The organism is Bradyrhizobium sp., assembly GCF_049581145.1.
Lineage (GTDB): Bacteria > Pseudomonadota > Alphaproteobacteria > Rhizobiales > Xanthobacteraceae > Bradyrhizobium.
Genome location: NZ_JBAURI010000555.1, coordinates 1 through 50,481, shown reverse-complemented (window position 1 = coordinate 50,481; position 50,481 = coordinate 1). Strand labels below are relative to the sequence as shown.

At 63.6% G+C, this 50,481-nt stretch carries 36 protein-coding genes and 2 pseudogenes; 17 read left to right on the top strand and 21 right to left on the bottom strand.

Annotated elements, in window-relative coordinates; translation table 11 throughout:
• Window positions 1-209, bottom strand: a pseudogene (locus WCB02_RS18405) (Crp/Fnr family transcriptional regulator); the annotation flags it as partial.
• Between the two features lie 320 nt (window positions 210-529).
• Here WCB02_RS18405 and WCB02_RS18400 point away from each other — a divergent pair.
• On the top strand, window positions 530-784 hold the full coding sequence (locus tag WCB02_RS18400; RefSeq protein ID WP_423960180.1) for a hypothetical protein: 255 nt from the start codon (window positions 530-532) through the stop codon (window positions 782-784).
• Window positions 785-798: 14 nt separating this feature from the next.
• On the opposite strand, the gene dapA is transcribed toward WCB02_RS18400, so the two are convergent.
• The 6 genes from dapA to WCB02_RS18370 form a co-directional block, all read right to left on the bottom strand.
• Window positions 799-1,737: a 4-hydroxy-tetrahydrodipicolinate synthase gene (gene dapA / locus WCB02_RS18395; protein ID WP_423960179.1), complete on the bottom strand. Its 939-nt coding sequence runs from the start codon at window positions 1,735-1,737 to the stop codon at window positions 799-801.
• A 6-nt stretch (window positions 1,738-1,743) separates the two neighbouring features.
• Window positions 1,744-2,187: a hypothetical protein gene (locus WCB02_RS18390; protein ID WP_423960178.1), complete on the bottom strand. Its 444-nt coding sequence runs from the start codon at window positions 2,185-2,187 to the stop codon at window positions 1,744-1,746.
• A gap of 32 nt (window positions 2,188-2,219) precedes the next feature.
• Window positions 2,220-2,477, bottom strand: coding sequence for a hypothetical protein (locus WCB02_RS18385; protein ID WP_423960176.1), 258 nt, complete (start codon window positions 2,475-2,477; stop codon window positions 2,220-2,222).
• The gene (locus WCB02_RS18380; protein ID WP_423960175.1) at window positions 2,474-2,596 is read right to left on the bottom strand and encodes a hypothetical protein; all 123 of its coding nucleotides are present in this window, start codon (window positions 2,594-2,596) and stop codon (window positions 2,474-2,476) included. Before WCB02_RS18380 ends, WCB02_RS18385 begins: the two co-directional genes overlap by 4 nt.
• Before the next feature lie 86 nt (window positions 2,597-2,682).
• Entirely contained in the window at window positions 2,683-2,967 is a 285-nt protein-coding gene (locus WCB02_RS18375; protein ID WP_423960173.1) for a hypothetical protein, read from the bottom strand.
• A gap of 29 nt (window positions 2,968-2,996) precedes the next feature.
• Window positions 2,997-3,464 carry a hypothetical protein gene (locus tag WCB02_RS18370; RefSeq protein WP_423960171.1) on the bottom strand — a complete coding sequence of 156 codons (468 nt, stop codon included), beginning with the start codon at window positions 3,462-3,464 and terminating at the stop codon, window positions 2,997-2,999.
• Between the two features lie 575 nt (window positions 3,465-4,039).
• Here WCB02_RS18370 and WCB02_RS18365 point away from each other — a divergent pair.
• The 6 genes from WCB02_RS18365 (at window position 4,040) to WCB02_RS18340 (ending at window position 12,169) form a co-directional block, all read left to right on the top strand.
• Entirely contained in the window at window positions 4,040-4,129 is a 90-nt protein-coding gene (locus tag WCB02_RS18365) for a K(+)-transporting ATPase subunit F (protein ID WP_423960170.1), read from the top strand.
• A 43-nt stretch (window positions 4,130-4,172) separates the two neighbouring features.
• The gene (kdpA, locus tag WCB02_RS18360; protein WP_423960169.1) at window positions 4,173-5,876 is read left to right on the top strand and encodes a potassium-transporting ATPase subunit KdpA; all 1,704 of its coding nucleotides are present in this window, start codon (window positions 4,173-4,175) and stop codon (window positions 5,874-5,876) included.
• A 24-nt stretch (window positions 5,877-5,900) separates the two neighbouring features.
• Window positions 5,901-8,009, top strand: coding sequence for a potassium-transporting ATPase subunit KdpB (gene kdpB, locus WCB02_RS18355; RefSeq protein WP_423960167.1), 2,109 nt, complete (start codon window positions 5,901-5,903; stop codon window positions 8,007-8,009).
• 99 nt (window positions 8,010-8,108) lie between these two features.
• Window positions 8,109-8,714 carry a K(+)-transporting ATPase subunit C gene (locus tag WCB02_RS18350; protein ID WP_423960165.1) on the top strand — a complete coding sequence of 202 codons (606 nt, stop codon included), beginning with the start codon at window positions 8,109-8,111 and terminating at the stop codon, window positions 8,712-8,714.
• Between the two features lie 45 nt (window positions 8,715-8,759).
• The gene (locus WCB02_RS18345) at window positions 8,760-11,483 is read left to right on the top strand and encodes a DUF4118 domain-containing protein (RefSeq protein ID WP_423960164.1); all 2,724 of its coding nucleotides are present in this window, start codon (window positions 8,760-8,762) and stop codon (window positions 11,481-11,483) included.
• On the top strand, window positions 11,480-12,169 hold the full coding sequence (locus tag WCB02_RS18340; RefSeq protein ID WP_423960161.1) for a response regulator: 690 nt from the start codon (window positions 11,480-11,482) through the stop codon (window positions 12,167-12,169). The genes WCB02_RS18345 and WCB02_RS18340 overlap by 4 nt, the downstream gene beginning before the upstream one ends.
• Before the next feature lie 49 nt (window positions 12,170-12,218).
• On the opposite strand, the gene WCB02_RS18335 is transcribed toward WCB02_RS18340, so the two are convergent.
• Complete coding sequence (locus WCB02_RS18335; RefSeq protein WP_423960160.1) at window positions 12,219-13,100, bottom strand: Ku protein; 882 nt, start codon at window positions 13,098-13,100, stop codon at window positions 12,219-12,221.
• 171 nt (window positions 13,101-13,271) lie between these two features.
• Here WCB02_RS18335 and ligD point away from each other — a divergent pair, with 171 nt between their 5' ends.
• Window positions 13,272-15,956: a DNA ligase D gene (ligD, locus tag WCB02_RS18330; protein ID WP_423960158.1), complete on the top strand. Its 2,685-nt coding sequence runs from the start codon at window positions 13,272-13,274 to the stop codon at window positions 15,954-15,956.
• A gap of 95 nt (window positions 15,957-16,051) precedes the next feature.
• Here ligD and WCB02_RS18325 read toward each other — a convergent pair whose 3' ends face one another.
• Window positions 16,052-16,216, bottom strand: coding sequence for a DUF3309 family protein (locus tag WCB02_RS18325; protein ID WP_423960157.1), 165 nt, complete (start codon window positions 16,214-16,216; stop codon window positions 16,052-16,054).
• A 165-nt stretch (window positions 16,217-16,381) separates the two neighbouring features.
• Between WCB02_RS18325 and WCB02_RS18320 the strand changes: the two genes are divergently transcribed.
• Window positions 16,382-16,693, top strand: coding sequence for a polyhydroxyalkanoic acid system family protein (locus tag WCB02_RS18320; RefSeq protein ID WP_423960156.1), 312 nt, complete (start codon window positions 16,382-16,384; stop codon window positions 16,691-16,693).
• Here the strand turns inward: WCB02_RS18320 and treY are convergent, their stop codons facing one another.
• Genes treY through treS form a run of 5 tightly spaced genes read right to left on the bottom strand, consistent with a single transcriptional unit; the run spans window position 16,694 to window position 28,783 of the window.
• Window positions 16,694-19,489 carry a malto-oligosyltrehalose synthase gene (gene treY / locus WCB02_RS18315; protein WP_423960154.1) on the bottom strand — a complete coding sequence of 932 codons (2,796 nt, stop codon included), beginning with the start codon at window positions 19,487-19,489 and terminating at the stop codon, window positions 16,694-16,696.
• 4 nt (window positions 19,490-19,493) lie between these two features.
• Window positions 19,494-21,257, bottom strand: a complete 1,764-nt coding sequence (gene treZ, locus WCB02_RS18310; protein WP_423960152.1) for a malto-oligosyltrehalose trehalohydrolase — start codon at window positions 21,255-21,257, stop codon at window positions 19,494-19,496.
• Window positions 21,254-23,329 (bottom strand): glycogen debranching protein GlgX, encoded by a 2,076-nt coding sequence (glgX, locus tag WCB02_RS18305; RefSeq protein ID WP_423960149.1) that lies wholly within the window; start codon window positions 23,327-23,329, stop codon window positions 21,254-21,256. The genes treZ and glgX overlap by 4 nt, the downstream gene beginning before the upstream one ends.
• Window positions 23,330-23,333: 4 nt before the next feature.
• Window positions 23,334-25,481 (bottom strand): 1,4-alpha-glucan branching protein GlgB, encoded by a 2,148-nt coding sequence (gene glgB, locus WCB02_RS18300; RefSeq protein WP_423960148.1) that lies wholly within the window; start codon window positions 25,479-25,481, stop codon window positions 23,334-23,336.
• Window positions 25,481-28,783 carry a maltose alpha-D-glucosyltransferase gene (treS, locus tag WCB02_RS18295; protein ID WP_423960147.1) on the bottom strand — a complete coding sequence of 1,101 codons (3,303 nt, stop codon included), beginning with the start codon at window positions 28,781-28,783 and terminating at the stop codon, window positions 25,481-25,483. Before treS ends, glgB begins: the two co-directional genes overlap by 1 nt.
• Before the next feature lie 378 nt (window positions 28,784-29,161).
• On the opposite strand from treS, the gene malQ reads away from it, so the two are divergent.
• From malQ to WCB02_RS18275, 4 genes are all read left to right on the top strand, one after another.
• Entirely contained in the window at window positions 29,162-31,114 is a 1,953-nt protein-coding gene (malQ, locus tag WCB02_RS18290) for a 4-alpha-glucanotransferase (protein WP_423960146.1), read from the top strand.
• Between the two features lie 7 nt (window positions 31,115-31,121).
• Entirely contained in the window at window positions 31,122-32,930 is a 1,809-nt protein-coding gene (locus WCB02_RS18285; protein WP_423960183.1) for a glycoside hydrolase family 15 protein, read from the top strand.
• Between the two features lie 346 nt (window positions 32,931-33,276).
• Window positions 33,277-34,275 carry a hypothetical protein gene (locus tag WCB02_RS18280; RefSeq protein WP_423960144.1) on the top strand — a complete coding sequence of 333 codons (999 nt, stop codon included), beginning with the start codon at window positions 33,277-33,279 and terminating at the stop codon, window positions 34,273-34,275.
• A 379-nt stretch (window positions 34,276-34,654) separates the two neighbouring features.
• Complete coding sequence (locus WCB02_RS18275) at window positions 34,655-35,701, top strand: hypothetical protein (protein ID WP_423960142.1); 1,047 nt, start codon at window positions 34,655-34,657, stop codon at window positions 35,699-35,701.
• 135 nt (window positions 35,702-35,836) lie between these two features.
• Here WCB02_RS18275 and WCB02_RS18270 read toward each other — a convergent pair whose 3' ends face one another.
• The 6 genes from WCB02_RS18270 to WCB02_RS18245 are packed head-to-tail and all read right to left on the bottom strand — an operon-like array spanning window position 35,837 to window position 43,350.
• Window positions 35,837-36,649 carry a Cof-type HAD-IIB family hydrolase gene (locus WCB02_RS18270; RefSeq protein ID WP_423960140.1) on the bottom strand — a complete coding sequence of 271 codons (813 nt, stop codon included), beginning with the start codon at window positions 36,647-36,649 and terminating at the stop codon, window positions 35,837-35,839.
• Entirely contained in the window at window positions 36,646-37,197 is a 552-nt protein-coding gene (locus tag WCB02_RS18265) for a gluconokinase (protein ID WP_423960182.1), read from the bottom strand. Before WCB02_RS18265 ends, WCB02_RS18270 begins: the two co-directional genes overlap by 4 nt.
• Window positions 37,193-37,939 carry a 6-phosphogluconolactonase gene (pgl, locus tag WCB02_RS18260; protein ID WP_423960138.1) on the bottom strand — a complete coding sequence of 249 codons (747 nt, stop codon included), beginning with the start codon at window positions 37,937-37,939 and terminating at the stop codon, window positions 37,193-37,195. The genes WCB02_RS18265 and pgl overlap by 5 nt, the downstream gene beginning before the upstream one ends.
• A 4-nt stretch (window positions 37,940-37,943) precedes the next feature.
• Entirely contained in the window at window positions 37,944-39,464 is a 1,521-nt protein-coding gene (gene zwf / locus WCB02_RS18255) for a glucose-6-phosphate dehydrogenase (RefSeq protein WP_423960136.1), read from the bottom strand.
• Between the two features lie 5 nt (window positions 39,465-39,469).
• A complete protein-coding gene (gnd, locus tag WCB02_RS18250; protein WP_423960134.1) occupies window positions 39,470-40,477 on the bottom strand; it encodes a phosphogluconate dehydrogenase (NAD(+)-dependent, decarboxylating) in 1,008 nt (335 codons plus the stop codon).
• Between the two features lie 26 nt (window positions 40,478-40,503).
• Window positions 40,504-43,350: a bifunctional transaldolase/phosoglucose isomerase gene (locus WCB02_RS18245; protein WP_423960132.1), complete on the bottom strand. Its 2,847-nt coding sequence runs from the start codon at window positions 43,348-43,350 to the stop codon at window positions 40,504-40,506.
• A 675-nt stretch (window positions 43,351-44,025) separates the two neighbouring features.
• Between WCB02_RS18245 and WCB02_RS18240 the strand changes: the two genes are divergently transcribed.
• The 4 genes from WCB02_RS18240 to WCB02_RS18225 all read left to right on the top strand — a co-directional run bounded on the left by WCB02_RS18240 (window position 44,026) and on the right by WCB02_RS18225 (window position 50,223).
• On the top strand, window positions 44,026-45,969 hold the full coding sequence (locus WCB02_RS18240; protein ID WP_423960131.1) for a PrkA family serine protein kinase: 1,944 nt from the start codon (window positions 44,026-44,028) through the stop codon (window positions 45,967-45,969).
• A gap of 16 nt (window positions 45,970-45,985) precedes the next feature.
• A complete protein-coding gene (locus tag WCB02_RS18235) occupies window positions 45,986-47,266 on the top strand; it encodes a YeaH/YhbH family protein (RefSeq protein ID WP_423960129.1) in 1,281 nt (426 codons plus the stop codon).
• Complete coding sequence (locus tag WCB02_RS18230) at window positions 47,263-48,837, top strand: SpoVR family protein (RefSeq protein WP_423960127.1); 1,575 nt, start codon at window positions 47,263-47,265, stop codon at window positions 48,835-48,837. The genes WCB02_RS18235 and WCB02_RS18230 overlap by 4 nt, the downstream gene beginning before the upstream one ends.
• An 87-nt stretch (window positions 48,838-48,924) precedes the next feature.
• The gene (locus tag WCB02_RS18225; RefSeq protein WP_423960126.1) at window positions 48,925-50,223 is read left to right on the top strand and encodes a TMEM143 family protein; all 1,299 of its coding nucleotides are present in this window, start codon (window positions 48,925-48,927) and stop codon (window positions 50,221-50,223) included.
• 29 nt (window positions 50,224-50,252) lie between these two features.
• Here WCB02_RS18225 and WCB02_RS18220 read toward each other — a convergent pair.
• Window positions 50,253-50,481: pseudogene (locus WCB02_RS18220) on the bottom strand (2-oxoacid:ferredoxin oxidoreductase subunit beta); the annotation flags it as partial.

The window sequence follows — 50,481 nt, the reverse complement described above, 5'->3', positions numbered from 1 at the left end:
GTGTGGGTCAGCAGGGTGGCGACGAAGAAGATCGCGCCGACCAGCGCAAACATGTTGGCAAGCGTGATGTTGGCCAGCACGATTTCCAGCAGGCGATTGAAGATCGCGTCATAGGTGATGTTGTTCGGATCGAGGCCGAGTTGCACCAGGATCTTCGCAAACGTGAAGTTGTCGGCCGCCGTGTTGAGAATGCGGTCTAGCGTGGACATGTGCGCACTGCTCAGCATGTTCGGGTCCGCCACTGGGCTGGTTGTTGATTTCCGTGACGGCAACGCGCGCATATAAGTTGCAGTCGCGACGGGACGTCAAGTCAAACCAAAGGCTTGACCGGAATAGCCGTGCGCTGCCGCGGAAATCGTCGCCGGTCCGTTAGCCGGCCCCGCGCACCAATTGACCGGTAACACTCCGAAGTTACGCTCTTATGCCGTCTTTATGAAACGGATCGGCCGCCCTTCTCGATTTCTTATGTCTTTTTATTGATCTTGCAAGGGTCCCGGCGCAACTCCTGCCGGCCCCTGGAACACGAACGATGTCTGTCCTGCACTTTTCCGACGATCGCCGGCCTGGCCTTCCCGGCGAACGCCGCCTGACGTTGAGGCGCACGCTACGGCGACTCTGGACCGCAGTCGGGATGATACACCAGGCGATCGTGACCGCCCGGCTGCGACGGTTCGAGGAGGAGTTCATGCTTCGCGCACGCTATGGCGAGGAGCAGTCTTCCGATCATGATGCCTCGAATTTTCCGCAGCGGCCGCTCGTGCTCGGCGACAAGTGGGACTTCTGACGCCTATTGGGGCGTCAGGCTTCAACGGCATCGACCAGAGCTTCATCCGCGATAAAGGCCATCGCGCGCTCGACGTCCGCCTTGGCGGCGTCATCGAGCTGCGCCAGGGGCAGGCGGGTATCGGCGCGGATCATGCCGAGCAGGCTCAGCGCATATTTCAGCGCGGCCGGGTTTTCCCTGGCGAGACAGGTTGTCAAAGGCACCAGCCGCTTTTGCAGGTATCGCGCGCATTGCCAGCGACCCTGCCGGCCGCTTGAAAAGATCACCCGGCAGAGATCCGGCGCGACATTGGCAATCGTTGAGATCGCGCCGTCGCCGCCGCAGGCCAGAAAGGCGAGCGCCGTCGCATCGTCGCCGGACAACAGCCGGAACCTGGTCGGCAGGCGAGGCCTCAGGCGGAGCAGGCGCGCGACGTCGCCGGTACCGTCCCTCAAGCCGGCAAACCGTCGTGATCCCGCCAGCCGCACGATGGTATCGTCGGCGAGTTCGCGGATGGTGCGCGAGGGAATGTCGTGCAGGATGATTGGGAGCGTGGTCGAATCGGCGATGGCGCGGAAGTGTGCCTCGATGCCGGTTTGCATCGGCTTGTTGTAGTAGGGCACGACCGAGAGGACTGCGTCCGCGCCCAGGGCTGCCGCCTGTCTGGTCAATTCGATCGCCCGGCTGGTCGCGTTCGAGCCCGCCCCGGCGATCACGCGCGCGCGGCCTTGCGCGGTCTCGACCGCGGCGCCGATGATCGTCTCCCGCTCGGACGGTGTGAGTGTGGAAGCTTCGCCCGCCGTTTCACAAACCACGATCGCAGGAACGCCGGCCGTGATCTGCCGCTCGCACAGCCCGGCGAAGACGCGGAGGTCGACCGCACCGCTGTCGTCGAACGGCGTGGGAATATCGGGGATATAGCCGGCAAGCCAGCTCGCGGGAGCAGGCGGCGCCGGATCAGCCAAGCTTTTCATGACTTGTCACGCCGCGTTGGACATCTGACTGAAACCCTGCCGATAGGCGGACAGCACAAAACCGCGCTGGCACCTGACACCGGCCTCGATCCGGAATCCGAGCCGCTCCAGCCTGGCGCGGACCTTGAGGCCGAGGCCGCTTTCACGTGAATCGATCAGGACGGCGAGCGCGGCGTTGGCGGCGAGGAACCGCGCGATCTGGTCCAGACTGGCCTCGATATCCCACAGCGAGTTTTGACCGGTGATGAGGCCGACCGCGTGCTGCCCCCTCGCCAGACGGCAGGTCGCGGGCGTGGAGACGCGGACGAATCCGCGCTGCCGCAGCGCCAGGCAGTGCTCCATGCTCTCCTTGCCAGCGAGGATGACGCGCAGCGAATTGGACAGCCGCGTCAGTGCAATCATGGTGTCGAGAACTTGCGCGCGGTCCGCAGCGGAACAAGACTGAACCATTTTGGAGATCCTCGTGTGAGCGAACAGGCGCGCTACGCGGCGCGCCGTTTGCCGGAGAGCAGTTGATTGCCGTTCATGTCAAGCTCGATTTCGCGCGGCAGCTCGACGATGGTTTCGGGATGGTGGCCGTTCTCGAACAGTGCGTATTTGATTGCTTGCGCCCGGTTGACGAACAGGCCGCCGTAGAAGCCGTTCTGTTCCTGGGCGACCCAGTTGCCGCGACTGTCGCGGCCGATAAAGACAACGGTGGATGCAGCGGAGCTGCACGAGGGAGGTTCGACGAGCTTCACGAGAGCGGGTCCTTCCAATGATCGAGCAGCAGACCGCGAAGCCATCGACGCTCCGTCGCAGCACCCTTCGATTTTGCGATGTCGAGGTTATCGTCGTCGGCGGGGACTGCTTCACTCATGCACGCAATATCTTGCGGGTCGGGTAGGAATTCGAGGGCGAGCCGATGCCGATCTCATAGGAGCCGCATAAGGTTGCGAACTTGTTTCAGGCGGGCGCCGACGGGCTCAATCCGTTGACCAGGCAGAACAAGGCCGTATAGGCCGCCACTTCATCCCAGTGGTTGAGGCTGACGTCAAAAGGCGCCTCGCGCCTGATCGTGCCAACGGCGGTGCAGAGGATGATGGTCATCGACAGCAGCGCCGCAAGGCTCCTGCCGAAACCCATGCTGCCGCAGGCTGCGAACGCGAGCAGGATGATGATGCGCAACCCAAAGCGGATGAGCACCTGGTTCGTCCGCAATTGTCGCGGCAGATCGGTATATTGCTCCACGATCGAGCCTCCCGAAGTCGGCGGCGGTCTCAGGCGAAATTGTCGCAGCAGACCGGGACATAGAGCGGATTCGCCTGCTGCGGTACGGCCGGTACGCTCGGCCGGCCCGAGGGCGCCACCAGCGCCTGCGCTGCGACGAAGGCGGCAAGGATCGCCAGCGCCAAATCGGCATGCCGGGCTTCGACCGATCGATCGAGCCAGTCGGGCAGCTCGCGTTCGCGCGATAGCGCGCAATGCCATTCGCCACCATCATAGGCGATGCGCCGCACCTGCCATTGCGGCAGTTCCAGGTCGATCAGCGCCAGCGCCACCTCTGTCCAGGCGTTCGCGCCGATCAGGCGTTCGATCCGCGCGGTCCTGACGCATTGTCCGATCGAACGAAAACGCTGGCAGGCTTGGCCGATCACCGCGCGAACGAGGTCCATCGTCGTGACGCGGGCGTCACGCAGCAGGTCGCCGAGGTCGGCGGGCTCGGCATGTTTCAAGAGAGCGAACATGGCGTCACCTCATGTCGTATCGTCAATCGGCCGCGGCAGGGACCGGCGGCTTGTCGCCGCCAAGATGACCGGAACGCCATTTAAAAACGAGATGAGGTCCGGCCACGAAATATAAGCGCGTCATAAGCGCCGCCGGTCGCGCCACGGCACCTTCCAGGTCGTTTTTGCGGCGAGCAGCCGCAATCCATGTCTCCTCTGCGATTTCGCGCTCGCGCCGTCTGGGAAGGATTTCAACCACCTCTCAAATCGATGGTTTTTGTTGCCCGGCTCGCCCTGGGCCAGCCAGCGCGACGAGCGCGTCTTTATGGGATTCCTATAACTTTGCCGCTGCCGCCGTCTCGAAAACCTATGCGTCGAATGGCAACTCACGACCACAGATCGAGGGCGGGCCCGAAACAAATCTACCCGCGATTGATTCATCGCAATTCGCCCTCATCCTGACAAGCAATGCTTGCGCCTGCACGCGCAAAGGAGCTTCCCATGCTGGACATACTGATGCTGGCCCTCGGTTTCGGCCTGTTCGCTCTTGCGATCGGCTACACTTATGCCTGCGAGCGGCTGTGAGGAGAATAACGATGATCTTCGATTATTCCCTCGCCGGCCTCGTTTCGCTCGGCCTTCTCGTCTACCTGACTTACGCCCTGCTGCGGCCCGAGCGGTTCTGATCGCTCCCGCACCCAGTTCCGCGCACCCTCAAAGGCAACTCCCATGACCGTGATTGGTTGGATTCAAATCATTCTGTATTGCGCGATCGTGGTCGCGCTGGTGAAGCCGCTCGGCTGGTACATGACGCGCGTCTTCAACGGCGAGGGCACGTTGCTGTCGCCGATCCTGCGCCCCGTCGAGGCCGGCATCTATTGGATCGGCGGCGTCGACGAAAAGCGCGAGCAACATTGGCTGACCTATACGGTCTCGATGCTGCTGTTCCATGTCGGCGGCTTCCTGATCATCTATGCCGTGATGCGGCTGCAGGCGCTGCTGCCGTTCAATCCGGCCGGGCAAACCGCCGTCGCCGAGGATCTCTCCTTCAACACGGCGATTTCCTTCATCACCAATACCAACTGGCAGAACTACGGCGGCGAAAGCACACTGTCCTATCTGGTGCAGATGCTGGGCCTGACCCATCAGAACTTCCTGTCGGCCGCGACCGGCATCGTGCTCGCGGTCGCGCTGATCCGCGGCTTCGCGCGTGCCTCGATGCGCACGGTTGGCAATTTCTGGGTCGACGTTGTCAGATGCACGCTCTATGTGCTGCTGCCGATCTGCATCGTCTACACGCTGTTCCTGGTCTGGCAGGGCATTCCGCAGACGCTCGGCGCCTATGTCGATGCGACGACGCTGGAAGGGGCCAAGCAGACCATCGCGGTCGGTCCGGTCGCGTCCCAGGTCGCGATCAAGATGCTGGGAACCAATGGCGGCGGCTTCTTCAATGCCAATGCCGCGCATCCGTTCGAGAACCCGACGGCGCTGTCGAACTTCGTGCAGATGATCTCGATCTTCGCGCTCGGCGCCGCGCTCACCAACGTGTTCGGCCGCATGGTCGGCAACCAGCGTCAGGGCTGGGCGATCCTCGGCGTGATGGGCGTGCTGTTCATCGCCGGCGTCACGGTGGCCTATTGGGCCGAGGCCAATGGCACCACCGCGCTCAACGCGATGGGGCTCACCGGCGGCAACATGGAAGGCAAGGAAGTCCGCTTCGGCATCATCGCCTCCTCGCTGTTTGCCGTGATCACGACGGCGGCCTCCTGCGGCGCGGTCAACGCCATGCATGACAGCTTCACCGCGCTCGGCGGCATGATTCCGCTGATCAACATGCAGCTCGGTGAAATCATCGTCGGCGGCGTCGGTGCCGGCCTCTACGGCATGCTGCTGTTCGTCGTGCTCGCGATCTTCGTCGCCGGACTGATGGTCGGCCGTACGCCGGAATATGTCGGCAAGAAGATCGAGGCGCGCGAGGTCAAGATGGCGATGCTCGCCATTCTGGTGCTGCCGTTGATGTATCTCGGCTGGACCGCGGTCGCGGTGGTGCTGCCGTCGGCGGTGGCCTCGATGGCCAATGCCGGCCCGCATGGCTTCACTGAGGTGCTGTACGCCTACACCTCGTCGACCGGCAACAACGGCTCGGCCTTTGCGGGCCTCAGCGGCAATACGTTCTTCTACAACCTGACGCTTGCAAGCGCGATGTTCGTCGGCCGCTTCTTCATGATCGTGCCGGCGATGGCGATGGCGGGCTCGCTCGCCGGCAAGAAGTCCGTTCCGGCCTCGGCCGGCACGTTACCGACCACTGGTGGACTGTTCGTCGGCCTCGTCGTGGGCGTGATCCTGATCATCGGCGGCTTGACTTTCTTCCCGGCGCTGGCGCTCGGGCCGATCGTCGAGCATCTCGCGATGACCTCTGGCGCCCTGTTCTGATCGAATCAATTCGGAGCTATTCCCATGGAAGTCGTCAAGATGAATAAGCGCACGCCGATGTCGACGATGCTGGATCCGAAGATCCTCGCACCCGCGATCGCTGCTTCCTTTACCAAGCTCGATCCCCGGCTGATGATGAAGAACCCGGTGATGTTCGTGGTCGAAACCGTGGCCGCGTTGACCACGGTGATCTTCGTCCGCGATCTCGTCACTGGCGGAGAGAACCTCGGCTTCACCTTCCAGATCATCCTGTGGCTGTGGTTCACCGTGCTGTTCGCCAACTTTGCCGAAGCGGTCGCGGAAGGGCGCGGCAAGGCCCAGGCTGAGTCGCTGCGCAGGACGCGCACCGAGAGCCAGGCCAAGCTCTTGTCGGGTGCGGACAAGACCTACCGTCTGGTGCCGGGCACCAGCCTCAAGGTCGGTGACATCGTTCTGGTCGAAGCCGGCGACAACATTCCGTCGGACGGTGAAGTCATCGAGGGCGTCGCCTCCGTGAACGAGGCCGCGATCACAGGCGAGTCCGCGCCCGTGATCAGGGAGTCCGGCGGCGACCGGTCGGCGGTCACCGGCGGCACCCAGGTGCTGTCCGACTGGATTCGCGTCCGTATCACGGCGGCGCAGGGCTCGACCTTCATCGATCGCATGATCAGGCTGGTCGAAGGCGCCGAGCGGCAGAAGACGCCGAACGAGATCGCGCTCAACATCCTGCTTGCGGGCTTGACGATCATCTTCGTGTTCGCGACCGTGACGATTCCGAGCTATGCGGCCTATGCCGGCGGCTCGATCTCGGTCGTGGTTCTGGTCGCGCTGTTCGTCACGCTGATCCCGACCACGATCGGCGCATTGTTGTCGGCGATCGGCATCGCCGGCATGGACCGCTTGGTGCGCTTCAACGTGCTGGCGATGTCGGGCCGCGCGGTGGAAGCAGCCGGCGACGTCGACACCTTGCTGCTCGACAAGACCGGCACCATCACGCTTGGCAATCGCCAGGCGACAGCGTTCCGCCCGCTCCGTGGCGTGACCGAGCAGGACCTTGCCGATGCCGCACAGCTCGCCTCGCTCGCCGACGAAACCCCGGAAGGCCGCTCCATCGTGGTACTGGCCAAGGAGAAATACGGCATCCGGGGCCGCGACATGGCCGAGCTCGGCGCGACCTTCATTCCCTTCACTGCGCAGACCCGCATGAGCGGTGTCGACGCGGGGGGATCGTCGGTGCGCAAGGGCGCGGTCGATGCGATCCTGAACTATGTCAGCGGAGGCAGCCTCGCGGTTGCCTCCGGCAACACGGTGCGCGCGATTCACGCGGCGCCGACCGAGGCCGCCCGCGAAATCCAGTCGATCGCCGATGAAATCGCCAAGGCGGGCGGTACCCCGCTGGCGGTCGCCAAGGATGGCCGTCTGCTCGGCGTCGTCCAGCTCAAGGACATCGTCAAGGGCGGCATTCGCGAGCGCTTCGCCGAACTCCGCCGCATGGGCATCCGCACGGTGATGATCACGGGTGACAACCCGATGACGGCAGCCGCCATCGCGGCCGAAGCCGGCGTCGACGACTTCCTGGCGCAGGCGACCCCTGAGGACAAGCTCAAGCTGATCCGCGACGAGCAGGCCAAGGGCAAGCTGGTGGCGATGTGCGGCGACGGCACCAACGACGCCCCCGCACTGGCGCAGGCCGATGTCGGCGTCGCCATGAACACCGGCACCCAGGCCGCGCGCGAGGCCGGCAACATGGTCGACCTCGATTCCAATCCAACCACGCTGATCGAGGTGGTCGAGATCGGCAAGCAGCTGCTGATGACGCGCGGCGCGCTGACGACGTTCTCGATCGCCAACGACGTGGCGAAATATTTCGCCATCATCCCGGCGATGTTCCTGGCGTTCTACCCGCAGCTCAACGTGCTCAACATCATGCACCTGGCAAGCCCGCAGAGCGCCATCCTGTCGGCGATCATCTTCAACGCGCTGATCATCATCGCGCTGATCCCGCTCGCGCTGAAAGGCGTGGCCTATCGGGCGGTCGGGGCCGGCGCGCTGCTCGGCCGCAACCTGATGATCTACGGCGTCGGCGGCATCATCATTCCCTTCATCGGGATCAAGGCGATCGACCTCGTGATCGGCGCCTTGCACCTGGTTTGAACGGGTCATCGCGAGGAGCGACCAAGCCATCCGTTCTTCTTGTAGTTCCGCAAACTGCTTCGCTTCGCTCGCAATGACGATCTTATAGGAGACACCAAAATGCTACGCGAAATCCGTCCTGCCATTCTCGTCCTCCTGATGCTCACGCTGATCACGGGGCTAGCCTATCCGCTCGCCATGACCGCGATCGCCGGCGTGATCTTTCCGAAACAGGCGGAAGGAAGCCTGATCGAGCGCGACGGCAAGGTCGTCGGATCGGCCTTGATCGGGCAGGAATTCAAGGACGACAAGTACTTCCAGGGACGGCCGTCGGCGACCACCGCGCCGGATCCGGCCGATGCGACCAAGACCGTCCCGGCACCCTACAACGCGGCCAATTCCTCCGGCTCCAATCTCGGCCCGACCAGCAAGGCGCTGAACGACCGGGTCAAGGGCGACGTGGACCGACTGAAGGCTGAAAATCCGGCGAGCGCCGTGCCGATCGATCTCGTCACCACCTCGGCCAGCGGTCTGGATCCGGACATCTCGCCGGAAGGCGCGCTGTTCCAGGTGCCGCGCGTGGCGAAAGCGCGCAATCTGCCGGAAGACAAGGTCCGTGAGCTGGTCGCGCAGAACACCCAGAGCCGTCTGATCGGATTGTTCGGCGAGCCGCGGGTCAATGTGCTGGCGCTCAATCTGGCGCTCGATGGCACCACTGCGAAATAGCACGACTATGCCGAATGCGCGGCGCGGACTATAATGTAAAGAGCCATGGTCCAGCCGCGCCGCGATCCCGAAAAACGTCCTTCGCCGGAAGCCTTGTTGGAAGCAGCAAGGCGAGAGGGCGGAGGCGTCGGCCGGCTGAAGATCTTTGTCGGCGCCGCCCCCGGCGTCGGCAAGACCTACGAGATGCTGCAGAGCGCGCACGCCAAGCTGAAGGCCGGCGTCGACGTCGTGATCGGCTTCATCGAGACCCACGGCCGGGCCGAAACCGAAGCGCTGGTGCGGGGCCTGGAAGTCGTTCCGCGCAAGCGGCTCGAATACAAGGACCAGATCCTCGAGGAGATGGATCTCGACGCGGTCATCGCGCGCCACCCGAAGATCGCGCTGGTCGATGAGCTCGCCCACACCAATGTCGCCGGCAGCCGGCATCCCAAGCGCTATCTCGACGTCGAGGAACTGCTGTCGCGCGGCATCGACGTGTACACCGCCGTCAACATCCAGCACATCGAAAGCCTCAACGACGTGGTCGCGCAGATCACGCATGTGCGCGTGCGCGAGACCGTGCCGGATTCGGTGTTCGAGCGGGCGGATGCGATCGAGCTGATCGACCTGACGCCGGACGACCTGATCCAGCGGCTGAAGGAGGGCAAGGTCTACGTTCCCCGGCAGGCCGAGCGCGCGCTGGAGCATTATTTCTCGCCGGGCAATTTGACCGCGCTGCGCGAGCTGGCGCTGCGCCGCACCGCCGAGCGCGTCGACGAGCAGCTGCTCACCCACATGCAGGCCAACGCGATCGCCGGTCCCTGGGCCGCCGGCGAACGCATCCTGGTCTGCGTCAGCGAAGATCCGCGCGCGGCGGGGCTGGTACGCTATACCAAGCGGCTGGCCGACCGCGTGCACGCGCCATGGACCGCGATCTCGATCGAAACCCGGCGCAGCCTGCAACTGACCGACGAGCAGCGCGACCGGCTTGCCGATACGCTGCGGCTGGCAGAAGCCTTGGGCGGCGAGGCGCTCACCATCCCCGGCGTCGGGCGGCGCATCGCCGACGACCTGATCAGCTTCGCGCACGCCAATAACGTCACCCATATCATCATCGGCAAATCGTCGCGCTCGCGCTGGTTCGAGATCCTGCGCGGGTCGGTGGTCCACGATCTGGTGCGGCGGGCCGGCAATATCAGCGTCAACGTCATTCCCGGCGACGACCTGGCTGCGGAGCCGGCGAGCAAGCCTGCGGTGCAGACGGCCGCGCGCGTGGAGCCGTTCGATCCGCGCCCGTATCTGATGGCGCTCGTGATCGCGGCGCTGGGGCTCGGCGCCGCCGAACTGATCCAGCCGCATTTCGGCATCGAGAATGTGGATCTGGTCTTTCTGACCGCCGTGGTGATCGTCGCGGTGCGCTACGGCCTGTGGCCGTCGCTGTTGGCGAGTGTCGCGGCTTCGCTCTGCTACAACTTCTTCTTCCTGCCGCCGATCTATACCTTCACGATCACCGATCCGACCAATATCGCGGCCTTCTTCTTTTTCATGCTGATCGCGGCGCTGGTCTCCAACGTCGCCGCGCGGGTGCGGACGCAGGCCGACACCGCGATCGGCCGGATCAGGACCACCGAACAGCTTTACGCCTTCAGCCGCAAGCTCGCCGGCACCGCGACCCTCGACGACGTGCTCTGGGCCTATGCTTACCAGACCGCGCTGATGCTGAAAGTGCGCGTGGTGCTGCTGCTGCCCGAGGATGGCGCCCTGACGGTGAAGGCGGGCTATCCGCCGGAGGACCAGCTCGACAAGGCCGATCTCGCCGCCGCGAACTGGGCCTGGAGCAATGATCATCCCGCGGGCCGCGGGTCGGACACGCTGCCCGGCGCCAGGCGGCTGTTCCTGCCGATGCGGACCGGCCGCGGCTCGATCGGGGTGATCGGCATCGACAACGACCGCACCGGCCCGCTGCTGACGCCGGATCAGCGGCGCCTCCTGGACGCGCTGATGGACCAGGGCGCGCTCGCGATCGAGCGGGTGCTGCTGGTGGAAGACATGGACCGGGTCAAGCGCACCATGGAATCCGACCGCCTGCGTTCGGCGCTGCTGACCTCGATCTCCCACGATCTCAAGACGCCGCTCGCCTCGGTGCTCGGCGCCGCCTCGACGATGCGCGATCTCGCCAGCGGCCTGGACGAGCAGCAGAAGCGCGATCTGCTTGCGACGGTGATCGACGAATCCGAACGCCTCAACCGCTTCATCGCCAATCTGCTCGACATGACCAAGCTCGAATCGGGCGCGATCGTGCCCAACACGGCGCTGCACGACATCGGCGAGATCATCGGCAGCGCGCTGCGGCGGGCGAGCAAGATCCTCGCGAACCACAAGGTCTCGCTCGAGCTCGCGGCCGACTTGCCGATGCTGGAGCTCGACGCGGTGCTGTTCGAGCAGGTGATCTTCAATCTGCTGGACAACGCCGCGAAGTACTCTCCCGCCGACACGACGATATCGATCCAGAGCTTGCGGGACGGCAACCAGGTCAGGCTGCAGATCCTCGACGAAGGCGAAGGCATTCCACCGGCGGAGCTCGAGAGCATCTTCGACAAGTTCTACCGGGCCAACAAGGCCGACCATGTTCGTCCGGGCACCGGCCTCGGGCTTGCCATCTCGCGCGGCTTCGTCGAGGCCATGCATGGCCGGATTTCGGCCGCCAACCGCGCCGACCGCAGCGGCGCCGTGGTCACCATCCGGTTGCCGATCCCGGCGGCCGTCAAATCGCTGGATACCGCCGCATGAGCGCACTGCCGATCAAGGTGCTGGTGATCGATGACGAGCCGCCGATCCGGAAATTGCTGCGGATGGGGCTGAGCACGCAGGGTTACGAGATCCTGGAAGCCTCCAACGGCAAGATCGCGCTGGAGCTGATGTCGCAAAATCCCGCACTGATCATTCTCGATCTCGGCCTGCCGGACATCCAGGGCCATGAGCTGCTGCGCATGATCCGCGGCCGCGACGATTCCGTCCCGATCGTGGTGCTGTCGAGCCGTGGCGACGAGGCCGGCAAGGTGCAGGCGCTCGATCTCGGCGCCGACGATTATCTGACCAAGCCGTTCGGCATGGATGAGCTGCTCGCGCGGCTGCGCGCGGCGTTGCGGCACCAGCTGCAGGTCCATGGCGAACGCCCGGTGTTCCGCTCCGGCGATCTCTCGGTGGATCTGGTGCGGCGCATCGTCAAGGTCGGCGACAAGGACGTGAAGCTGTCGCCGAAGGAGTACGAGCTGTTGCGGGTGCTGGTGCAGCATGCCGGCAAGGTCCTGACCCACCGTTTCCTGTTGAAGGAGCTGTGGGACGAACTGACCGACGCGCAATATCTGCGGGTCTATGTGCGCCAGCTCCGCCAGAAGATCGAGGTCGATCCCGAGCGTCCGCAATTCGTGCTGACGGAAACCGGCATCGGCTATCGCCTGCGCGCGCCGGATTAGCATCTTCCGCTCGCGGCTCTGGAGTTGCGCTACGATCTCTCGACGGCGCTCAACCCGCTTTCCGCCGCCGGGCCGATGATCGCTCCGGCTTGCGGGCCGTGCGATGCGCCGGCCGCCGTGCCGGCGCGCGCGCTGGCTTCTTTCCCGTGGCTCGTCCTTTCAGGCTCTGCTTCAGCGCGTCCATCAGGTTGATGACATTGCTCGGCCGCTGCTCGGGCTCGGCTTGCTTGACCGGCTTGCCGGCGGCCTTGCGCTTCACCAGCGTCTTCAGCGCGGTCTCGTAGTCATCCTTGAATTTCGAGGGATCGAAATGGGCTGCCTTGCTGTCGAGGATGTGGCCGGCCAGCTCGACCATGTCCTTGGTGATCTTCGGGCTCTTGATATCGTCGAAATAGTCATCAGCATCGCGCAGCTCGTAGGGAAAGCGCAGCGTGGTGCCGAGCAGGCCCTTGCCCAGCGGCTCGATGACGATGACGTGCTCGCGGTTGGTCAGCACGATGCGGGCCAGCGCGACCCGGTCCTGATCCTTCATGGCGTCGCGGATGACGGCGAAGGCGTCGAGGCCGGCCTTGCCGTCGGGAGCGATATAATAGGGATGGTTGAGATAGCGCTTGTCGATCTCGTTTCGCGGCACGAAACTGTCGATATCGATGCTGTGGTTGCTTTCGATCTGCACGGCGTCGAGTTCGTCCTTGTCGATCTCGACATATTTGCCTTTTGTCAGCTCATAGCCGCGCGCCTTCTGCTCGCCGTCCACGACCTCGCCGGTCTCGGCGTCGATGAGCTGCTGTTTCAGCCGGTTTCCGGTCTCCTTGTTGATCAAGTGAAAGCGGGTTTTCTCGATCGTGGTCGAGGCCGGATAGAGCAGCACCGGGCAGCTCACCAGCGAGAGTTTCAGTGAGCCCTTCCAATAGGCGCGTGGGGCGACCATGCCAATCTCCAGCATTTCCAATAACTTCTGGAACTCCAACGGGGGCTGCGGGTTTTGGTTCCGGACATGTCTTGGCGCGCGTCTTTGGCCTGTGCCTCGTTTGGCATGTGTCTTGGCCGATGCGCCGTCTTGGCCCATGATGGGCCGAGCTAACAAGTCACAGGATCGACCGTGGCACCCGGGAAACTATCCACCTATCGGAAGAAGCGGGATTTCGAGAAGACTGCCGAGCCCTCGGGCGAGGTCAAGGTCGCGCCGTCGGAGCGGCGCCGCTTCGTGATCCAGAAGCATGATGCGACGCGGCTGCATTACGACCTCAGGCTCGAATTCGACGGCGTCTTCAAGTCCTGGGCGGTGACGCGCGGTCCCTCGCTCGACCCGCACGACAAGAGGCTGGCGGTTGAGGTCGAAGATCATCCGCTCGATTACGGCGACTTCGAAGGCACCATTCCCGCGAGTGAATATGGCGGCGGCACCGTGCAGCTCTGGGATCGCGGCTATTGGGACTCCGACGATCCGGAGCGTGGCTTCAAGAAAGGCGACCTGAAATTCACGCTCGACGGCGACAAGCTGCACGGCAGCTGGGTGCTGGTCCGGATGCGCCGGGATCGCGACGGCGGCAAGCGCACCAACTGGCTCCTGATCAAGCACCGCGACGAATACGCGCGGGAGGGCGAGGCCAATGACGTGCTCGATGAGGATCGCTCCGTGGCCTCGGGACGGACCATGGCGCAGATCGCTGCGGGCAAGGGCAAAGCGCCGAAGCCGTTCATGCTGGCCAAAACCGCGGGGAAGACGCGCCGGATGAATGCGGACGCTGTCTGGCATTCCAATCGCGGCACGGCCGCGGAGGCGCGTGCGGCCGATGTGGCCACGCCGAAATTGTCACCAGCGAAAGCCAAAAAGGTCGCGGCGATACCCGATTTCGTCGCGCCGCAGCTCTGCACCTCGGTGGAGAGCCCGCCCGGCGGCGAGGGCTGGTGCCACGAAATCAAGTTCGACGGCTATCGCGTGCAATTGCGTGTCGAAGGTGGCGAGGCTACCCTGAAAACCCGCAAGGGTCTGGACTGGACCGACAAGTTCGGTGCCATTGCCAAGGAAGCCGGCGGCCTGCCCGACGCGCTGGTCGACGGCGAGATCGTGGCGCTCGACCACAACGGCGTGCCGGATTTCTCGGCCCTGCAGGCGGCGATTGCCGATGGCAAGACCGATCAGTTGATTTTCTTCGCTTTTGACCTGCTGTGCGCCGATGGTGCGGATCTCCGTCGCCTGCCGCTCGGCGAACGCAAGGCGCGGCTGAGGCAATTGCTGAAGGCGGCCCCTGAGAACCAGCGCAAGTGCATCCGCTATGTCGAGCATTTCGAGGCCGAGGGCGAGGATGTCATGGCGTCGGCGCGCAAGCTGTCGCTGGAAGGCATCGTCTCGAAGAAGCTCAGTGCGCCCTATCGTTCGGGCCGCTCGGAAAGCTGGACCAAGGCCAAGGTGCGTGCTGGCCAGGAGGTGGTGCTCGGCGGCTGGAAGACCACCAACGGCAAATTCCGTTCGCTGATGGCGGGGGTGCATCGCGGCGATCATCTCGCCTATGTCGGCATTGTCGGCACCGGATTTGGCCAGGACAAGGTTAAACGCATCATGCCGGCGCTGAAGCAGGCGGCATCCGACGAAAGCCCGTTCGGCGGCAACAATGCCCCGCGCAAGACGCGCGAGGTGCATTGGCTCAAGCCCGACCTGGTCGCTGAAATCGAGTTCGCGGGGTGGACCGCCGACGGCAATGTACGGCAGGCGGCGTTCAAGGGGCTGCGGCTCGACAAGCCGTCCGCCGAGATCGTGGCGGAGACCCCGCACATGGTCAGCATCGCTCGGCCCGCCCTTGCCAGGTCCGCCGCGAAATCCGCCAAGGCGGGCGCGGCGCGGCCCAAATTGCCGCCAACCAAATCGTCGGACCGCAAATCGTCGGAGGTGATGAGCGTCGTCATCTCCAAGCCGGACAAGGAGCTATGGCCCGACGGCGGCGACGGGCGAGGCGTCACCAAGCTCGATCTCGCGCGCTATTTCGAGGCGGTCGGCGAATGGATCATCGGCTACATCAAGGGACGGCCATGCTCGATCGTCCGCGCCCCGGACGGCATCAAGGGCCAGCAGTTCTTCCAGCGGCACGCGATGCCGGGGACCTCAAAACTGCTCGAGCTGGTCAAGGTGTCCGGCGACCGCAAGCCCTATCTGCAGATCGACCGCATCGAGGGGCTGGCCGCGGTCGCGCAGCTCGGCGGCCTCGAGCTGCATCCCTGGAATTGCGCACCGAATGCCTATGATACGCCGGGCCGGCTGGTGTTCGATCTCGATCCCGCGCCTGACGTCGACTTCGCCGCGGTCGTGGAGGCGGCCAGTGAGATGCGGCAGCATCTTGCCGGTCTCGGCATGGAGAGCTTCTGCAAAACCACCGGCGGCAAGGGGCTGCATGTCGTCGTGCCGCTGCTTTGCGGCGCGAAACACAGCGTGACGTGGAAGGAGGCAAAGGCCTTCGCGCAGGGCGTCTGCCAATTGATGGCCAGCGAAGATCCCGATCGCTATCTGCTCAACATGTCGAAGCAGCTGCGCAAGGGAAAGATCTTCCTGGACTATCTGCGCAACGACCGGATGTCGACCGCGGTCGCGGTGCTGTCGCCGCGGGCGCGCCAGGGCGCCACCGTGTCGATGCCGCTGACCTGGGCGCAGGTGAAGGGTGAACTCGACCCGAAGCGCTTCACCATCCGCACCGCGCCAACTCTGCTCGCCAGGTCGAAGGCATGGCAGGCCTATGATGAGGCGGCGTCATCGATCAAGGCGGCGATCAGGAAGCTGTCGGGGAAGAGTTAGTTGGGTTTGGTCATTCCGGGGCGCGCCTAGCGCGAACCCGGAATCTGGAGGTCATTGCGCGAAGCGCGCCCCGGAATGACGAGTATCAGGCCGGCTCAGAGGCGCCCGAGTAGTAACAGGATCACCAGGATGACGATGATGAGGCCAAGACCGCCGCCGCCGTAATAACCGGTGCCATAGAACGGACCGCCGCCGATGCCGCTGAATCCGCCCAGCAGCGCGATGACGAGAATGATCAGGATGATCGTACCGATAGACATTTAAGCTCTCCTCAGCCCCTCAGTGGGCGCTTGCTTGCTGTGTTGTGCGCCGGAGAAACTTGCGGGAACCTTGAAAGTTCCGCCTCTTGCGCCGCGATAAAATCGCTCTGCCCTTTTTTTCGAGGCGAATCCGACTACATCAGGAAGATTGGAAAGGATTGTTGCATGTCCGCACCACTCGTCGTTCTGATCCCGCATCGCCTGGGGCGCGAGGAAGCGGTTCGTCGTCTCAAGTCAGGTCTGACCCGCGCGGCCACCAGCGTTCCGGTGCTGAAGGTGGACGAGGAGCGCTGGGACGGGGACCACATGTTCTTTCGTGTCCGCGCGCTGGGGCAGGCGGCGTCCGGTCACATCGACGTCGCCGAGGAGCATGTCCGGCTGGAAGTGATGCTGCCGTGGCTGTTGCAGCGGTTTGCCCAGGCGGCCCAGGCGATGATCCGCGACCGCGGTACTCTGCTGTTGACCAAGAAGAGCTGATCAGGCGCTGACGCGCATTCGCGCCGGTCTCGCGGCGCCGACAAAGCGCGCCTTCAGCACCGCCACCGGCAGATGCCGCAGCAGCGAAGCCAGTGGAAGGCTCGACGTCGCCGGATCGGTCACGCCGTCGATCTCGAACCCTGCCAGGTTGATCGCGCCGTCAAGCTGTCCCACCGAGGGCCAGACCCGACCGGCTTGCGAGACGGCGGCGAACAAACGGGTCGCCACGATGATCGCGGCGTCCTTGCCGCGGCGACGAGCAAAGGCAATGACATGGTCGCGATCCGGCCCGCTCACCTCGAGCGGCCGATAATCGCCATAGGCGAAGACGTCGGCCATGTCGGTGCGGAGCTTGAGGAGATGCGCGGTCCAGGCCAGTTTGACGTGACCGTTGGGCCAATCTTGCGCAAGCGCCTCCCAGTCGGGAGCGCGAGTCGCCGCCAGCACGGCCGCGCGTTCGTCGAAATCGACCGGCCGGCGGTTGTCGGGGTCGACCAGCGACAGATCCCAGAATTCCGTGCCCTGGTAGAAATCCGGCACGCCCGGCATCGTCGCCTTCAAGGTGAGCTGGCTCAGCGAATTGAGCGCGCCCAACAGCGCGACGCGCTGCGCCAATGTTGCAAGCGAGCCGAGAAACTCGCTCGAAGCCGAGCGATCCAGAATCCGTTCGATGAACGTTTGCAGTCCCGCCTCGTAGGACTCGTTGGGATTGAGCCAGCTCGTCTCCTGCTTGCCTTCGCGCGCTGCCTTCAGCGCGTAGCCCTGCATCCGCTCGAGGAACGCGTCGTCCTGATCGTCGACCGGCCATGCGCCGAGCAGCGCCTGATAGAGCATGTATTCCGCAGTCACCGACGGTGCGCGTATCTCGCCGTTGGTGACCAGATGCGGCGCGTTCAGCACCTTCCATTTTGCGACCGTGCTGCTCCATTCGCCGGCGATCTCCGTCAACGCCATCAGCCGCGCGCGGGCGTCTTCGCCGCGCTTGGTGTCGTGGGTCGCGGTTGCGGTCATGCCGTGCGGCCATTCCCTGGCGCGGCTCCGCATCATGGCATGGAAGTCGGTGACCGCCAGCCCCTTGGCGGAAGGGTCGCCGCCGACTTCGTTCAGCGCAAGCAGCCGATGGTAGCGGTAGAACGCCGTATCCTCGAGCGACTTCGCCATCAGCGGACCGGTGAACTGCTGCAGCTTCAGCGCAAACCGGCGCACCCGCGGCGCGCTATGTGCGGTCCGTCCCGACTTGATCAGGTCCATGGTGATGGCGTCGCGGAGAAAGTCGAAAATGCCTTCGTCGGCGGCGAACCAGTCGGCGCGCGCCAGCGCGATGGTCCGCGCGATCAATTCGCGGTCGTGCACGCTCGGGGCCGCCGAGGTCAGATAGGTGCGATAGACCGGAAAGTGCAGCACGTAGAGTTCGAGCGCCTCGCGCAGGCTGTCGGCGGAATAGTCGCGGGTGGAATAATGCCCGTCGGCGATGCGCGCGAGCAGCCGGCTCAAGACCGTGAATTCGCTGGTCAGCAAGGTGCGCAGCACCCTGCGCTTGGCGTCTCGGAGCACCGGCGCGAGCCGGGGCGGCGTGCTAGAGATCTGACGCCAGATCTCGTCCAGCGGCTCGAGGCCCTTGGCGTCGATCAGGACGTGGCTGATGACGTTCATCCACTCATAGCCGGTGGTGCCGTGCACGCCGGTGAAGCCAAGCAGCTTCTCGCCTTCGCCAAGGATTTTCTCCACCACGAGATAGAAGGGCTTGCCGTCCTGGCCGTGCGCGTCGCGGATCAGCCGGCGCAGACGCTGGAAATATTGCGCGGGATCGCGCAGGCCGTCGATATGGTCGAGCCGCAGCCCCTGCAACTTATCCTCCTCGATCAGCCGTCGCACCAGCCGATGCGCGGCGTCGAAGGTTGCGGCATCCTCGACCCGCAGTCCCGCCAGCGTGTTGACATCGAAGAAGCGGCGGTAGTTGATATCGCTGGAGGCGAGCCGCCAGTGGCCGAGCTTGTAGTGCTGGCGTTCAAGCAGATGATGCAGGGCCAGCGTCTCGGCAGTGCGGTCAGGGCCCGCGCGATATGCGTCGAGCCCGCGTGCGATAATCTCGGCGCCGCCCTCGATGGCCTTCAGCTCAGCCTTGAAGCCCGGGGCCTCGGTGCGATTGGGATGGCGCAATCCGGTGTGGCGCGAGGCGAGTGCGAGGACGCGGCGCCCGGCCTCGCTCGCCTCGACGCCGGCTGCCTGGACGATGATCCGCAGTATCTCGCCATAGCGCTCCGGCGCGATCGGCAGGCGATGCTCGAAGTACCAGCACGAGAAGCTGCCTTCGCCTGGATCGTAGCGCAGCTCGATCTCGCCGCGCTCCAGCGCGTTCCCGTAGGACGAGCCGATGATCGGCAGCAGCACGCCGCCGCGCGCGCGGTGCGGCAACTGCTCCCAGTCGATGTCGAAGGAGACCGCATGCGGCGAGGCCGGTCCCCATTCCAGCACGTCGAGCCACCACGGATTGTCCGCATAATGCACGCCGACATGGTTGGGGACGAAATCGAGGATCAGGCCGAGATCATGCTGCTTCAGCGCGGCACTCAGCACCGCGAAGCCGGCCTCGCCGCCAAGCTCCGGATTGAGCTTGGTGTGGTCGACGACGTCATAGCCGTGGGTCGAGCCCTTGCGCGCCTTCATGAACGGCGAGGCATAGAGATGGGTGATGCCGAGCGCCTTCAGATAGGGCACGACCTGCGCGGCCTGCTCGAAATTGAAATCCTTGGTCAGCTGCAGCCGGTAGGTCGCGATCGGGATCGCCGGAGGCATGGCGCTAGCCTCCAATGCGCCAGAACACCGACCATGGCGGCAGGTGTTCGCCGGGCTCGCCGCCCCAGATCGCCGTGCCTCTGGCTGCGGCTGGCCGGCAGGCGATCTCGCGCGCCGACAGATTGGCGAGGAGCCGCAGCGGCGTTCCGTCGCCCAGGCGCCAGTCGGCCGCCAGGAGACCGTTGGCTGCAGCCTCGGCCTCGCCGAACGCCGCGCCTGCAAGGCGTGGCGTGATCTCGCGCTTTCGGATCGTCAGCAGCCGCTGCACCAGCGCAAGCCGCATCCGTCCGTTCGCCGCGTCGCGCGCATCCCAATCCAGAACCGCGCCGTGGAACGTCGCGGGATCGAGCGGATCCGGCACCTCGTCGCCATAGGCCGCGTAGGCCCAGGCATATTCCTCGCGTCGTCCGTTGCGCACGGCGGCGGCGAGATCCCCGGTGAAATCGCAAAAGAACGGGAACGGCACCTTGGAGCCCCATTCCTCGCCCATGAACAGCATCGGCGTCATCGGCGCCAGCAGCGTGATCGCAAGCCCGGCTTCGATGCCCTTGGGGTCGGCGATGCTTTCCAGCCGGTCGCCGAATGGGCGGTTGCCGATCTGGTCGTGGTTTTGCAGGAAGTTGACGAAAGCGCTGGGTTCCAGCGCGCCGCTCGGCTCGCCTCTCGGCTGGCCGCCCCAGAACGGCGCGGGCTCGCCCTGGTAGACGAAGCCCGAAGCAAGCGACCGGGCCAGGCCGCCGAGCGGCGACTCTTGATAATCGCCATAATATCCGTTGCTCTCACCGGTCAGCAATACGTGCCAGACATGGTGATAATCGTCGTTCCACTGCGCGTGATATTTGCCGCGCGGCGGGTGTACCGCATCCAATAGCGAAGCGCGGTTGTCGCCGTTCTCGAGCACGAGATGAATGTGCCGGCCGGTCTCGGCGGCGAGTTGGCCTGCCGCGATGCTGAGCTCATGCAGCATCGAGATCTCGCCGGGCTCGTCCAGGATGTGGTTGACCGCGTCGAGCCGCAATCCGTCGAAGCGGTAGTCGCGCAACCATTGCACGGCATTCTCGACGGCGAAGGCGCGCACCTCCGGCAGCCGGTAGTCGATCGCGCTGCCCCATGGTGTATGGGCTTCGGTGAAGAAAGCCGGCGCATAGCGACCGAGATAATTTCCCTCGGGACCGAAATGGTTGTAGACCGCGTCGAGAAACACCATCAGCCCGCGCCGATGCGCTTCGTCGACCAGGGTCTTGAGATCCTCCGGCCGGCCATAGGCGCTGTCCGGCGCGTACCACAACACGCCGTCATAGCCCCAGCCCCGCGTGCCCGCGAAATCGGCCAGCGGCATCAGTTCGAGCGCGGTGATCCCGGTCGCTACAAGGTGATCGAGCTTGTCGATCATTGCGCGGTAGCTGCCCTGTTTCGTGAACGTTCCGACATGGGCTTCGATCAGCACAGTCTCCTGCCAGGGCCGGCCGCGCCAATCCTCTGCGCGCCACTCAAACCGATCGTGCTCGATCACTTCGCTCGGACCGAACACATCCTCGGGCTGAAAGGCGGAAGCCGGATCGGGCACCTCGAGCTCGTCGTCGATCCGGAACTTGTAACGGGCGCCGGCCCCGACGCCCTGAACGTCGGCGGTGAACCAGCCGTCGTCGCCGCGATGCATGGGTTGGGGACGATCGAGCATCAGGTCGACGCGTTTGGCAGCCGGCGCCCACAGCCGAAAGGAGACGCCGTCCTTGCTCGGGCGCGGACCGAAGCTGGCGGCGCTCATAAGACGCCTGCAAAGGCGAGCACGGCCCGGGCCGGCGCTTGGGTGTCGGCACCAGGCGCGAGATCGAGGCCAGTCTGCTTGGCCTCGGCCGTGTCCAGCACCTGCCGCCAGCTCTTATATTCAGGCATCTTCGGCAACTTGAACGCAATCTCCTCTGGGGCGGCATTCAGAACGATAAAGATCGCCGCCTGACCTTGTTCCAATGGACCGAGCACGTAGGCAAGAAAACGGCCCTCCGGAAACTTCCAGTCCGTCTCCGTCATCTCCTCGGCCGCGGGCGTCAGCCACAACACGCCATAGGTTCCATCGGCCCGCCGCCCATCGAGCCAACGCCGCGCGCGGATTTGCGGAAATTTGCGGCGTAATTCGCTCATGTGGCCGACGAAATCGGTCAGGTCGTCGCCGTCGCGCCCGAGATTGTCCCAGCCAACCCAGCCGATCTCGTTGTCCTGGCAATAGGCGTTGTTGTTGCCGCCCTGCGAGTTGCCGACCTCGTCGCCGGCCAGGATCAGCGGCAGGCCCTGCGCCAGCAACAGGCAGGCCAGCTGATTCTTGCGAAGCTGGCGGCGCAGCGCCGAAATCGCCGGGTCGTCGCTCGGGCCCTCCTGGCCGCAATTGTTGCTGTGGTTGTCGTTGGAGCCGTCGCGATTGTCCTCGCCATTGGCGGCATTGTGCTTTTCGTTGTAGCTGAACAGGTCCGCCAGCGTGAAGCCGTCATGCACGGTGATGTGATTGACGCTCGCGCGCGGCCTGCGGCCGTCGTGGTTGAACAGGTCCGAGGAGCCGGTCATGCGGCTGGACACGTCGCCGATCAGGCTGCCTTCGCCGCTCCAGTAGCGGCGCATCGCGCTGCGGTAGCGGTCGTTCCATTCCGACCATTGCGAGGGAAAGGCCCCGACCTGATAGCCGCCCATGCCGAGGTCCCAAGGTTCGGCGACCAGCTTGACGGCAGCCAGCACCGGGTCTTGCCGGATCGCGGTGAGAAAGGCGGCGCTGCGGTCGAATCCATGGGGCTCGCGCGCCAGCGTGGTGGCGAGATCGAAGCGGAAGCCGTCGACGTGGCAGACCTCGACCCAGTAGCGCAGCGAGTCCATCACCATCTGCAGCACGCGCGGATGGGTGAGATTGACCGAGCTGCCGCAGCCGGTGAAGTCGTCGTAATAACGCTTGTTGTCCGGCTTCAGCCAGTAATAGGAGGCGTTGTCGATACCGCGGAAGCACAAGGTCGGGCCGAGATGGTTGCCTTCTGCGGTGTGGTTATAGACGACGTCGAGCATCACCTCGATGCCGGCGTCATGCAATCGCGCCACCGTGGTGCGGAAGGCGTCGAGCGGATTGTCCTGCGCGTAGCGCGGCTCCGGTGCGAAGAACGACACGGTATTATAGCCCCAGTAGTTCACCAGCTTCTTCTCGACCAGCACGCGGTCGTCGACGAAGCCGTGGATCGGCAACAGCTCGATGGTGGTGACGCCAAGCTTCTTCAAATGCGCGATCATGGCGGGCGAGGACAGCCCGCCATAGGTGCCGCGCAGATTGGGCGGCACATCCTGGCGCGTCTGCGTCAGTCCCTTGACGTGGGCCTCATAGATGATGGTGTCTTCCCAGGGGATGCTGGGACGCATCTCCCGGCGGCCCCAGTTGAACGTCTCGTCGATGACGACGGATTTCGGCATGCCGCGCGCATTGTCGCGGCGGTCGAACGAGAGATCCTCGCGCGGGCTTCCGGTGCGATAGGCGAAATGCGCGTCGCTCCACACCAGTCGTCCCGCGAGCCGTCTGGCGTAAGGGTCGAGCAGCAGCTTGTTGGGATTGAAGCGGTGGCCGTGCTCGGGCTCGTAGGGGCCGTGCACGCGATAGCCATAGAGCTGTCCGGGGGAGACGTCGTTGAGATAGCCGTGCCAGACGTCCTCGGTGCGCTCGGGCAGCTCGATGCGTTCGAGCTCGCGCCGCCCCTGGCTGTCGAACAGACACAGCTCGAACTTCTGCGCATTGGCAGAAAACAGGGCAAAATTGGTACCGCGGCCGTCCCAGCTTGCGCCGAGGCGGGAAAAGGTTCCAGCGGTCAAACGCATCAAGTCAACTTTCCGGAATCAGAAATATCGCGGCCAGGGGCGGGATCGTCAGATTGAGTTCAGGCCCGGCGCCGTCCCAGGTATGGACTTCCCCGACATTGCCGACATTGCTGCCGCCATAATGGGCCGAATCGGAATTGAACACCTCGCGCCACTGGCCGGCATGAGGCACGCGGACGCGATAGTCGTGGTAGACGTTGGGCGAGAAATTGGCGACGATGACGCAGCGCTGGTTCGAATTGCTGCCCTTGCGCAGCCAGGCGAACACGTTGTGGCTGGCATCCTCGGTGATGATCCATTCGAAACCGGCCGGGTCGCAATCGAGCTCGTGCAGCGCGGGCAGCGTGCGATAGAGTCGGTTGAGATCGCGGATCAGGGCCTGGATGCCGGCATATTTCGGGTGATCGAGCAGGTGCCAGTCCAGCGAATGGTCGTGATCCCATTCGCGCTCTTGGCCGAACTCGCAGCCCATGAACAACAGCTTCTTGCCGGGATGTGCGAACATGAAGCTGTAATAGGCGCGCAGATTGGCGAAGCGCTGCCATTCGTCGCCGGGCATCCGGCCCAGGATGGAGCGCTTGCCGTGCACGACTTCGTCATGCGACAGCGGCAGGATGAAGTTCTCCGAGAAGGCGTAGTGCAGGCCGAACAGAATATCGCCGTGGTGGAATTTGCGATGGATTGGATCCTTGCCGATGTATTTCAGCGTGTCGTGCATCCAACCCATGTTCCATTTGTAGCCGAACCCGAGCCCGCCATACTGGACCGGGCGTGACACCTGCGGCCAGGCGGTGGATTCCTCGGCTGCGGTGGTGGCCTGTGGAAAACGGGCGAACAGTTCGGTATTGAAGCGGCGCAGGAATTCGATCGCCTCCAGATTCTCGCGCCCGCCAAACTGGTTCGGGATCCAGCCGCCCGAGGGGCGGCTGTAATCGAGATACAGCATGGAGGCGACGGCGTCGACGCGCAGGCCGTCGATGCCGTAGCGCTCCAGCCAGAACAACGCGTTCGCCACCAGGAAATTGACGACTTCCGTGCGGCCGTAATTATAGATCAGCGTGCCCCAGTCGAGATGGCGGCCCTGCATCGGGTTGGCGTGCTCGTAAAGCGCGGTGCCGTCGAAATGACCGAGCCCATGCGGGTCGTCGGGAAAGTGGCCGGGGACCCAGTCGAGCATCACGCCCAGGCCCTCGCGGTGGCAGGCGTCGATCAGCGCACAGAAATCGGCCGGCGAGCCGAAGCGGCTGGTCGGCGCATAGAGCCCGGTCGGCTGATAGCCCCAGGAACCGTCGAACGGGTGCTCGCTGACCGGCAGAAGCTCGATATGGGTGAAGCCGAGGTCGCGGGCGTAAGCTGGAAGCTGCTCCGCCAGTTCGCGGTAGGTCAGCCATTCATTGTTGCCCTTGCGCCGCCATGAGCCGAGATGGACCTCATAGATCGAGATCGGCGCGTTGATCGCGTTGATCCCTGACGGGGCCGGACGTGGCCGCGGCAGGTGAGTCTCGTCGAACACGATGGACGCGGTCTTCGGACGCAGCTCGGTGGCAAACGCAAGAGGATCCGACTTCAACGGCAGATGCTGGCCCTGCGGGCCGATGATGTCGAACTTGTAGTGGTCGCCCGGCTTGGCGTGCGGGATGAACAGCTCCCAGTAACCGACACCCCGCACGCGCATCGGGTGGCGACGCGCATCCCACAGATTGAAATCGCCGACCACGCTGACGCGGCGCGCATTGGGCGCCAGCACGACGAAGGCCACGCCATCGACGCCGTCCAGCGTCATCGGATGCGCGCCGAGCTTGTCGTAGAGGCGTTGATCGGTGCCTTCGCCGAGCAGATAGAGGTCGAAATCGCTGAGCACGGGCGGAAAGCGGTAGGGATCGTCGAGACTGACGACGTTGTTGCCGTATTGCGCGCGCAGCTGGTAGCGTCGCGAGCCGTTCGGCAACGCGCCGGCGAATAATCCGGCGTCGTGAATCCGCGCCAGCGCGGCCACCGCGCCATGCTCGCCGACGGCCTCGACTTTCGACGCCTCGGGCAGGAAGGCGCGCACCACCGTCCTGTCGCCCTCGCTATGCAGTCCGAGATAGTGGAACGGATCGGCGTGGCGGCCTTCGACGATGGCATAGGCTTCGGCGGAAAGTTGGGTCATCAGGTCTCGCTCGCGGGCTCGGAGAGGATTCGAAGCATGCCGGCCAGGGGAATGCGTAGCCAGTCGGGGTGGTGGGTCAGCTCATCTTCGATTTCGCATAGGGCTTTTTCCAGCAAAAAGAAATCAAGCATTGCATTGCTTGCATGCAGCTCCGCCGGCCAAAGTCGTGAACTCTTGATGATGTCGCGATAACCGGTCAGAAATGCCGTCGTTGCGCGTTGGCGCCATTCCGCCAGCGCTGCAGCCAGCCGGCCCTGCTCTTCGGGAGCGACTTTTAGCGCCCGTTCCAGCGCTGCGGTGACCGAGTAATCGATCGAACGGATCAGGCTCGCCACATCGCGCGCCGCGGGCGCCTTGCGCCGCCGCTCCGCCAGCGCAAGATAGCGCTCGCCCTCGAATCCGGTGATGAAAATATCATCCTTGACGATCAAGAGGTGCCGAAGGCGAAAATCCCCGTGCAGGCGGATCTTCAGGCCGTCGATCTCCTGCGGCAGCCGTGTGCCCAGGCGCTCCAGCAAGTCGGCGCGCCGGCTCAGCATGCGATCGACCAGCGGCCGGTCCGACTCCCGCATCGCGTCGCGCCGCAGGCCCAGAGCGTAGAGCACGCGCTCCGCCCGTCCCGTGACATCGTCGACCCAGCGGTGGACGTCCTCGGGCCGGATCGGCTCCGGTGCGAAATCGATCAGGTCGGAGCGCGACGCCAGCGCGAGATGCAGCTCGGCGGCGCGGCGTCCGGCCTGCGCCATGTAACGCAAGTAGGGAATGACTTGCTGCTCGCTCTCGCCGGCTTGTCCGTTGGCGGCCAGCAGCCGCTGCTCGTCGACAAAGCGGTCGAGATAGGCCGAACTCACGGCCCAGCCGTCGCCCTGGTTGGCAACAAACGCGTGAACCGTCATGATCGCATGCGGCTGATGCGCTTCGATCAGCTCGGCGCTGCCGAGCAGCGCCGGTGCGTTGGCGAAGCCTGCGACCTCGGTCAGGAACCGGCCGACCTCGATCTCGGGATTGGTGCCGCCTTCGAGCTTGCGGAAGAATTTGACGGCATAGTCGTTGTCCACCACGGCGCTGCTGTTGGAGCGTTCGGTGTCGATGGCGCTGACATGCTCGGGCTCCCGGATCGGCCGGTCGGAGAATTTGCTGGTCGGCCTGAATTCGAGCCGCAGGCCGTTTTCCTCGACCGTCAGCGCCTGGCTGAGGTTGCGAAGCAAGAGCGCGATGAAGATCGGCGCGGTCGCCACATCGAGCAGCGTTCCCTCGCGCGCGCCCTGCCGGACGGCCGCGAACGCATGCGGGTTGTACCGCTCGCGATCGAAGCGCACCCACTCGATCTGCATCGGCAGCGAGTAGCGCGCGGTGATGCCGCGCTGCGTGGCTTCGAAGAACGCCAGCCACGGCCTGTTGTCGCCGATGTCGCAGAACGGAATGGCGGAGACCAGCGTCGGCCGGATCGCCTCTGGCGAGTTTTCCGGATACCACCGGGTCCGCGCCAGGTGGTCGGGCAAGACGTCGCGCTCGAACACGCCGCGGGCCCGCGCCAGCGAGACCCAGGTCGAGCCGAGCGGCACCACCAGCGTCTCGAACTCCGGCACCACCGTCGGCGCGACGGGCTCCGACTTGTCCCGCTCCAAAAGCTGAAACCAGTAGAAGCCGTATGGTCCGAGCGTGATCATGTAGGGCAATTCGCCGATCGGCGGAAAGCGCGTGCGGCCGAGCATCTCCAGCGGAATGCGCTCCTTCCAGGCCGACAGGTCGAGCTCGGTGGCCTGCGCCGAGCGCGACAGGTTGGCGATGCAGAGAATGACCTCGCCCTTGTACTCTCTGACATAGGCGAGCACCGAGCGATTGGCCGGACGAATGAACGCCATGCTGCCGCGGCCGAAGGCAAGCGTCGATTTGCGCACCGAGATCAGCCGCTTGGTGCCGCTCAGCAACGACGACAGGCTGCGCGACTGGGCTTCCACATTGACCGCCTCGTAACCATAGACCGGGTCCATGATCATCGGGGCATAGAGCCTTGCCGGATCGGCGCGGGAGAAGCCGCCATTGCGGTCCGGTGTCCACTGCATGGGTGTGCGCACGCCGTTGCGGTCGCCCAGATAGATATTGTCGCCCATGCCGATTTCGTCGCCGTAATAGATGATCGGCGTGCCCGGAAACGACATCAGGAGCGAATTCATCAGTTCGATCTTGCGGCGGTCGTTGTCCATCAGCGGCGCGAGCCGCCGGCGGATGCCGAGATTGATGCGGGCGCGCGGGTCGTTGGCATAGGTCGACCACAGATAGTCGCGCTCGACGTCGGTGACCATTTCCAGGGTCAGTTCATCATGGTTGCGCAGAAACAGCGCCCATTGGCAATTGGCGGGAATGTCGGGCGTCTGGCGCAGGATGTCGGTGATCGGGAAACGGTCTTCCTGCGCGATCGCCATGTAGATCCGCGGCATCAGCGGGAAGTGGTAGGCCATGTGGCATTCGTCGCCCTGGCCGAAATATTCCTGGACGTCCTCGGGCCATTGATTGGCTTCGGCAAGCAGCAGCTTGCCCTTGGCGTGGGCATCGAGCTCGACGCGCAGCTTCTTGATGATGGCGTGGGTTTCGGGCAGGTTTTCGTTATTGGTGCCGTCGCGCTCGCACAAATAGGGAATTGCATCGAGCCGAAACCCGTCGACGCCGGCATCCAGCCAGCGCTTCATGACCTGGATCAGCGCGTGGACCACGCGCGGATTGTCGAAGTTCAGATCGGGCTGGTGCGAGAAGAAGCGGTGCCAGTAGAACTGGCCGGCTTCCGGGTCCCAGGTCCAGTTCGACTTCTCAGTATCGGTGAAGATGATCCTGGTGCCCAGATATTTCTGGTCGGTATCGCTCCATACATACCAGTTGCGTGCGCTTGACCTCGGATCGCTGCGACGGGCGCGCTTGAACCAGTGGTGCTGGTCGGAGGTATGGTTGATCACCAGTTCGGTGATGACGCGCAGGCCGCGCTTCTTGGCTTCCTGGATGAAGCGCTTGAAGTCCTTCATCGTCCCGAAATCGGGATTGATCGAGCCGTAATCGGCGATGTCGTAGCCGTCGTCGCGGCCGGGCGAGGGGTAGAACGGCAACAGCCACAGCGCCGTGACGCCGAGCTCCTGCAGGTAGCCGAGTTTTTCGGTGAGCCCTGCGAAATCGCCCACCCCGTCATTGTTGCTGTCGGCAAAGGCCTTGACATGCAGCTGATAGATGACGGCGTCCTTGTACCAGAGCTCGTCATGGTCGAGATCGGTGACCGGCAGTTCGGTGGCGTCGATGGATGACAGCAGGTTCATGGCGTCCCCTTACGCCAGATGATGCGCTGGGTCTTGTCGCGTCGGGTCTTGTCCCGTCAGGTCTCGGGAAGCCCTGCCGGAGTCGATCCGCGGCGGGCGCCCGTCATCGGCGGTCGTCGAATCAAGTATGACGCCGCCAGCCGCGGCGCTCTCGATGGTTTGAGTTGTCTTGTTCACGGTGATGCCATTGACATGGAACCGAGGTCCCGTATCCCTACCCGGGAAGGAGACGCTCCGGACCTTTATAGAAAGCCGCTGCCGGTCATTGGTTCCCCGTCGGAACGGTTGGGGTACCAGAGAGTTAGATACGGCTATCCTGTTTTCGTATCTACATAATTTCGCGACCCCCGGGGCAGTCGCGAGCAAACAGCGTGCCGAATGGACCTTTTCACCCAAGCCAAAAACCTCGCAATCTTAACCGAATTCATCGACGGCCAGGGCCTCCGGCACGTGGCCGACGAGACCGCGTTACGGATCATCGTCGACGCCCTACCGGTACGAACGCCGAACCGCTTTGTCGAGGGCGCGGTGGTGATTCGCTCCGGCCAGCCGGCGCGGACCGAACTTGCCCCAGAGGCCCAATTGCCGCTGCGCTGGACCATCCTGGATGCCGGCGCGGGCGTGATCGCCGAAGGCCAGACCGCAGAGCGCGCCTTCCTTTGGCCGCAGGATTTGCCGGTTGGGACCTACCGGCTGCGACTATCTGACGCCTCCTCGGAGACCGAGGAGGTGCCCCTTGTCGTGGCGCCGCCGCGGGCGTTTGGCGGTGATTTCGACCGGGGCTGGCTGCTGGCGGTGCAACTTTACGGCATCCGCTCCGCGCGCAATTGGGGCATGGGCGATTTCACCGACCTCAAGGGGTTGATCGAACTGGCGGCATCGCTCGGCGCCGATGGCGTCGGCCTCAATCCGCTGCATGCGCTGTTCGACGACCGGCCCGGCGATTGCAGCCCCTATTCGCCGAACAGCCGGCTGTTTCTGAATGCGCTCTATGTCGACGTCGAGCAGATTCCGGAATATCTGCCGACCGACGACGGCGACGTGATCGCCGGTTTGCGCCGGACAGAGATCGTGGACTATGCTGCGGTCGCCGGCCTGAAATGGTCGGCGCTGCGCGCGGCGTTCGAGCGTTTCAACGCCGAGGCGGGCCCGGCACGCCGACGGAATTTCGACAAATTTCGTGACGAGCACGGCTCGCTATTGTCGCGCTATGCCTGCTTCGAAGTGCTGCGGCACCGCTTCGACCGGCCTTGGTGGGAATGGCCCGAGGAATGGCGCCAGCCGCGCGAGGCCAAATGCGCCGAGCTGCGCAACGGCACCGATCGGCACGAGATCGAGTTCGTCGAATTCGTGCAGTGGATGGCGGACCGGCAGCTGCGATCATGCCGGCATCTGGCGACCCGGCTCGGCATGAAGGTCGGTCTCTACCTCGACGTCGCGGTCGGCGTGCAGTCCGACGGCTTCGACGCCTGGAACGAGCAGGCGGCGATTTCGCGCTATCTCGCCGTCGGCGCGCCGCCCGATCCCTTGAACACCGCGGGCCAGAATTGGGGCCTGGCGGGCTTCAATGCCGCGGGTCTCGAATTGAAGTCGTTCGAGCCGTTCCGCGAGATGCTGCGGGCCTCGATGCGCTATGCCGGTGCGATCCGGCTCGATCACGTGCTGGGTCTGAAGCGGCTCTACCTGGTGCCGCATGGCTTCTCGCCCAAGAGCGGAGCCTATGTGCAGATGCCGTTCGAGGCGTTGCTGGCGGCGACCGCGCAGGAAAGCGCCGCGCATGACTGCGTGGTGATCGGCGAGGATCTCGGTACCGTGCCGGACGGTTTCCGCGAGCAGATGGCCGATTGGGGCATCTGGTCATATCAGGTGATGATGTTCGAGCGTGACGACGCCGGGCGCTTTCGCGGCGTCGATCATTATATGCCCAATGCGCTCGTCACCTTCAACACCCACGATCTGTCGACCTATGCAGGTTGGCGTGCATTCAGCGATCTGAAGCTGAAGCGCTCGCTCGGAATCGATCCCGGCGAGACCGATGAGGCGCGCTGGCACGCGCTCGCCATGCTGGATGACGTGTTGCGCCAAAATGCCATTGACCGACATGATCTTTATGCGGTGGTCGGGTTGCTGGCGCGGACCAAATGCCGCCTGCTGACGATTTCGCTGGAGGATCTGCTTGGCGTGATCGACCAACCCAATATTCCAGGCACCGTCGATGAGCATCCGAATTGGCGCCAGCGCCTGTCGGTCGCGCTCGAGGACATCGCGTCCGCGATCGATGTCGCAGCTCTCAAGGAAGCGACGCATGAACGCGCTCGGATCGGGACCTGACACGTCCATCATGTCCCTGATCGAAGACTACGGCCTGATCGGCGATTGCGAGACCGCGGCGCTTGTCGGCCGGGACGGCTCGATCGATTGGCTGTGCTGGCCGGCCTTCGATTCGGATGCCTGCTTTGCCGCGATCCTTGGCGGCCCCGAGAACGGCCGCTGGCTGATCGCGCCGACCGAAGAGATCACGGCGTCGTCGCGCTGCTATCGGAACAACACGCTGATCCTGGAGACACGATTCGAGACGGCCAGCGGCACTGTTGCGCTGATCGATTTCATGCCGCCGCGCGGCGAAGCGTCCGACATCGTCCGATTGGTGCGGGGCGTCAGCGGCCGGGTCACGCTGCGCATGCAATTGGTGATCCGCTTCGGGTTCGGCGCCGACATTCCCTGGGTGAAGCGCACCGAGGACCGCACGGCCCTGCTGGCGATCTGCGGGCAGGACATGACGGTGTTGCGCACGCCGGTCGAAACCTGCGGCGAGGACATGACCACGGTCGCGGATTTCGCGGTCGGCGCGGGCGAGACCATTCCGTTTGTGCTGACCTATGGGCCGTCGCATCTGCCGGTGCCCGAGCCGCTCGATCCCGAGGTCGCGCTGCGCGAGACCGAGGAGTACTGGACCGACTGGTGCGGCCATTGCACCTATCAGGGCGCGCATCGCAGCCTGGTGATGCGGTCGCTGATCACGCTGAAGGCGCTGACCTATGCGCCGACCGGCGGCATCGTGGCTGCGCCGACCACGTCGCTGCCGGAAAAGCTGGGCGGCGCCAGGAACTGGGACTATCGCTATTGCTGGCTGCGCGACGCCACCTTTACGCTGCTGGCGCTGATGAATTCCGGCTACACCGAGGAAGCCTCGGCCTGGCATGGCTGGTTGCTGCGGGCGGTGGCCGGTGCGCCCGCCAACATGCAGATCATGTACGGCATCATGGGCCAGCGGCGACTGTTGGAATGGGAGGCCGGCTGGCTGCCAGGCTATCAGGGCGCGCAGCCGGTGCGGGTCGGCAACGCCGCCCACGCGCAGCTGCAGCTCGACGTCTACGGCGAGCTGATCGACGCCTTCCACCAGGCGCGCATGATGACTGAGCTCGAGCTCGACGAGGGGACCTGGGACCTGGAATGCGCCGTCATGGAGCATCTCGCCGAGGTCTGGAACCAGCCTGATCACGGCATCTGGGAACGGCGCGACGAACCGAGGCACTATGTTTTTTCCAAGGTGATGACCTGGGTCGCGTTCGACCGCGCCATCAAGAGCGCGGAAAAATTCGGCTTCAAGGCGCCGCTAGAGCACTGGCAGGCGCTGCGCGATGCCATTCATCACGATGTCTGCGCGAGGGGCTTCGATCCGGCCGTGAACGCCTTCGTCGAGTCCTACGGCTCGCGAATGCTCGATGCCAGTGTATTGCTGCTGCCGTCGGTCGGTTTCCTGCCGCCCTCCGACCCCCGCATTCTCGGGACGATCGCGGCCGTCGAAAGCCACATGATGCGCGACGGCTTCGTGCTGCGGCACGATCCGCGCGAGATCACCGACGAAACGCAGCCGATCGAAGGCGCGTTCCTGGCCTGCAGCCTCTGGCTTGCCGACGCCTATGTGCTGGCGGGCGACATCGACAAGGCGCAGGCGCTGTTCGATCGCGTGGTCGCCATCGCCAACGATCTCGGCCTGCTGGCGGAGGAGTTCGATTCAGGCGCCGGACGCCAGACCGGGAATTTTCCTCAAGCGCTGACACATATCGCGCTGATCAACACCGCGCACAATCTCGATGACGTGCGCAAGGCGAGCGAAAAGCCGGTCGTGCAGCGATCGACATAGCTACCGCGTCTCGCTGCTGGCTATCTTGAAACCGCCAGATGACATCGGTCACCCAGTTGTCTCAGGAAGAATGCATTTCTGACTTTCCAGCATCGGTCTTTGCCAAGAAGTTGCGCTTCTTTCACTACGAAACTATGCGCAACATGAAAGGAAGCTTTTGTTGAAACTTGGCCGGCTTTCCTGCCACGATACAGGACCACGTTCGAAGCGACGGCAGGCTTTTCACCGGACATGTGGAAGGCAAGGCGGACGTTTGTCTCCCTGAAGGGCCCGCTTGCAAGGGGTTAGCGCTCACCAATGTCCGACATGCGGAGTGCAGCCTGGCCAACGAAACGAGGAGACGGATATGACCGGAAATCTCATTCGCGACGACAGCGGAAGCGACCATACGCGTTTTCCGTGGTTGGGTTCCTATCGGCTTTCCTCTATCGAAAGCCGGCTCTTGGCGGATGCCCTGCGTCATTTCCAGGTGTTTACCGACGGACAGTTTCCGTCCGATGTCGGGCGCCAGAGCCTGCTGGCACAGATCGCCGCGGACAAGTCGCTCGCACAAGCCGCTCCGGGTCTCAATCGTATGATTGAGAAGGCTCGCGACGGCTTGGTTGATTGCATCTATGTGACCAACCTGCCGACAGAGAGGTCCATCACCTGCCTGCTGTCACTGACACTTGGCAGTTCGATCGGGAGGGTCTTCAGCTACGGTTCGCCGCATGGCGGTCGGCTGGTCATGGAGGTTGCCTCTGACCGCAGCGAAGCCGAGGACCACCGGGCTGAAATCGACTGGCGCACAGAAGGCGCGTGGATCCCCTCTGACCGGCGCGCCGAATGGCTAGGCCTGCTCGGCGTCGAAAATACGTCCGACAGCTATGTCGGCTATGCGGCTATTGAGCCCGTGGAGCAGACCCTGAGTTCACGCGCCAGGGCTTGGCTGCATAGCCAGTCTGCCTGCTTCCGTTTGCCCGACACCGGTGCCTGGTCGACGCCTCGCAAGGTCCTGTCGCGCTCGTCGCTCGGTCACACCGAGATCGCCTGGCCCGGCAGCGCCGTTCGTTCCGCCACGTCGGCCGACACGGTCTGCGCAGTTGCCTTGGCCGAACTTTCGTCCGAAATCGATCGACAGCACGTGCGGGTATCGATCGGCGCCGGCAGTTTCCTGGCCTTCAACAATCTTCGCGGCGTGCACAGGCTCGGAGTCGCCAGCGACGGCTCCTGCCTGTTCTACAAGACCTATGCCCGCCATTCCCTGCGCCCCCTGCAAGTGAAGGGCGAATCCGGCCCGATATTTTCTCTCCCAGGGGACGGTACTTCCGGGCAGGATCGACAGACCTCCAACGCCGTTGCTTGAGGCGAGTGGAACACAGCGACCATCGGACATGCCTGGCAAGGCACGTCAGATGGCGAGTGGAATGAGTGGTGAGCAACATGGACCGTTGACGACCCCGGGCCCGCAACCGCTCGAGCGCTCCTCGCTGACCGTGGTGCGGGGCATCTTCCTATTATCGCCGGGTAGCATCGCCAAGCTCGGATCAGGCACCCGATCCGGCTCGTGAGCGGACTCAAGAAAGGCCTGAAGCGCTATTTTCAATTCCTGATTGGGGAGCCAGTCGTTCTCAAATAGCCGGCATCGATCAACTTACTTTCTGTCAGGACGAATCCGATGTTGTATGGTTCTTGCAGCGCTTTTGTGCCAGAATTTGCAATTATTGAATTCAGGGAAGCATTGCATGGCCACGCAGGCGATATTGCGCCTACTGATCAGCGAATATGGCGTTGCGTTGCGTCTGCCGGCAGGCAGCAACCAGATCGCTGCCCATATCGCGCAGGAGACCGGGCTGGCGCAGGGCACTTTGCTCGGCATTCTCAATGGAAGCACGGAGCGCATCAACGAAAATACGCGGAGGAGGTTGGCTGACTTCTTCAACCGCGTCGCCGTGCCCCAAATTCAGGCCGTCTGGCTTTCAAGTCCTTCGGTCGCGGAATTCGAGGCGCAGCGCGCCCAATCCAGCGTGATCCCGCTTACGATGCCGACCGAGTATCGCCCGATGGCTGCGGCGCTGCAGAATTGGCTGTGTGGAGTCCACATCGCCTATCGGTACAGCCTCGATTTCATTGATACGGGGGACGTGGCCCGCGAGGTGGTCTACATCTGGAATAATGACTCCGTGCTTCAGTTCAGAATGTCCTTCGTCAATCCGTCCGGCGGCGAGGTTGGCCCGGTTCATTACCATGAAGGTCCGGTGCTGCTCGTGGGTCGCACGGCCGTTCTGATCGGCATGAACGTCGAACCGAAGACAGCCCAACACGAATATGATCGCGCCCGAATCATCTTCATCGACCATGACCATGGGGGTGGCGACACGCACGATTGCAAGATCGGGCTGATGACGAGCACGCGGCCGCGCCGTGATCATGCCCCGTGCACGGCAAGCACGATTCTGCTGCGCGCTCAGTGGAAGATAAGCCCGGCGCTGCTGGACAGGCTCATGGTCAGCGGCACCGTCATTCGCTCCATGCCCGAGACGATCGAGAAGGATTTCGGCACGGCGCATGCCTCCCTCATCAGGCTGTTCCTGGACAACCGGCCAGCCGGATATCCCATCGAGCCCGAATTGGAGCCGTACGTCAAATCCGGCCCCCGGCCGGAACGGGTGCTGCGGTTGGACACGGAGCGATTTGCAACCCATATGCGCCACATCCTGACGGATGTGGTGGCGAATGACGCCATCTGTGCGCCGTTCAAGGAGAACTGGGTTGCGCAGATGCAGGGATAGCGGTCTTTGCTTCACGGGCCTCTCCGCGAACCATCAAGAAGCCGCTCTCGTCAGACAATTTGCGCTGATTCCGAGCCCCGCTGTGCTTAACTCCGTGAGATTTTGAGATATGCGGGCTAGCTGGCTAGCCTGGGGCTAGTCTGCCGCATTCTCCTGCAGGATCATGTCGATCGCCTTGGCAAAGCCCTCGTCCTCGTTCGAGGCGGTGGCGCGCTTGGCGTGCTGCTTGACGTCGTCGGTCGCATTGCCCATCGCAATCGACAGGCCGCTCGCCTTGAACATCGAAACATCGTTTTGCATGTCGCCGATGGTGGCGATTGCGTCGGTGGAAATCCCGAGCCGCCGCGCCATCGCCTGCACGAAAGTACCCTTGTCGCAACCCGGCGGGGTGATGTCGAGGTAATAGGTCTGCGAGCGCACCGCGGTCGCCTCGGCGCCGAGCGCCTGCTGCATCTTTGCCTCGCAGCGCACCAGGAGATCCGGATCCGGACTGGAGCCGACGATCTTGCAGGCGCGGGACAGATAGGGCGAGAAATCATCGATGATGGTGGGATCGGCCCGAATGGCGCGCTTTTCGTGCGGGACATATTCGCCGTTGCCGTTGCGTGTCAGCCAACTGTCATTGGTGAACAGCCAGATATCGACCCCGACCTCGGTGAGCATGGCGAGGCTGCGCTCGGCCGCGGATGCCGGAATCAGGTGCTGCTCGATCGGGTTCATCCGCGCATCGACGATCGAACTGCCGTTGAATGCGCCAACCGGCAGCGTGATCGCGAGCGGCTCAATCAGAAAACGCATGCCGATGCTCGGGCGGCTCGAGGTGATGGTGAGACCGACGCCTGCCTGACGCAGGCGCTGTGCCGCAGCCTTGGCGCCCTCGGTCAAGGTCTTGTCCTTGGTCAACAGCGTGCCGTCGATATCGGAAACTACCAGCGCAATGCGGGTCATGTGCGATTCCTGTGCGGGAGGGGGCTCGCCGGGTTCAACTTCAATTGGCGCAGGATGTCGTCGATGACGGCATCCACGGATGCGTCGATCGATACCGTTACCGGATGCTCCTCACTCGCGGGCGGCTCCAGCGTGCTGAACTGGCTGGCGAGCAACTGGGCCGGCATGAAATGGCCTTTCCGCGCCGCCAGCCGCGCCGCGATCAGCGGTTGCGTGCCGTCGAGATAGACCAGGCGGACGTCATGCCGTCCGTGCACCAGAATGTCGCGATAGGCGCGCCGCAGCGCCGAGCAGCCGACCACCAGATGACCGCCGGCATCGCAGACCCGGTCGATCTCCGCGGCGATTGCCTTCAGCCAGGGCCAGCGGTCGTCATCGGTGAGAGGCCGGCCGGCGCTCATCTTGGCGACGTTGCCGGCGGGATGGAATTGGTCGGCGTCCTCATAGGTCCAGGAAAGCCGTGCTGCGAGCCGGTCGCCAATCGTGCTCTTGCCGGAGCCGGACACACCCATCACGATCAGCGCGCAAGGTGCGATGTCGCCGCTAATTTCCACCAAGACTCTCCGGACGCGCGGCGCTGTCGATGAGCCAGACCGTTTCGCCCATGGACTGCGCCCGACCAGCGGGCAGGTTCTCGCCGCCCAGCACGCGGGACAGGATCGCGCGTTTGCCGGCGCCCGCCGCCTCGAACAGCATCTCGCGGCAGGAGGCGAGCACGGGCAGCGTCAACGACACCCGGGGCACGAACGGCTCGACATTCGCCTGGGGCACGCCGACCACCCAGCGCTCGGTCTCATCGGCCGCGGGATACCCGGGAAACAGCGAGGCGGCATGACCGTCGGGTCCGACACCCAGCAAGACCAGGTCGAACAGCGGACGGGCGTCATCCAGCCGCCCCGCGCCGTAGAACGACTTCAGCTCCTGCTCGTATTGCCTGGCGCTTTCGTCCGGGCCCGCGGTGTCCGTCGCGATGGGATGGATGTTGGACGGCGGCGCATGTGCGTCCAGAAAAGTGCTGCGCGCCATCGCCATGTTGTTGAGCGGGTTGCTGGTCGCGACAAAACGCTCGTCGCCGATGAACCAGTGCACGCGGTGCCAGGGAATCCGGTCGTGATAGCCCTCGCTGCCGAGCAACTGGTAGAGCTGTTTCGGGCTCGACCCGCCGGTGAGGCAGATCGCGATGCGCCCGCTATTGGCATCGATCCGTGCCAGCACGCGCTCGGCAGCCGCGTTCGCCAGCGCTGCCGGATCGGCGACCGTCAGGATCTTGCGATGGTCGCGGGAAGCCATCGGGTCAGATCTTTCGCCAGCTTCGGCCGTCGCGCTTCAAGAGTTCGATCGCGCCAGCCGGTCCCTCGCCGCCGGCCCGGTAGCTCTCGAGCCCCCTGGCGCCCGCCTTCTTCCAGGCATCGAGGAAAGGTTGCACCGCTTTCCACCCCGCCTCGACGCTGTCGGCGCGCTGGAACAGGATGTTGTCGCCGATCATGCAGTCATAGATCAGCGTCTCATAGCCGGTCGCGGGTTCGGCCCTGAAATAGTCCTTGTAGCGGAACTTCATTTCGACGCCGTTGATGGTGATGGTCGGCCCCGGCACCTTGGTATTGAATTGCAGCGTGATGCCTTCGGTCGGCTCGATGCCGATGACGAGATAATTCTCCGCCAGCTCCTGGACCGGCGTGCAGGCGAACATCGTGAACGGCGCCTCGCGAAACTTGATCGCTACTTCCGTGCGCTTGAGGCCGAGCGCCTTGCCGGTGCGCAAATAGAAGGGGACGCCGGCCCAGCGCCAATTGTCGATGGTCAGTTTCAGCGCGGCGTAGGTTTCCGTCGTGCTCTCGGGGCTGACGTCTTCGGTCTTGCGATAGTCCGGGATCACGGTATCGCCGATCTTGCCGGCGGTGTACTGGGCGCGCACCGAATTCTTCAGCGCTTCCTCTTCGCTTTGGATCTGGATCGCCGCCAGCACCTCGGCCTTTTCCGAGCGCACGGTATGCGCGTCGAACCGCGCCGGCGGTTCCATCGTCACCAGCGACAGCAACTGGAACAAATGGTTCGGCACCATGTCGCGCAGCGCTCCGGTCCCCTCATAGAAGCTGCCGCGGTGTCCGACGCCGAGCTTCTCGTCGACGGCAATCTGCACGTGGTCGATATGATGCCGATTCCAGATCGGCTCGAACATCCCGTTGGCAAAGCGGAGCACCAGGATGTTCTGGACCGTTTCCTTGCCGAGGTAATGGTCGATCCGATAGATCTGATGCTCGCTGAGGATCTTCAGCAGTTCATCGTTCAAAGCCTTGGCGGAGGCCAGATCCGTCCCGAACGGTTTTTCGACGACCAGCCGGCGCCACGGGCCGTTCTCGTTGTCGCCCTGCTGCAGCAGGCCGACGCGACCAAGCTGGCGCGCGATCGGCGCGAAAGCGTTGGGCGGGGTGGCGAGATAGAACAGGCGGTTGCCGCCGGTCTCCCGCGCGGCTTCCAGACGCTCCAGTTGCGTTTTGAGCTTGTCGATCGAGGCCGGGTCATTTGGGTCGGCCTCGACCGCGGTGACACATTCCAGCAGGCGGTTGGCGATCGCATCTTCGACCGGACGGGTGGCATATTGCCGCACGCCCTCCATCAGGCTGTCGCGCAACGCGTCATTTGACATTCCCGTGCGGGCAACGCCGACCACGCAGAATTTGTCCGGCAACAGGTTCGCCGCCGCGAGATTATACAGCGACGGCATCACGAGCCTGTGGGTCAGATCGCCGGTGACGCCGAAGATGACGAAGACGCAGGAATCTGGTTTCTTTTGTGCAGGAGCGCCGTTTGCCATGGTTCTCAGGCCTTCGGTTTGGCGGCGCCGGCCGCGCCTTGCGAAGGCTCCTTGTGGCCGCCGAAGCCGGCTCGCATCGCCGAGAGAATTTTCTCGGCGAAGGTGTGCTCCTTGCGCGAACGGAAGCGGGCGAACAGCGCCGCGGTCAGAACCTCAGCCGGCACCGCCTCATCGATCGCCGCGTTCACGGTCCACCGCCCTTCGCCGGAATCCTCGACAAAGCCGGAATAGGTGCCGAGCGTCGGGTTCCTGGCCAGTGCGGAGGCAGTGAGGTCGAGCAGCCATGACGGGATCACGCTGCCGCGCCGCCACACTTCGGCAATGTCGGTGATATCGAGATCGAAACGGTGGTCAGCCGGCAGCGCGTCGATGTTGGAGTTTTTCAGGATGTCGAACCCTTCGGCGTAGGCCTGCATCAGGCCGTATTCGATGCCGTTGTGGACCATCTTGACGAAATGCCCGGCGCCAACGGGGCCGGCGTGGATATAGCCCTGCTCGATGCGAGGATCGCGGCCCTCGCGTCCCTCCGTGCGCGGAATATCGCCGAGGCCGGGCGCGAGGCTCTTGAAGATCGGGTCAAGCCGATCGACCACCGCCTTGTCGCCGCCGATCATCATGCAGTAGCCGCGCTCGATGCCCCAGACGCCGCCCGAGGTGCCGACATCGACGTAATGGATGCCGCGCTCCTTCAGCGCCTTGCCGCGGCGCACATCGTCCTGCCAGAAGGTGTTGCCGCCATCAATGATGGCGTCGCCGGATTCCATCAATCTGGCCAGCGCCTCGATCGTCGCCTCGGTGATTTTGCCGGCCGGCAGCATCACCCAGGCGGTCCGCGGTTTCTCGAGCCTTGCGACGAAGTCCTCCAGCGCCTTGGCACCGGCAGCGCCGTCGGCGGCGAGTGCTGCGACGGCCTTGTCGTCCTTGTCATAGACGACCGTGGTATGTCCATGCTTCATCAGCCGGCGGACGATATTGCCGCCCATCCGGCCCAGGCCGATCATGCCGAGCTGCATCTAGAAATTCCTTTCCAACTCAACTTCTAACTCAACGCTTCCTCGATCGCGGCATCGAGCATCTTCAGCCCCGAGGCGAGATCGCCCTTCAGATGGACCCGCAGCGCCCGCCGGCCGCGCCCGGTCAGCACGTCGAAATCGCCACGCGCCTGCGCCGCCTTGATCACGCCGAAGCTCGCCTTTTGCCCGGGCACCGCGAGGTCCTTGGCGTCCTCTGCGGTGATCTGCAGGAACACACCGCTGTCGGGACCGCCCTTGTAGGCTTGGCCGGTCGAATGCAGGAAACGCGGGCCGAACTCGGCGCAGGTCGCGACATGACGGCTCTCGCGCAGCTTGAGCCGCATGTCCTGCAGGGTCTCGATATGCTCGGCGTCGCGCTCGATATAGGCCAGCAGTGCGATATAGTCGTCGGCGCGCGAACGGGTGAGATGCGCCTTCAGCCAGGAGCCCAGATCGCCATTGGCGCCGGCCTGCCGCAACTCCGCGGCATTGGCGTCATCGGTGAAGAGATCAGCCTCATCGGTGGTCACGACCGGGTTTTCGGGCGGCAACGCGCCGGTCTTTTCGAACGAAGCGGTCAGTTCACGGGTCTTGATCTTGGCGTCCTCGACGTCCGGCTGATTGAACGGATTGATGCCGAGGATGGCGCCGGCGACCGCAGTTGCGATCTCGAAGCGGAAGAATTCCTGGCCGATGTGGTCGATCGATTTCATCACAATGCGAACCACGGGATGGCCGGCTTGTTCCAGCGCCGAGAGCTTATCGTCATGTGCGGCGTCGTCTTCGCCCTCGGTCCGGACATCGATGAAGAAGCGGTCGTCGCCGTAGACGGCCGGGTCGCCCAACGGCTCGCCGTCGATCGGAATCAGGCCCTTGCCTTCCTTGCCGGTCGATTCCGCGATCAGCTGCTCGGCCCAGGCGCCGAAATCGGCGATCTTCTTCGATGACAGGATCGTGACCTTGTCGCGGCCTTCCAGGCCCGCAAGCCCCATGGCAAGCCCCAGCTGCACGCCGGGATTTTGCTGCGGCGGCACGTCCGGTCCGCAGGAGCGCACCATCGCCAGCGCATGCTGGATCAGGCTGCGCACGTCGATGCCGGCGGTCGCGGCCGGCACCAGACCGAACGGCGATAGCACCGAATAGCGTCCGCCAATCGTTGGCTCGCCATGGAAGACGCGGGCAAATCCCTGTTTGGTCGCAACTTTCTCCAGCGATGACCCGGGGTCAGTGACCGCGATGAAGCGGTGGCCGGCCTGCTCGGCGCCGATCGCCTTCGACACGCGGTCGAAGAAATAATCCTTCATCACGTTCGGTTCGGTGGTGCCGCCGGACTTGCTGGAAATGATAAACAGCGTCTTGGCGATATTGACCGCCTTTTCCATCGCCCGTACCTGCGCCGGATCGGTGGAGTCGAGGACGTGCAATTTGGGAAAACCGGCCTTCCGCGGGAAGGTTTCCGCCAGCACTTCCGGCCCCAGGCTCGATCCGCCCATGCCGAGCACCACCGCGTCGGTGAATTGCTCCCCCTTCACGCGCCGGGCGAAATCCTCGTAATCGGCGAGGTCGGCGTCCGCCGGGCTGTCGAGCCAGCCGAGCCACTTGTCCTCGTCTGTGCCAGTCCACACCGTTTTGTCGTGCTGCCAGACCCCGCGGATCTTGGCCGAAGCGCGCCATTCCTCAGTGCTCTTCTCGACCGCCTGGCCGATATGGTTTCCGAGCGCCAGATGCTGATGGTCAATCGCGCCACCGAGCACCACCGCCCGCTTATGCGCCACCGCGCCGTACAGCTTGTCCGCGGCGTCGGCGAATTGCCTGACCCCGTCTTCGACCAGCTCGGCCGTGATCGCATCGAGCGAGACACCGGATTTCTCCAGTTCGGCAAGCACCTGTCTGGCGTCCTCGACGTTTTCCTCGAGGCTGTCGCGCACCTTGCCATGATCGCGAAACGCATCGAGGGTCGCTGGCGGGACGGTGTTGACCGTGTTGGGCCCGATCAATTCTTCGACGTAGAGCACGTCGCGATAGGCCTTGTTCTTGGTGCCGGTCGATGCCCACAGCAGTCGTTGCGGCTTGGCGCCCTTGGCGGCGAGCTTGTCCCAGCGCGGGCCGGCAAACAGCCGCTTGTAGTCCTGGTAGGCGAGTTTGGCGTTGGCAATCGCGACCTTGCCCTTCAATGCCGCCAGCCTTTCCTTCTCGCTCGGGTCGTTGGCCCGCGCGATCTTCTCATCGAGCTGCTTGTCCACCATGCTGTCGATGCGGCTGACGAAGAAGCTCGCGACGCTCGCCACATGCGCGGGGTCGCCGCCTGCGGCGACATATTTTTCGAGACCGGCGAGATAGGCCTCGGCGACCTCGAGGTAGACCTTTTGCGAGAACAACAGCGTAACGTTGATGCTGATGCCTTCGCCGATCAGATGCTCGATCGCCGGCAGGCCCTGCGACGTTGCCGGCACCTTGACCAGCAGGTTCTTGCGCTTGACGTGCTGCCATAGGCGCTCCGCCTCGGCGATGGTGGCCTTGGTATCGAGCGCGAGGTAGGGCGAGACCTCCAGGCTGACGAAGCCGTCATTGCCCTTGAACTGATCGTACACCGGGCGCAACACGTCGGCCGCGTGCTGGATGTCCTCGATCGCCAATCCCTCGAACAGGTCGGCGACCGTACGGTCGCCGCTTTTCAGCGCCTTGCCGATCGGCGCATCGTATTCGTCCGAACTCCCGATCGCCTTCTCGAAGATCGACGGGTTCGACGTCACGCCTTTGACGCCGTCGGTGTCGATCAGCTTCTGCAGGTCGCCCTTGGCGACGAAGCCGCGGGCCAGAAAGTCGAGCCAGACCGCCTGGCCGTGGTCTTCGAGTGCTTTGACAGGGTTCATGATGTTTTTCCGATCCGAGACGGGTCGTTCGGTGGCACTTCTGGCGGGGCGCCGATCCTTGTCGACGGTCCCTGAAAAGCAGTTGTCCCGAACATATTGGGGGGCGTGAGCGGATAACGCCACTCACATCATATCGATCCGTGGAGGTTCGATCTGGAGGAGGTTGCCTTCGCGTCGGTAATCCGACAAGTGTGGCGACATCTACCGCCACAAACAAAATCGCTACAAACTGACGCAAATCAAATAGTTGCGTCGCGGGAACGCTAGGCTGACGGGGGAATTAGCCCTACATGTATGCGCAGGTTGCGTCAGTCAGGGCAGGTTTGGTGAACTCGGAAGCGCCCGCGTTCAAAATTCCGAAGCAAAAAGCGGGACGGCCATACCGTTCCCTCTGGTCTTTCGTCAGGTTTCCTGACCGGTATGGATGTTGCCTTGTAGTTACATCGGGGAGAAATCGGTCCCCGCGGGCATGCTTTCGCCTAAGAATTAGGCAATTGCCTGTTCGTAACTCGGATGGTGCCCGCATTGTGCATTGCGCCAGAAAGTCTGGGGAGTGTCCAATTGGCACAATGAGCTTCACCGTGATTCGACATCGGGTGCGGGCAAGGCACCGGTGGCACAGGGACGCTGTGGTCCCGTCTCGGCGGCGAAGCCGCCCATATGCGGAGAGAGGTCATGTATAACGATTCTCTGTTCAACGCTTTCGCTAGGTCCTTCGACGCGCGAAGGCAAGCGGATATGTCGATGACAGAATATCTGGAATCGTGTCGAAGCGATCCGATGCGATACGCCAACGCCGCCGAACGACTACTAGCTGCGATCGGTGAACCTCAGATGATTGACACGGCCAAGGACCCTCGCCTTGGCCGTATCTTTTCCAACCGTACGATCCGATCCTATCCGGCGTTCGCCGGCTTCCACGGCATGGAAGAAACCATCGAGCGTATCGTCGGTTTCTTTCGTCACGCCGCCCAAGGTCTCGAAGAGCGCAAGCAGATTCTCTATCTGCTCGGACCGGTCGGCGGCGGCAAGTCGTCGCTGGCCGAACGGCTGAAGCTGCTGATGGAGACGCATCCGATCTATGTGCTCAAGGCCGGGGACGAACTCAGCCCGGTGTTCGAGAGCCCGTTGAGCCTGTTCGATCCGGAAGCGCTCGGGCCGATGCTCGAGGAGAAATACGGCATTCCGCGCCGCCGGCTGAGCGGGTTGATGTCGCCGTGGTGCTACAAGCGCCTGGAAGCGTTCGGCGGCGATATCTCGCAATTCCGGGTCGCCAAGATCCAGCCGTCGCGGCTGCGGCAGATCGGCATCGCAAAGACCGAGCCCGGCGACGAGAACAACCAGGACATCTCCTCGCTGGTCGGCAAGGTCGATATCCGCAAGCTCGAGACGTTCGCGCAAAACGATCCGGATGCCTACAGCTATTCCGGCGGCTTGAACCGCGCCAATCAAGGCGTGCTCGAGTTCGTCGAGATGTTCAAGGCGCCGATCAAGATGCTGCATCCGCTTTTGACCGCGACGCAGGAAGGCAATTACATCGGCACGGAGAACATCGGCGCGATCCCGTTCACGGGTGTCATCCTCGCGCATTCCAACGAGTCGGAATGGCAGAGCTTCAAGTCCAACAAGAACAATGAAGCCTTCATCGACCGTATCTGCGTCATCAAGGTCCCGTACTGCCTGCGGGTAACCGAGGAGCAGAAGATCTACGAGAAGCTGATCCAGGGGTCCGAACTCGCCAGCGCGCCGTGCGCGCCGGCGACGCTTGAGACCCTGGCGCGCTTCTCGGTGATGTCGCGCCTGCGCAAGCACGAAAATTCGACCGTGTTTGCGAAAATGCGGGTTTATGACGGCGAAAGCCTGAAGGAGTCCGATCCGAAGGCGCGCAGCGTTCAGGAATACAAGGACGCCGCCGGCGTCGATGAGGGGATGGACGGCACCTCGACGCGTTTTGCCTTCAAGGTGCTGGCCGCGACCTTCAACCACGACACCACGGAACTTGCCGCTGACGCGGTGCACCTGATGTATGCGCTGGAGCAGGCGATCCGGCGCGAACAGCTGCCCGAGGAAGTCGAGAAGCGCTACCTCGAGTTCATCAAGGCCGAGCTGGCGCCCCGCTACGCCGAATTCATCGGCCACGAAATCCAAAAGGCCTATCTGGAATCCTATTCCGATTATGGCCAGAATCTGTTTGACCGCTATGTGGATTATGCCGATGCCTGGATCGAGGATCAGGATTTCAAGGATCCCGACACCGGTCAGTTGCTCAATCGCGAACTGCTCAATCAGGAACTGACGAAGATCGAGAAGCCCGCCGGAATCGCCAATCCGAAGGATTTCCGCAACGAAATCGTCAAGTTCTCGCTGCGGTCGCGGGCTCAGCACGGCGGTAAGAATCCGAGCTGGACGTCTTACGAGAAGATCCGCGAAGTCATCGAAAAAAGGATATTCTCGCAGGTTGAAGATCTGCTTCCAGTGATTTCGTTCGGTTCGAAGAAGGACAGCGAAACCGAGAAGAAGCATGGCGAGTTCGTTGCGCGCATGACGGAGCGAGGTTACACTGAGAGACAGGTGAGACGCCTCGTGGAATGGTATATGCGCGTGAAGCAGGCTGGCTGAGGCGAATGAGGAGAATGTGGCAATTCACATCGTCGACCGGAGACTGAACCCGGGCAGCAAGAGTCTTGAGAACCGTCAGCGGTTCTTGCGCCGTGCGAAGGCGCTCGTTCAAGGTGCGGTCAAGAAGTCATCGCAGGATCGCGACATCAAGGACGTGCTCGAGGGCGGCGAGATCAGTATCCCGCTCGACGGCATGGATGAGCCCCGGTTTCGGCGCGAGGGCGGCACCCGCGACATGGTGCTGCCCGGGAACAAGAAGTTCATCGAGGGCGACATGCTTCCGCGCTCCGGTGGTGGAAGCGGCAGGAAGACGTCGCCAGGCGAGGGTGACGGCGAGGACGCATTCCGCTTCGTCCTGAGCCGCGACGAGTTCGTCGATCTGTTCCTCGATGACCTCGAATTGCCCGATCTCGCCAAACGAAAGCTCGCCGAGGCCGAAAGCGAGGGGATCGAGCGGGCCGGCTACGCGACGTCGGGCTCGCCTGCGAACATTTCGGTGAGCCGCACCGTGAGCCGGGCGATGGCGCGGCGGGTGGCGTTGCGGCGGCCACGGCCGGAAGACATCGCGGAGCTCGAGGCGGAGCTGGCGGAGGAGTCCGATGAGGCCCGTCGCCTTGAATTGATGGCGGAAATTGAAGCCTTGAAGGCAAAGGCCCGCCGCATCCCGTTCATCGACCCGATCGACATTCGCTATCGCCGCTTCGAAACCAAACCGAAGCCGGTTGCCCAGGCCGTGATGTTCTGCCTGATGGACGTGTCCGGTTCGATGTCGGAGCACATGAAGGACCTCGCCAAGCGGTTCTACATGCTGCTCTACGTGTTCCTGAAGCGGCGTTATCGTCACGTCGAGATCGTCTTCATCCGCCATACCGACCGGGCCGAAGAGGTCGACGAGGATACATTCTTCCATGGTCCGGCGTCTGGCGGCACGCTGGTCTCGAGCGCGCTGGAGGCGATGCACGAGATCGTGCGGTCGCGGTTCCGGCCGGCGGACTGGAACATCTACGCCGCGCAGGCGTCCGACGGCGACAATTCTCACGCCGATGGTCAGGTCGTCGGCAGCCTGCTGACCGAGAAGATATTGCCGGCCTGTCAGTTCTTCGCCTATCTCGAGGTTGGCGATGCCGGTGGGCATTCGTTTGAAATGCCGGATTCCGCGCTCTGGAGCCTATATGAGCGGTTGCGTGCCGAGGGCGTGCCGCTGTCGATGCGCAAGGTCAGCGACCGCAGCGAAATCTTCCCGGTGTTTCACGATCTTTTCCAGCGCCGCGGAAAACACGAAAAGGCCGCGCCATGACCGCGACAGACATGACCTCAAGAGACCTGACCGGAGCCGGCAAGCTGTTGTTCCAGGGGGCGGATTGGGACTTCCTGACCTTGCAGCGCATCCATGATGCCTGCGACAATATCGCGCGCTCCGAGCTCGGGCTCGATGTCTATCCGAACCAGATCGAAGTCATCACCGCCGAACAGATGCTCGACGCGTACTCTTCGGTCGGCATGCCGCTGTTCTACAAGCACTGGTCGTTCGGCAAGCACTTCGCCTTTCACGAAGCGTCGTACCGCAAGGGCCTGATGGGTCTCGCCTATGAGATCGTCATCAACTCGTCGCCGTGTATCTCCTATCTGATGGAGGAGAACACGGCGACGATGCAGGCGCTGGTGATCGCCCACGCCGCGTTCGGCCATAACCACTTCTTCAAGAACAACTATCTGTTCAAGCAATGGACCGACGCCGACGGTATTTTGGACTATCTCGAATTCGCCAAACGCTATGTCGCGCAATGCGAGGAGCGCCATGGCCGGGTCGTGGTCGAAAAGACGCTCGATGCCGCGCATGCCCTGATGTCGCACGGCATCGATCGCTATCCGGGCAAGAAGAAGCTCGACCTGCGCGATGAGGAAAAGCGGGCCGGCAAGCGCCGGCTGCAGGAAGAAAGCGAGTTCAACGATCTGTGGCGGACCGTTCCGACCGGGCCGGCCAAGAGCAATGCCGTCCTTAGCATCGAACGCCGTCGGCGGCTGCTCGGATTGCCGCAGGAAAACCTGCTGTATTTCCTGGAAAAGTCGGCGCCGCGGCTGCAGCCCTGGCAGCGCGAGCTGCTGCGCATCGTGCGTCACATCGCGCAATATTTCTATCCGCAGAGCCAGACCAAGGTCATGAACGAGGGCACCGCGACCTATGTGCACTACCGAATCATGAACCGGCTGCACGAGCAGGGGCGGATTTCCGACGGCAATTTCCTCGAATTCCTGCAATCGCACACCAATGTGGTGTTCCAGCCCGAATTCGACGACCCTCGCTTCTCCGGATTTAATCCGTATGCGCTCGGTTTTGCGATGATGCAGGACATCGAGCGCATCGTGTCGAATCCCGACGAGGAGGACCGCGAATGGTTCGCCGACATCGCCGGCACCGGCGACGTCATGGGCGTGCTGCGCGACGTCTGGGCCAATTATCGCGACGAGAGTTTTATCAGCCAGTTCCTGAGTCCGCGATTGATGCGTCATCTGCGGCTGTTCCACCTGCATGACGATCCGGAGGAGCGCGCCGGCATCAAGGTCGACGCCATCCACAATGAGCGTGGTTATCGCCGGATCCGGCGCGAACTGGCCAAGCAGCACGATGTCGGCTACATCGACGCCAATATCGAGGTCGTCGATGTCGACCTTGCCGGCGATCGCCGGCTGATGCTGCGCCACGCCGTGGTGAAGGGCGCGCAGCTCAATGAGACCGATGCCAAGCGCGTGCTCCAGCACCTTGCCGATCTCTGGAGCTACGACGTCTCGCTGGTCGAGGTCGACGCTGCGGACAAGGTATTGAAGGAATATGTCCTGAACCCACGGTCGCTCGCCGCGGCGGCCTGACGCGCGCCTGACGCAACAGCTATTGGCGGCCATCGATTTTCGGGATAAGCCTTGGCCGGTCGTTGGTCAGCGTAGGGCAGTGGCTTCGTGAATGAAGCGCAAGGCGGGATGGCCGCGCCGCTCAAGCGGGATCGTTTCGTTCCGCTGCGGAAGTCGGACATCATTGACGGCCTCGTCGCCGACGGCCATCTCGACGCCGCCCGCGAAGCCGGCTTTCGGCAATTGGCGCGCATGCTGGGCGCCATTTTTCACTACCGCCATTTCGAAGAGCTCGAGCGGCTGCGCGAGACGTATTTTTATTTTGACCCGCAGGTCGATCCGAAAGCCTGTCGTTCGCCGAGCGAGCTCGACGCAGCCTATCGCGTCCTCGGCGATGAATTCGTCCGTGTTCTCACCGAGGCCAATTTCGTCGAAATTCCGCACGCTGAGATCATGCAGGCTTTTGCCGAGCAGGCCCTGGTGCGGGTGAAGATCAAGGTGCCGATCGAGGACTATCGCGATGTCCGCATGTTCCGGCGTGGACATCACATGGAAACCATCGAAACTCCGATCTGGTTTGGCTTGCGCCGGCGTCCGCTGAAGGTCGATGTTTATGATGACGTCGTGCTGATGGTAGCGACGAGACCGGAGGACGCGACGGCTGCCAGCCGGCACAAGGCGCTCGCGAGCGCCAAGCGAAGCCAGCAGAAGATCCGAAGCGGGGCGGTGCTGTTCAAATATTTCCGGCACGTCGCGCGCGGCGATCTCGAGGCGCTGTTTCCGAATGTGCGCGTGGTGATGAGCCTGTTCGACCAGTTTTCGCTGGGCGTGCCGGCGCTGGTGGGCGGCATACCGATCCTGCTCAAGGTCGCCTCGACGTTGACGGTCCTGTTCGTCGTCGCCGGGTTCTATCTCGGCTTCAATGGAACAATGCACGATAACGACACCGAGCAGGCGCTGGCCGCGCTCAGCGGCCTGTTTGCGCTCGGCGCTTTCGTGCCGCGGCAGTGGGGAAATTTCCACCGCCGCTCGCTGATCCACGAAAAGCAGCTCACTGAAAACATCTATTATCGCAACGTCAACAACAATTCCGGAATCTTCAATTACCTGATCGGCGAGGCAGAGGAGCAGGACTGGAAGGAAGCGCTGCTGGCCTATTATGCCCTGCTCATTGCCGAAGCGCCGCTGACCCGCGAAGGGCTCGGCGCGCGCATCGAGGAGTTGCTGACGCGCGTGTTCGGCATCCAGGTCGCTTTCGAGATCGAGGATGCGCTGACGCGCTTGAGGAGCCTCGATCTGCTTGCCGAGGCCGGCGGCGACCTTTCGGTCCCGCCGCTTGTCGACGCGCTGGCGCGCCTCGACCGCGAATGGAAGGGCCTGTTGGGAGCCTTTGCGTCAAAGCCGTAACTCCGCGCGCCCGTCCCGGCCGCCGCAGGCTAGCGCAAACTGGCGTTGATCTTCTCGAGCGCGGCCGAACCGGGGCAGAGATCGTCGGCCTCGAGCGTGTTGAGCGGCCTGTCCACCGTGTTGAGGTGGGCGTGCAGATCTACCGAGTCCGGATCGACATAGAGCAGGCCGGTGACGATCTGGCCCTTGGCAGCATGCTTGCTCAGGAACGCCTGGGCACCGACCCGGTCATGGGCGTCGTAATCGGCGTCGATCTTG

Coding starts and splice junctions, on each gene's coding strand:
- WCB02_RS18275 (WP_423960142.1), top strand. CDS start 34,655: ATGGCCACGCAGGCGATATTGCGCCTACTGATCAGCGAATATGGCGTT.
- WCB02_RS18270 (WP_423960140.1), bottom strand. CDS start 36,649: ATGACCCGCATTGCGCTGGTAGTTTCCGATATCGACGGCACGCTGTTG.
- kdpA (WP_423960169.1), top strand. CDS start 4,173: ATGACCGTGATTGGTTGGATTCAAATCATTCTGTATTGCGCGATCGTG.
- glgB (WP_423960148.1), bottom strand. CDS start 25,481: ATGACCCAACTTTCCGCCGAAGCCTATGCCATCGTCGAAGGCCGCCAC.
- treS (WP_423960147.1), bottom strand. CDS start 28,783: ATGAACCTGCTGTCATCCATCGACGCCACCGAACTGCCGGTCACCGAT.
- WCB02_RS18400 (WP_423960180.1), top strand. CDS start 530: ATGTCTGTCCTGCACTTTTCCGACGATCGCCGGCCTGGCCTTCCCGGC.
- WCB02_RS18380 (WP_423960175.1), bottom strand. CDS start 2,596: ATGAGTGAAGCAGTCCCCGCCGACGACGATAACCTCGACATCGCAAAA.
- WCB02_RS18370 (WP_423960171.1), bottom strand. CDS start 3,464: ATGTTCGCTCTCTTGAAACATGCCGAGCCCGCCGACCTCGGCGACCTG.
- kdpB (WP_423960167.1), top strand. CDS start 5,901: ATGGAAGTCGTCAAGATGAATAAGCGCACGCCGATGTCGACGATGCTG.
- WCB02_RS18240 (WP_423960131.1), top strand. CDS start 44,026: ATGTATAACGATTCTCTGTTCAACGCTTTCGCTAGGTCCTTCGACGCG.
- gnd (WP_423960134.1), bottom strand. CDS start 40,477: ATGCAGCTCGGCATGATCGGCCTGGGCCGGATGGGCGGCAATATCGTC.
- malQ (WP_423960146.1), top strand. CDS start 29,162: ATGGACCTTTTCACCCAAGCCAAAAACCTCGCAATCTTAACCGAATTC.
- WCB02_RS18345 (WP_423960164.1), top strand. CDS start 8,760: ATGGTCCAGCCGCGCCGCGATCCCGAAAAACGTCCTTCGCCGGAAGCC.
- WCB02_RS18350 (WP_423960165.1), top strand. CDS start 8,109: ATGCTACGCGAAATCCGTCCTGCCATTCTCGTCCTCCTGATGCTCACG.
- zwf (WP_423960136.1), bottom strand. CDS start 39,464: ATGGCAAACGGCGCTCCTGCACAAAAGAAACCAGATTCCTGCGTCTTC.
- WCB02_RS18390 (WP_423960178.1), bottom strand. CDS start 2,187: ATGGTTCAGTCTTGTTCCGCTGCGGACCGCGCGCAAGTTCTCGACACC.
- WCB02_RS18325 (WP_423960157.1), bottom strand. CDS start 16,216: ATGTCTATCGGTACGATCATCCTGATCATTCTCGTCATCGCGCTGCTG.
- WCB02_RS18335 (WP_423960160.1), bottom strand. CDS start 13,100: ATGGTCGCCCCACGCGCCTATTGGAAGGGCTCACTGAAACTCTCGCTG.
- WCB02_RS18280 (WP_423960144.1), top strand. CDS start 33,277: ATGACCGGAAATCTCATTCGCGACGACAGCGGAAGCGACCATACGCGT.
- WCB02_RS18245 (WP_423960132.1), bottom strand. CDS start 43,350: ATGAACCCTGTCAAAGCACTCGAAGACCACGGCCAGGCGGTCTGGCTC.
- WCB02_RS18320 (WP_423960156.1), top strand. CDS start 16,382: ATGTCCGCACCACTCGTCGTTCTGATCCCGCATCGCCTGGGGCGCGAG.
- pgl (WP_423960138.1), bottom strand. CDS start 37,939: ATGGCTTCCCGCGACCATCGCAAGATCCTGACGGTCGCCGATCCGGCA.
- treY (WP_423960154.1), bottom strand. CDS start 19,489: ATGCCTCCGGCGATCCCGATCGCGACCTACCGGCTGCAGCTGACCAAG.
- WCB02_RS18340 (WP_423960161.1), top strand. CDS start 11,480: ATGAGCGCACTGCCGATCAAGGTGCTGGTGATCGATGACGAGCCGCCG.
- glgX (WP_423960149.1), bottom strand. CDS start 23,329: ATGCGTTTGACCGCTGGAACCTTTTCCCGCCTCGGCGCAAGCTGGGAC.
- WCB02_RS18365 (WP_423960170.1), top strand. CDS start 4,040: ATGATCTTCGATTATTCCCTCGCCGGCCTCGTTTCGCTCGGCCTTCTC.
- treZ (WP_423960152.1), bottom strand. CDS start 21,257: ATGAGCGCCGCCAGCTTCGGTCCGCGCCCGAGCAAGGACGGCGTCTCC.
- dapA (WP_423960179.1), bottom strand. CDS start 1,737: ATGAAAAGCTTGGCTGATCCGGCGCCGCCTGCTCCCGCGAGCTGGCTT.
- WCB02_RS18230 (WP_423960127.1), top strand. CDS start 47,263: ATGACCGCGACAGACATGACCTCAAGAGACCTGACCGGAGCCGGCAAG.